The sequence below is a fragment of the Halorubrum sp. CGM4_25_10-8A genome (assembly GCF_005435025.1).
GTDB lineage: Archaea > Halobacteriota > Halobacteria > Halobacteriales > Haloferacaceae > Halorubrum > Halorubrum ezzemoulense.
Genome location: NZ_SGTX01000014.1, coordinates 1 through 57,671 on the forward strand (window position 1 = coordinate 1; position 57,671 = coordinate 57,671).

Below are 57,671 nucleotides of genomic sequence, written 5' to 3' on the forward strand. Positions count from 1 at the left end.
CAAGGCTTGGAACAGGCCGCTCATACATTCGGGATCATTAGATCGCTGAATCTCACAGGCGCATCCGTCGATATCACCATTGACTGCCTTGTTATGGGGGCTTTCCGTAGTTCTACATAAGAGCGAGCATTTTGTCTGTGTGTAGGATCAACCCTCCACCGTTTCCGAAGCTTTTGTTGAACAGAGATCTCGGGGGACCCTCACACCACCATTTCCGGAGCTATCCACGAAAGAGGAACTACCGTCTCGAAAGATCCAGCAAAAACAACTGGTAACTGTGCTCTACGAGTGGATGTTATTCTTGGCAGTAAATAATATAATTTATTTTAACTTTTGTCTTAACTCTACTACGGTTACTGTTTTAGTTTAATTGACTTAGTCTTTTGCTTGTTTATTTGACGCTTCTTGAGATAGGAATACATGTATCTCGATAGCTTCGGAAACAGTGGAGTGACTGTGTTATTTAAATAAACGTAGCTCCGGAAGCGGTGGTGTGTGGGTTGTTTATATAGCTAGTAGCTACGGACGCTTCGGAAGCTACGGAAGCGGTGGTTTTATCATTTTGCTCTCTGAGACTTTCTGACATGGGAATGTTCCAGCGGGATCGTCAGGTGTTCGCTGACGCCGAACCCCTTGACGATTCCTACGAGCCCGAAGACATCCGCAAACGGGACGAGGAACTCGAAAAATACCAGCGTGCTCTCCAGCCGATCATCGATAACCGGCCAACGTCGAATATCTTCCTGTACGGGAAGACGGGGACGGGAAAGACCGTCGCGACGAAGTTTATGTTATCGCATCTAGAGGCCGACACCGCCGAGTACGACGACGTTCAGCTCTCGACAGTCTGGGTCAGCTGTGAGAACCTTTCCTCGTCCTATCAAGTTGCTGTCGCGCTTGTCAACGAACTCCGTGATAGCCAGGATAAAGACCGCATTAGTGCTACTGGCTACTCTCAGCAACGAGTTTTCGACATTCTCTACGAGGAACTTGATGCGCTAGGTGGCACCGTCGTGATTGTTCTTGACGAGATCGACAATATCGGCCATTCCGACGATATCCTCTACGGACTCCCTCGCGCACGATCGAACGGCTACGTTGACGACGTCCGTCCAGTGATCGTCGGCATCAGTAACGACTTCCAGTTCCGGGACAGCCTTTCGCCGAAAGTCAAGGACACACTCGCCGAAAAAGAGATTCTTTTTCCTCCGTACGATGCGGATCAGCTCCGCTCGATTCTCAGTCCACGCGCCGAGAAAGCGTTCCACGACGATGTGTTATCAGATGATGTTGTCCCGCTCTGTGCGGCATTTGCTGCTCAGGATACTGGATCGGCTCGACAAGCAATTCGACTGCTTCGTGAGGCTGGTGAACTTGCGCAAGCCGCTGATTCCGACGCGGTAACTGAGGAGCACGTTCGGAATGCCCAAGACGAACTCGAAAAGAACCAACTCTACGAGGGGATGCAAGAACTCACGACCCAAGGACACGCTGTCCTCTGTGCGCTCGCATACCACCAGGCGCTTGATGATGTCCCTGTGCGATCTCGTGATCTCTACGAACGATACGTGAAAATCTGCGACCGTCTCGACACCGACAGTGTGAGCGAACGTCGTGTCCGGGATCACCTTTCAGATATGAATATGCTCGGGCTGATCAATCTCTATGAGCGGAACGAGGGTCTCTCGGCTGGTCGGTATCACGAATACGAGCTTGATGTCCCATTGAAAGCAGTGCTCGAGGTTCTTCTCGAAACAACTCGCTTCGAAGAGCTCGCGAACATCATCCAATCGACAGCCGATGATAACAATCTGCTCCAGTCGGATATCTCCGACTACTGAGCTCCTCTTCTGTGATCTTCAATACGAAATCGCTCCTATCTTGTTTCCAAAAGCTTCGGAAACGGTGGAGGGTCTGTAGTTTCTCAAGACTCCGAAAATAACGGAACCAGAGCGGAAACGACGACTCTGGTCCTACGCCACGATCGTTCTGAATTGTTAGTCAAGGGGATCAGACCCGTTACTGAAAGCTCCGGAAACGGTGGAGGGTTGATACCGTGAGAGCTCAGTTGCTCCAGCAAAATTCAGACGAATAGAACAACCTAAAATTCTGTATACTGAGCTCTGTATTAGTCTAAACTAACGCTCATACCCCAGTTTGGGTATCTGATAAGATAGCTAGTTCACTAGAAGAAATCATACGGAATAGCAGCCTGTCATGTAGATCCAACAATCAAATAAAAGGAGATATAAAACGAGAAAGTTACTGTGATGGACATGCGCGATATACCCCGTATTCGATCTGCTCTCCAACAAATAGACTCAGCGAAATTAGAGGAACTAGTTGCTGCTGTGTGGTCTCAGATGGGTTGGTCAACGCGGGTATCACAGCAAGGTCGAGACCAGGGAATCGATATTGTAGCAACTAAATCGGACCTGATTGAACAAAAAGCGATTATCCAAGCTAAACGGTATAGTGATTCAAACAAGGTTGGTAGACCAGACATTCAGCAATATTCTTCGCTGAAAACTGAATATCCCGATGTGGACTCCATTATTGTTGTCACATCTAGCTCATTTACAAGCGAGGCGAAACAACTAGCTGAACAGTTAGGTGTCAAAATTGTAAATGGTTCTGAGCTGGCTGAGGCTTGCGTTCAGAACATCTCAGAAGAAAATCTCTCAAAATATATTGAGTATACTGGGTCGGGGAAAGATATCGTGGAGAGTAGTGGTCAGGTGAACTCTGACCGGATTAAAATAAATCAACTAACTAGTTCTGAAGAAGACCTAGCAGACTTCTACTCTGGGTATCTACGACGACTCTCTGAAGCGGTTCAGCACGGCAATCATGAGCGAACATTTTTTATAAAGATTGATCGAGAGCACAACGAAACAAGTGAGTACACAGTACGGGGTACCACTCACCAAATCCAGTTTCCCGCAGAATCTCCAAAACTATTGGGACAATTACAGAAAACCGCAAAAAAGTATGGCTGGACAGTAGTCAATTCTGAAACCTATGGCTCCGGCGCTGGCGGTGTTGAGATGGTCGTACCTCCCGAAGAAGCAAATATGTTCTTTATATCTTTAGACACCACTTTACCAGAATCTCCTATCCCTAGGCGCCAAGCACGCATTATAAAATTGATGCTTGAACGAATTTACGACCAGGACCTATCTGGTTCCGAAATTACTGACTTGGTTCATCGCGCTCACAATGACCCCGCTATAGAGTCTCATACACGGGTTATTAGATGATCTATTTGATTCTGATTTAACACGTTCCTGGAATCAGATCTCCCACGGGAGATGGGGTCGGTGAAATTTTGTCTATTTAATAAAAGGTGGAATCGAAATATAAAATTTGAAGAATTAAGACAGGCGGGATGCCTCTGACCTACTCCTCCCTCCCCGGTGGTTGGACGACATCTCCGAGGGATTGGACCAATTGGATCCCATTATCGTAGTCAGTCGTCACCCGATATCCTTCTTCATCCTGCTCGACGGCCCCCACGCTGGGATGCGCGAGCAGTTGGAGGGCGGATCGAACCTCTTCGGTGGTTGGGATATCGTTCGAGCCCTCCATGCCCACGACGATCCACCGGACGTCCTCCGCTGTCTCTACGGCTCCATCGGCACGCTCGAGAGCTCGGATGACCGCAAGAAGGATCTCTCCAGCATCGATCCGGTCCTGGATGTACTCATCGAGGAGGTCGAGCCTGTCGTCTTGGAAGGCTCCTGAGCGTGTCAAGAGGGCCAATATCTCCTCGGGTGGGACGGCATACTCCTCCCGGCGATCGAGCAACTCGACGAGGTCGTCAACGGCGATGGTCGTTAGCTCGGTCGTTTCGGCGTTATCGATCACCTTCGGAGCAAAGCCTGGGGCGACCACGATGGCGTGATCAGCCCCACGCTGGCGCCGGTGTTTGTCCACGTTGGTGACCTCTAGAGAGTTGACTCGCCCGTTCCCTCGGGCCTTCACTTCGACAACGACGTGTTCGGGGGATCGGATCTCCACGTCGGTATCACCCCCTCCTTCGATCCAGTCGGCGGCACAGCCTAGCCGGGAGAAGGCCTTCGCAACGAGTTTCTCGAACTCCTCGTGGGCGTTCCCGTCCGTGCTGGCCGCCCGGAGTTGGTCAGCGAGGTCGGGAGTTGGTCCGTCGTCTTCGTCGTCGACGGGGTGAACACGTTCGCCGGCATCGGTCAGGTCGGCAATGGCGGTCTCGACTGATTCCTCGCCAGAGAGTTGGTTGAGGCGCTTGTCGGCGACTCGGGTAAATCCCTGCGGGCGGTAGGTCTCGTCGTAGCCAACGAGTTCGTTGAACTCCTCAATGTCGACGTCAACCTCCTCAATATCGGTGAGGAAGGTCATGTACTCCCAGGGGCTTTCCTCGTTCCAGCGACCGTGTTCAACGTTCTCTCTCCAGAGATACTCCGCAAGGTCGGGGTCGTGTCGGAGTTGGAGAACTTGCCCCCTCGCGACGAACGCCCCATCGTGGTAGACGAGCGCGATGTCGTTGCGTTCGACGTTCCGCCACGTCCCATCTACTGAGGTCCCCCAGACGTGGACGAGATCGTTGTCAGATGTCGTCCGAAACAGTTCGAGGTCGTCGTCATTGAGGTAGGACTCAATATCCTCAATTGGATGCCCATCTCGGATGAACTGCTTGTAGTCCTCAAACGCGTCGTCGCGACCAGCGGGGAGGATCACGATCCCGGTCATATCTCGTCGATAATTGCTCCCGACTCTCAAATAGTTGATCGCTACTGCCCTCAGAGCGACGCTATCCCGTCGCCTTCTGCGGATTCAACAGAGAAGTGGATATGAAGCCTCGAATTGTATTCTCCGTGGTGATCGCGCTGTCTCCCCACCGATTTATAATCTGAGAAGCAACATGTTTCTGTATGAGTCGGTCACGTGGGAGGCTTTTCTGTGATAAGCGGTTCAGCGAGTTTGGTAGAACCCGTTTGAAAGAGATGAAAGATGAGATCTCAGGCCTGTCTTCTGAAGAACTTCAAAGCAACAGTACGGATTCTCTCGCGTTGATCTTTGCGGCGAAACACACACCCTCACAGATTGAGTTACAGGACCCGGTCAAGGAAGACGGTGGTGAAGTTGAGAAGGATGTAAGCGACCGGCAAGATATCCCTTCTTTCGGAAGCGGCCCTACCTATGTAACGTATCACCGGCTCAAAGTCAAAATCCCGTTCAACGTCGACAAGGAAATATTCCGACATCGTCCCAGTAGCCACGATTTGAACCCGCCGCTGTATGATGAACTGAATCGCGGTGAGGTCGTCTACTACATCGATTATAGGACGGAGAATCGGGAGCCGGAGGAGATTAAAGAAGAGATCGAGGGCGACATACGGCAATGGACAGAGAAGGTGGAGAAGTACGTCGGAAACTTGAACAACGATATTGAATCGATGCAGGAGAAGTTCCGGAAAGATGCGCGGAAAGCTATCGAAAGACGTCGAGATAATATCGAAACGAAACAGCAAGTGATGGACGATCTCGGCGTTGAAACAGGCACCCCTGGAGACCAGGGATATGTGGTCCCTGAAAAGAAACGAGATATCCAGATAACGGCCTCTGAAAGCGATAGCACGTCTGAAATCCTGCCGGAACAAACCTTCGTAGAAATACTCGATATCATCGACGATCTCGGTCTCAACATTGAGCGATCTGTAGAGAGGGTCCGAGACCTAGACGAAGAATCCCTCCGTGACATCTTCCTAATCGGGATCAACTCACACTACGCTGGCCTGGCTACAGGGGAGACCTTCAACAGAACTGGAAAGACAGACATCTTACTCCGCTACGACAACAAGAACCTCTTCGTAGCCGAATGTAAGTTCTGGAAAGGCCAATCACAATACAAAGACGCCATCGACCAGCTCCTGGACAATCTTACCGTCCGTGATACCCAGGCCTCCCTCCTCATCTTCTCAAAGAATCATAGCTATTCACAGATGCAGGAACGCGTCAGGGAAGCCACTAAAGATCACAAAAAATACGAAGCCCAGCCCTCAGAATTCGCCGACCACGACGTCTACCGATTCCAAAACAATTCAGAAACTACGGTGAAAGTCGCGGTGAAGACTTTTGACCTACACAGCTAAACTCAGTACCTCACAAAGCATCCTCAGCTAGCTGTTTCTGAAGCCTGAGTTCTGTGGCGGAGCGGTTGTGCTGGGTGGTCTTGACGAGAAGATTGTCGACGAACCGACGGAGAGCTGTCGCTGTCGGCGGCGGCTGCCGCCGACGCGACAGCGTTGCCACTCCTGGCGGAGGCTAGCCCGGTCGGAGATTAGCGAGTAAACCGGTCGTCTGGTGGTCGGTTTGCGGGGACGGCCCGACGCGTCGCGAGGGCCGTCCACGCTGCCCGTTGAATCATGGTGATGAACTCCTTGAACGACCACTTCCAGAGGCGACGCCCCCCACGGCGGGGCGTCGCCACGTATTCCCAGTGTAAATACCGCCAGACGTTCTGTAACAACAAGCTCACCACGACGTACAGCAGCCGTACGACCGGATTTTGTGTCGAGGTCGTCGCAATACTTTGCTCGGAGAGTCGGTAGCTGGCCTCGATACCAAAGCGTTTCGCGTAGTGGTATCGAGCGTCTCGTGGTGAATCGATGAACGGCGCATCAGCGGCGTAGCCGTGACGCGCCACTCCATGTTCGTCGTACCGTCCGTTTTGATACGTACAGTCGATGTAGACGGGAAACTCGACGGTCCAGCTGTGACCGTCGAGTTTCGCCGTCATGTCGTGTTGAATCACGCGACTCCAGCCTTCCGAGAGTTCTTGCTTGATCGTCTGTCCCCAGCGGACGATCGGCATGACGTAGGCGTGGTTGTGTGCCTGAAGCAGCGTCAAACACTTGCTGTCGTAGAATTCGCGGTCAAGAAAGACGGCCTTGACCTCGAGGTCAAGGCTGTCGAGGATACCGAGAAACTCTGCGAGGACACTGCTGGCGGTGTCGCCGTCTTCGAGACGGCGCACCGCCAGCGTGTAGCGTTTGTTCTTCACACGCGCGTAGAGTGTGGCATAGGCGTGGAACGCAGTCGTTCCACGCTTCGCTTGTGAGTGGTACAGGCCGTCTGTCCCATCTTCGTCGCCGTAGTAGGGCCGCAGGTGGAGGTCTGAAACGACCTCCACCTGCTGGGGAAGGACGTCGAGAACGTCCTTCTGAAGGAGCGCGTTTCCGACTTGCTCAAGCGTCTCAAGGTCGAATTTGGTGCGGAGATGGTAGAGAACCGAATTTTCGTGGGGGGCGTCTTCACTTTTCTCACAGAGCGTTGAGACCGAGGTCCCGTCGGCGCACGCGCCGACGAGGACCTCGTAGATGTCTTCAGCATCGATCTCGGCGTTTTCAGCGAGTGTGAGAGCAACTTCCTCGTCAAGAGCGTTGACGAGGAAGTTAAGGAGTTGGTCTTCGTGGATTTCATCGTCTGCTTGCTGGGTTTTAGACACACCTTCTGCAAGCAGACGTCTCAACTAACCGGCTTTGTGATGTACTGAAACTTCTAAAAACGGAGGGACTGGAAGGCCTATATCTGTTTCCAGGGCTCAATTAAAACCCAAGTATCTGACCGAATTCATACTTACTGAACATAGAGGGTGTGTTGCTTGTTGGGGTGATCGTCCGATATATACTATCTCAGCTGGACCACTTGTCCTCGGTGTCCCAGAACCTTCCCGCTACCAGCTCTTCCAATATCCACTTGCCCAACCGATACCCACGATCGTCTATTCCCACAAAAATAGTTCCTAACGCAGTTAGAACTGCGCCTCGCCCGTTAATTGGACCTCGATTCCACCCCATACGTACTGCTACATCCTCGTGAGAGGATTCGAGATACAGTTCTGGATCATACGCGAGTATCTCAACAATTACAATTCTCAGTAAGGAAGCCAGAGAGATAATGACCGCAAATACCGTTAGCAGCACGCCTACATACTGAACCGTTGTAATGACAGATAGCCCAATAGACGCAACCCCAGCGGTGAACGCAATAACGAATTCACCGTTTCTGAGCTTTTTATCAACGCGATCGGTCGCATCTCCCATTTCTCGGAGCATCCAATATCGATCAACTTTTTTGTCGATCTGATTGTAACGGCGGAAGATCTGTAACATATCGTCACGGAATGCCTCCATTCGACGGGTGTCCAACCAACGATGGATACCGGTCCGCATCCAGTCATCCACTGGAAGCAACTTCCCCAGCCATGCAGGGATCGTGGTGAGTAGAACAACAACGATCGACAGTAGGATGAAAGAGAAGAGAATCAGAAGAGCGGGAACCGCGATTACTATCGCAAGGGCAGCAAAAATCGTATATCGACCCCATGTACGCAAATTATCGCGCATGGTGACACATTTCGTCCTGTTGGTATAGGTTCTGTGCGCGACAAAATGACGAACTTACGTTAGTAGTTCCCGTGCGTCCTGGAATAAAACACAAGCCCCGGAATACCGGTTTAAAGTGTGATTATTTAGGCCTTGGATGGGTGTCTCGCTCTATGGCGTGGTTTGGTGATTTTCGGAGCGAGGTAAGAGAGAAAACGCGGGCATCGGATCTGGCTTTGATTTTCTCGGTCCCGGTCCTCCTTTCGCTGATCTTCCTGCTTCCTCAATCGATTCAGGCTTCTTTGATCTTGGACTACGGTAATTACTCTATCTTCAATCTCTGGAGTTCGGCCTATGTACATCGAGGATTCGACCACTTCAGCAACAATTTGGGGGCTTACTGCGTGCTGATCGGCCCGATTTACCTGCTTTTCGTACTGGCTGATGAACCGAAGCTATTCCGATACACGCTCCTGACACTTCTCCTCATCCTACCATTCGTAATATCCCTGAGCAACATAGCCGCTCTTGGGTCTGGAACAGGAGCAGGCTTCTCCGGAATCGGTTCCGCACTCTTCGGACTCCTGCCCGTCTCGCTATTTCTATTCATCCACAACAAAGTCTCAGAGGACATAGAACCAGCACACGGAGTCGTACTGTTCCTCACAGCCGTCGCAATCATCACCTGGATCTACGCCGGCGTTACTGCGGCAGCTGGCATCTTGTTGTTTGCCGCTTTACTCACCATCTACGACATCTCCCAGGTAAGCCTTGAAGAAGTAAGAGAAGCTGCTGCCGAGCTATCCTCGATGGAGGGTTATTTTGAACTGGTGATGATCGCGGGCCTCCTATTCCTGCTCTCTCCCCTCATGCTCTTCCCCCAGAATATCGCCCAAGATGGCACCACGGTGAACATCCTGTCTCATTACCTAGGACTTCTCATCGGATTCTTCGGCCCCATCATTTACCTGGACTACCGAAGACGTCGCCAGTAGCTCTGGAACAGCAGGATAGAAGATTACTGAGATCGAATCAAAGATTTCACGATACTGTATCAACTTCTTTGCTTTCTCGTTTTGAAAGGCCCAGACCACGTCCTCATCGTTGTAGCTGTACTACTTGAGGAGCGCATTACAGCCGGCTAGTACAGCGTCGTTGCTGCTGCCGCGGGGGGTATCGCAGCGAGTGTAACAACCGACAAAGAACAGCAAGACACGCTCGTCGGCGTCGTCGCTGCCCTCGCACTCGTTCCGGCCGCTACTGCTGGGGGAATACATTGCTGTCACGAGTGCCGTGTTGAATAGCGATCTAATTGGCTTATATCACGGAGTAGAAGGACGATGCCGAGGGAATCGATTCTGTCCATGAAAGTCGATCTCCTCAACTTCGTTGAGCAGTGTCGGCACCTAGTCAAACAAGCGTTGGGGAAGCACGCGGGCGAGCCCGCCAGCGGGGGGTTCGCCCGCTGGAAGCACGTCGTTCTACACTGTTTTCGGCTCTAAGAAGACCACAGCTACCGCGAAACGCCGAATCGGCTGGAGTACATGGCCGAGATTCGTGACGTACTCGACTTAGATCGGGATGATCTGCCTGACTATCGCACGCTCTACAAGTCGTTTGATCGGCTGAAAATGTGGGCATGGCGGGCGCTGCTGCGCGTTTCCGCGCAGCAGCATCCGCAGTCTGGCCACGCCGCTCTCGACAGCACGTTCTTCGACCGCCGACGTGCGTCGGCGTACTTCCGCCAGCGGGCAGGACGGACGATACAGACGCTAAAAGTGACGACATTGACTGATGTGGAATCGCTTGCTGTTCGCCATCACTAACATAGAACACTGTGTGAGCCGCTGTAACCGTGGCTGAGCATCTATTCAACACAGCAGATTGAACGGAAGCGAAAAATGCCCGTTGCGGGTCTGTCGTGGGACTGTGTGGGAGGAATTAGCGCAATAATCACGACCACAGAAGCTGCTCATCCATCAAATGAATTACAGACATGATACTTGAGATTTCTCTTTCCAAAAGCAGGGACGAACTCTTCTGAGAGTGTTTTTCGATCAGCAGCTCTCCCCAGCTCAACATCTCCATCAATCGTTTCGGCTCTAATCGCTTCGCGTTCCACAATGCTAGAGAGATCCACTTTTGGGGTGGCTTCTTTGATTTCTCCAGTAGCAAGGTGTTTCATCCAAAGGGTCCATCGGAGTCCATCAGTGCCAATCCCTACGAGGTACTTTTGATCGATATCGCGGAGGTATTTACAGAATGTATCCTCTTCGAGGTATTGGCGAATGTCGGCTGTGGCGTCTTGTTTCGAACCTCGTACTAATTCACGGTTTGCTGCTTTCGCTTCCACGAGACATACCAACGAGTCGTCGACATTCTTGAGGAGATAATCCGGCTGTCGAGGTTCCACTTTACGATATGTTATTGGTCGGCGAATGAAGTGTGCGCCACCTGCGCTGTACTCTTCGGATGTTGGACTCCGGTATCCGAGCCCGTGAAGAACCGGCTCGATCAAGTACTGTTCGGTAAATACCTCGGGTTGCTGTTCAACCCGCGCTCCAGGAAGTGTCCCCGGATTACGAAGGATATCTGCTAATTGGCCTCCTTCGTTGAGCTCACGGAACTTTTGCGCAAACATCTCCATTTGAAGACGAACTCGTTCAGCAACCTGGTAATCTGGGCGGAGAGTAGGATGTAAGTCGGCGTCTTCAGCCATATGATTCGTGTCGGACGTATTGTTGATGTATCTGTTTGTTGGTTAAGATGAATCTCCAATCTCGGGCTGAGAAGGTGAACTGTATGTCTTTTCTACCTTCTGTAAGGACGAGGGGCTACGGCACGTACAGGCGGAAGCGATAATAGAGATTGGATCTGTTGAAACCCTTAAGATCTGATAGGATTGGCGTGCGAGATACAGAGAGTGTAGATAGCACGGAAACTCCGTTTTTTTCCATCTAAATCCGGAACTAACCATAGAAGATGTATGCTGACTCGCTAGTATTCCGTCCCGCTAACCAAGCAGATGGTCATCTTCTAGAGGGGTTCAGTCCCACTTCCGCGATTTTTAAGTTGTGAAATGGTCATAGAGGTATTGTGTACGAATTGGTCCACCGCTATGCCCCCCAGAGCCCCGCTGGTCGAACTGCGATTGCTATCATCGGCGGTTTGCTCGGTGTCCCCGCGTTTGTGCTCGGACTTATCGGACTGAGTGGAAACGTTGCGGCAGGCCTCTTGTTTCTCTTGGTCAGTACAGTAATACTCGGAATATCCGGACAATTAACACTAGGTGTCGTCCGTCAGGCGAATGCGTCTCCAGCATCCAGTCCACAGAACGACCAACAGATAGACGAGGCAAATGAGACACCGATTGAAACGCTTCGACGACGATACGCGGAGGGCGAAATTGACGACGAAGCATTTGAGCGACGTCTTGATCAACTCATCGAAACTGAAGAACCGGAACAGCGAAAGACCGAGAGTGAACGTGTATTAGAGTAGGTATTTACTCTGACCGTATCGATATATATCGATTTCGTCACTGCGACGTGCCACATTCGCGCGCTGTATTCAGCATAGCTTGAATAAACTATCAGCCTCTGTGGATTTCAACAGAGCCATTCGAGTCTACTAAACACTAAGTTGCCTCCCCCTGATCCTCTTTCCTAAATGATCTCTCTCCCTCCAATCGTCGACAATGCTGATAGGACGGTCGAAGATGTCTACAAAAAAATAATCCCACAGACCGAAGAAGCACGTATCGCTACTGGCTATTTCTATCTTTCTGGTTTCAATCTTTACCGCGAGGATCTCGAACAACTTGCTGACCCTGATGAACTCGGTCATGCTCCCATTCGCATCTTGATGGGCCGGCAGACGAATCGGAGTACAGCAGATGAAATCGGGGACGGACAAAATCTACGCAGTAATCTCAAAGATGAGGTTGAAGAGAGTATTGAGGAGTTGAATAACGCCCAATTGGGGCGGTTGGATCGGCTACGAGATTTCATAGCAGAAGATCAGGTTAGCGTCCGCGTGCGAAATCCAGAAAACGGATACTTCCACGCCAAAGGGGCCTCGTTCAGAGCCCCACGCGACGATGATGACTGGGCGACTGATGACGATACAGACACACGTCCATGTGCAACTGTCGTCGGGTCGTCGAACTTCACGGCTAGCGGACACCGGAACAACATTGAACTGAATCTCACGAGCCAGGATAGGCGCGAGGCGGAGGCGTTCGAAAGTTGGTACGACAACCAGTGGGCGAATGCCGAAGACTTCAGCGAGGAGATCATCCGAATCATCGAGAACAGCACGAAGTATCAGGACTGGCAGGAACAGCAAGAAGACGAGTCTGATGACGACGAGAAATCCGATGACCTAGGGACGTACATCGAACCGTTCGAACTGTACAAGCTCCTCGCGTACGACGAATTAAGCGGAAACGTCAACATCCGCGACAGTCCGTTGTACTACTTCCAGACGCTCGGGTACGAGAGCGCGAAGGAGAAGCTCTCCCAGTTCAACGGCTGTATCATCTCCGACTCAGTCGGTCTCGGGAAATCTTTCATCGGCGGCGAACTTCTCCACGACTACCGCCAACGTGGGGACCGCTGTTTACTGATCGTGCCTGCGAACCTCACCGAGCAGTGGGAAGATCTCCTCCAGGACGACACCGACGAAGACGGTAATCCGTACTTCGGTCTCGAAGTCGATGGAACGCACCTCGATGTAGTGAGCATCAGTAAATTCCAAAACCTCGCGTACGAGGAAGTTCAAGACCTCAAAGACGCGTTTGACGTTGTACTCGTCGACGAGGCCCACCGGTTCCGGAATCACGGGAAGTGGCGACCGACACCGGATCACGACGACGACTACAAGGGAACGCGTCGCCACGCCAACCTCCGTCAGCTTCGCGGAAAGACGATGATCATGCTGACGGCGACGCCGATCAACAACTCCGCGACCGACTTGGAGAATTTGATCAGCTTGTTCACTAGCCCGGAAGAACTGCGAAATAAGGCCTCGTTAGACTTCGGTGCCTTCGAAGAGTACATCGAACTCTCCGAGACGCGCAAGAAGATTGCTGCCGGGAAAGAGGAGGCGAGTGATGAAAAGCTTCAGAGTATCACCGAGCAGCTCCAGCGCCATTCGGAGGAGATCTCGAAGATTCTGAACGAGGTAATGGTACTGCGGACGCGGAAGCACGTCAAAGACCAGATCCAAGACGAGGAGGACTTCGAGATGAGCTTCAAGCCGCCGACGCTCAGCAAGGAGCAGTATTCGCTTCCTCCGGCGTACCAGCCGGTGTATCGGATGCTGCCGGACGTGATGGACGCACTCCATCTCCCGCACATTACGGTGAAGAACCCGAAGGCAGGCGGGACGCTGAAGGCGCTGTACAAGCTGAACCTGCTCAAGCGGCTGGAGTCGTCGACCTACGCGTTCGTTCAGTCGATCCAGACGCTACACCAGAGCGAGCGGCGGCTTCTCGGGCTTCTCGATGGACTCCCCGAAGAGAAAGAGATCGACCTGTTGCGGGCGGCCCAAGACGAGGAGCAGGCGGAGACGCTCGACGACTTCGTGGAAGGAGACGACGCCACCGAAGATCTCGAACAGACGCTCGAAGAGTTCGGGTTCGACACGACCGCGGTTCGTGCGGACGAAGACACGGAGACTGACGCGCCGGACGAATTGGCGGACGCGACAATCGGTGAGGTGAAGACGTACATCCGAGAGGACCTGACGCTGATCGCGTACTTCCTGTCGCAGTTCATCGGTGATATCGCACAGGACTCCGGCGACGTGAGCGATCAGGCCGTCTCGACGAGGCAGTGGCTTCACGAGCACAACGCCGGCGTCCTTCCGGACGTTCCGGAGGAGGAGCTGAACCCGATCCTCTACCCGCGGAGCGATCTGAGCGACGTCGACGGAGCGACCCGGGAGTTCTACGAGGCGGTGTTCTCGCTTCGGGAGTTCCGCGATCCGAAGGTCGAGCGGCTCACGAACGTTCTCAACGGCTACGACAACGAGAAGGTCCTCGTCTTCACGCAGTACCGCGCCACCGCGGACTACGTCCACCGCACGCTACTCGACGATCCCGACTCGCCGCTTACGGAGGCGAACAGCGCGGTCGTCAAGGGCGGCGACGACAACAAGCAGGATGTCATTCAGCGGTTTGCGCCGGAGGCATCGGGGTACCAGCAGACGCTAGCTGAATCCGGCGAGGACGAACTCCAGTACGTCATCGCGACCGACACGCTCTCGGAGGGGGTCAACCTTCAGGACGTGTCGGTCCAGATCTCTTTCGACCTGCCGTGGAACCCGATGCGGATCGTTCAGCGTGTGGGGCGTATCGACCGGATCGGGAGTACCGACGAGAAGTACGTCCACAACTTCTACCCCGACGGTGACATCGAGGCGGCGATTAAGCTGCTGAAACGGCTTCAGGCGAAGATCAACGACATCGCGCTCATCGTTGGCAAGGAGAACAACATCCTCGATCCGAACGAGGACCAGATCTTGGAACAGACCGGCGTGGAGACGGAGAAGACGATCGGCGAGCTCCAGGTGGACGAGATCGAGGACTCGCTACAGAAGTCGCGGGAGGTCGAGGACGTCAACGAGCTCGACGACACGAGCAAGAACCCACTTCTCCGTAACGCGGGGAGCGACGAACACGCCGCGTACGAGCGGTTCCTGCTCAAGAAGGAGCTGAACGAGGAGTTCGGTCTCTCCGAGGACGACTTCGAGTACGCCGCGGACTACTTCGAGGAGTCGCCGGAGGAGCGCGAGCGCCTGTACACGAACGTCACCGACCACGACTCCGGGCCGCGTCCGGGCGTGTTCGGACTCGCGCACCTCTGGTTCGACGACGAGGACCGCGACCCGCCCTTGGGTCGCGTTCGGCGGGCCTTCTACTACAAGCCGTTCGCAGACGAGGTGAAAGAGCGCCCCGTCGGCACGCTCAAAATCGATCCCGAGGTGAGGGGAGAACCGATCACGGGCGACGCCGACAACGTCCTGTCCAACCGAGAGGAAATTCAGGAGGTCCTCGACGAGCGGCTAGAGGCGATTCGGGAGGGGCAGGTGGAGGGCGCGTTCAAACAGGGGGACTCGTTCTCGAAGGAGCAGGAGACGATTCTGGACTTCATCGCACACTACCTGCGACCGAACCACGGGGGGGAGTCAGTTCCCACCGACGAGTACGAGACGCTCGACGAGTGGGCTGAGAATCTCAGCGAGCGGCTTCAAGACGTGAAGTTAGCTAATACTGACGAAGACCGGATTCTCCGAAATACATTCCGATACGAGGACCAGTACGACTCGTTCCCAGACTGGCCACCTGTCGAATTCCTACAAGTATTGGAGGATTTCTTAGAAGGGAACGTTGAGGTTTCGACTGAGTTTCAAGATACGCTTGTAGGTGAGAGTGAAGTTTGCGCCCGGTTGATCTGTTGGGGTGTAGTAGGGAGTTAGTCAGGCTTCATTTCGTTAGATTCGAGAGAGAGCGTCTTGCTCTTCCTCGTCCAACCCGAAGATTGCTGCTGCGAGCTGGTTGTTTAGGATCTCTAGTTGTCTAACATCATCATCTGAGAGTGAGTCATACTCTTCGATAATCTTCTTTGACACTACCCGTAGCATATTAGCTGCTACCGTGTTAGTCTCTTCTGAGAAACTCCCTAACCTTTCGATCCCCTGAGTCCTAATCGACTGGGCTAATTCCTCGTATTCACCTTCGTGTTCGTCCAGCACTCTCCTGAGATCGGCGCAGAGCGTCTCTTGAATTTCTGGAAGATAGACGGGAGCAGCCTTCAATTGTTCCACTTCCATTTTCATGTAACCGCTGTTTTTTGGAGGACAGATTGGCTTAAGATACGAGAAAATTGACTGGGTATTTAGTAGTCCAGTCAAGTAGTAAGGGTCTGTCTTCTGGGGTGTAATACCGTGAATGAATCCTGTAGAAAAGAGGTAACCATTCGTGTCGATACAAAAATGAGGCTTGTTCACCACAATATCCGTCACCACCTTTGTTTCCTCAAAGTAAGCGGGACTTCCAATTCGGGCTAATGAGTACCACGGTCTACCAAGTTGCTTCCAAGTCCGTCGAGAGTCCTTTCGCCCGAGGAGTTTCTCCTTATATTCTTTCAGCAATTCGTAGGACGTGGGGTATTCTGATTCAAAAGTATCCTCGTTAATTAATTCGTACTCTTCGTTCACCGAATTATAAGGGAAGAAGGTTACCTCCTTGGGGGTTGAAACGTTCCACCGATTCACATAATCTGGAGTGATTATCCGTTTCCAAATACCGGGGTTTACTGTGCCGCTGATTCTGCTGTTTTCAATTGTGTAGCCTTCTGGTTCCTCAGATATGATGTCCGCCTGTAGTGTGGTGTTTTGTCCAGATTTTAGTGGGCTACCGACTGTAAAGAGTTCCTCGTCGCCCAGCGTCGTGTCACTTCTATCTAAAATTTTCTCACGCGCGGCTCGCTCGTTTTCTGTCAGGATCAGCCAACGATCGCTTCCAAGCGTGTCCACGGGAAGGGTGAACTCCACGATGTCATCCCGTTCGTCCCAATTGAAGGATGTAGACACAACCTCTTCGACAGCCTCCTGGGACCGAACTGAGACACAGTTTATATCTGTGCCTACATGGCGGCTGCCGAACAGGATCGTGCTGTAGATTGTGACTTCATCGAATGGAGAATAACCGGTGAAGTCGTAGATTTGCTCAAGTCCATATTTCTGAGGAAGGGCCTCTCGGAGCGACTCTCCATATTCCGTATTCATGAACTGGTTTGAGGTGATGAAGCTGGAGTGCCCCTCCTGAGTCAGTAGTTCAAACGAGCGTTCGATGAAAGGAACGTAGAGATCACACCGACCAGTAGCGGTATCGTGTAGATCTTTGTAGATATCTCGCTGGAGTTCATCTACGCTTTCGATGCGGACATACGGCGGATTCTCAAGAACAACATCAAACCCGTCAGACGCGTCACCCCTTTCATTATCCCCAATTGCGTCATACGCATCCGGAAATTCCATTACCCAGTGGAACGGATCGATCTGGTCGATGTCTTCTTTAAGTAGACCCCGCTCCACGAAGGAGCGAGCCAGCTGATCCGCAGGTACAATCTCGAATATCTCTTCGGGTTTTCCGGCCATAGCATCGCGGTTGCCCACCTCCAGATTTGCCGCCTTTTTCCACGTGCGGAAGCCCAAATCGTTTAATTTCTGATCGAGATCGTCGTCGATTTGGTCGGAGAATTTGAGCTTGAGCTTGACGGATCTGTTTGAAGCTGAGATAATTTCCCGAAGCTCCTCTGGTTTGGAAATATCATCTTCTACCTTGGTATCCGGCAGGTCAGCGAACCATTCGTTCAACTGAGCCTGCATCTCATCATGGAGGTTTTCAAGCTCTCCCCTGAGGTGAGAAATATCCTTTTCAGCATTTCTGTAAGTCTCGATGCTCTCTCGGTACTCTTCGAGATCTTCCTTCAGTAGCTCGGTGATGAGAAGTTTTTGACCGTCAACAGCGACCTCTGTACTCTCAAAGCCGATAAGAGAGTCGCCCGATCGGATGTTGAAGTCGATATTTGGTAGCGGCTCGACCTCACTCGGCTCATCCTGAATGTTTGCGACCATCGATAGCCAAAGACGAAGTTTACAAATCTCGACTGCACCGTCATCGATATCCACTCCATAAAGATTATTCAGAATAGCCGTACGTTTCGCGTACAGCGGTGCCCCAGCTTGGCCGTTATTAATTTCTTCCAGTTCATCGCGAGTATCTGAGTCTAACTCCCAGCCTTTCCCCTCCGCTTCGAGCTGCTGGAAGTACTCGATACACTGGATGTAGATGTCCACGAGTACGTCCTGCGCGGCGAGCAGGAACGCCCCGCTCCCGACCGCGGGATCGAGGACGTGCGCCTCCTTCAGGATGTCGTGGTACAGCGTCTCCACGTGCTTCGTCTCCACGTTCTCGGTGGCCGCCTGCTGGGTCATCGTCCCGCCGTCAGCGACCGCCGCCTCGCCATCGGTGGCTTCGACCTCGGAGAACCCGAACACGTCGTCGATCTCGTCGTACTCGGCTTTGACGGCGTCGTTGAGCTGGTCGAGAAGGTACGGATGGATCGTCCGGCGAGACATGAAGCCGGTGATCTCCTCGGGCGTGTAGTACGCGCCCATCTCTTTCTGATTCACCGTCTGCTCGAAGATGTGGCCCAGTATCGCGGGCGAGAGGTTCTTCGGGTCGACGATGTCGAGCCGCTCGTCGACGTTCCAGTTCCACCCCGACAGGAAATCCAAGACGTCGTCGAAGAGCTCGTTCGTCTCCTCGGTGGACTCTCCAAGCTTCGCGTCCGGGAACTCCTCCTCGACGAGGTTCTTCGCGAACAGCCCGCCGTTCAGGTACGGCAGGCTCCCGAAGTCGGGGTTCTGCTTGTCCTCCGCGAGGTAATCGAAGAACAGCGGCCGGTAGAAGTTCTCGTACCGGTCCTCGCCGTCGTCGACGACATCGCCGGGCTGCTCGTGGAGGTAGTTCGGATTCCGGTCCAACAGGCGCTTCTCCTGAATGAAATACAGGAAGATCATCCGGTCGAGGATGACCTGGACGTAGCGCTGCTTCGCGTCGCCGCGATTGTCGGGGATCCCGGACACTTCCTGAACGAGGTTCGTCCGGAGTTCCTCGAACTCCTCGTAGAATTCCTTGACGACCTGTTGGGTGTCGTAGAGCGTATCGTAAATCGCAGCAGAAGAGCCGTACTCGATAGAGTTGAGCTTCTTCAGAACTGTGTTCTTCTCGCCGCTGTCACTCGTGAACTGCTCTTTGGTAAACGAGATCTTCTGGTGCTTGATCCGCCCGTGCTGCTGGCCTTCCCAGCTTCGCATCCGCGTGAGGAAGGTGAACTCCTCGAAGTCGTTGGTGGCGACGAGATTCGTGTGTCGAGATCGGTTGTCCGGCTTGAAATCCGTCGCCGTCTCACCGGGGCCCGCGTTGACGAGTACGACGAATTCGTCATCGGCGAGTTGAAGGACAAGTTCGTTGCTTTCCCCGAGGTTTGGACGCGGTTTCAGACCGCGTTTCGCGAAGGAATCGGCGATATCTTGGAGGGAATCCCAGCCTGCGATGTCCTTCGCAGTAATCTGCTGGACTGACATACATATTGGGACACCCGTTACTTGTATGAAAGTATGGGAATCCTCCGCTAATGTCCCAATCTTAATGATTTCAACGGAGCCAGATTTATCCTAATTGGACAACCTGAACTATCAATTAGCCCGCTATATACCACACAGAGACGATGGACGAAACGACCGCTCGCAAGCTCCTCTCGGAGATCGACGAGCCAACAGAGCCGACGCTCCGAGAGCTACAGCAGACGGCCATCGGTAGCGTTGAGACGGTTCTCTCAGATACAGGCTTTCCTACCCGAGAGGAGGTCAGCCGGCGGCTCTCATACACGTTCTACTACGACTGGGAGACTGACGATCCGGACATCGTCCTCCTCGTTCAGGATCCAGGGAACCTCCATGAACGTCACTTGTCGGAACTGCGTCCGCAGAACCCACTCGCCGGCGAATGTTCGGCTCGCGACCAGATCGGCGTCTACCGCGAGTTTGCCAAGAGCTGGCTGACCGGGCGAAACGCCGATTTCGCAGAGCGTTTTTTCGGGACGCTCGCCCGTCACGATCTCATTTCGCTCCCGAACGGCTGGCACCAGTACGTCGAATCCGGGCAGTTCTATCGAGACTTCTACCTCGGCGACGTCGTGAAGTACCGCGTCGACGGCTTCGGAGTTGCCGCCGAGCGCGCCTCGTATCAACACCTCCTCAAGCAAGAACTCCGGGCGTTGGATCCGGATCTTGTGATCACCTTCGGCGGAAATGCGTGGCCGGCACTCCGACGCTCGACCACGCCGGAGCCCGTCATGGAGACGGACGCCGACCCAGAGAGTATCATGGCCATCCACGGGATACTCCACCGTATCTCCGAACCGGTCAATACCCACGTACTCCCGCTGGCTCACATGAGTGGGCAGGTCTGGTGGCGGTTCCCACCTGAGGAGTACATCTCGCGACTCAGCAAGGCGCTTGAAGTGCTCGAACGCCAGTAGCGAAAACGACGGAGCGTGACACGCATCGTCTCGATATGAGATAGCGACTCTACAGATTGTGGGCAGTCACGAGTTTGGGCGGACTACATGTCGAGATAGGGGCCGCAACCCAAAAACGTGGTACTATAGCCTATCGCTCAACTGGAGTAGGTTCACTGGCCATCCGTGTTCGGTTAATACTCTCAGTAATAATATACACATTGTAAGATCACCTGAATCGGGCGTACGCGACGGAATCGAGCGGTGCTCAAATCCCACAGAACCCCCGTTCGCGCTTAACCGAAGATCAATGCTCCGTACATCGATGAACGTGAGTAATCATACGAACACAACAGTAACTGAGAGCAACAGAGTGATTACGATCGTATAACCAACGACCGGTAGCAGGTTCACTCTGATCACTATCCCCTCCTTGCCGACGAGACCGACCGTGGCTAGTGCAGCGATCACGTTATGGATGGATATCGCATTGCCCATCGCCCCCGCAGCGGCTTGTGCAGCGACAACGTGGACTTGGTTAAGACCCATTTCACCGGCCAACTCGTACTGCATGGGACTGAACGTGACGTTAGAAACCATAACGGATCCGGTCACGAACGTCCCTATCACGCCGATTGGTGCCACTACGGCAGCATACATCCCATCGAAGATACTTCCGATACCATCGGCGAGTGCTAGCATCATGCTCTGATCACCGGGAACACCTGTGTACTGACCCGAGTGTAGCAGGATGCCGACGGTGGCGATAATAAACACGAGTGCCACAGCGGGACCGACAGCTGTTTTTCCGGCTTTGTTCCATGCGCGCGTGATCTCGGTGTACGAAAGCCCATACAGTGGAATAGAAACGAGTGCGGTTACCACGAGCCACGTACCCGGGGCGTATGCCCACTCAACACCGTTCGTGATTGTCGTTCCGAATATATTCACCCACGTCGGAGCAAACACATTGATCTCAGTGAGCACTCTTCCAACCGGGGTGAAGTCACGCGTCCCCACGAGGAGCATGACGAGGAGTAAGTACGGTACCCACGCCCGAACGAGCGAGATGCTTGTACCGCCATCTGTCATGGTGCCTGACCCGGTTTCGGAGTCAGTCGCTTTCCCAGTGGCTGTTGGCCCCGTCCACGTCTCTGGCCACGCACCTTCCGCGGGGAGTCGCCATTCATTCTGTGGGAGGAGTAAGCCACGCTTGAGCACAGTAACTGTCAGCCCGCCGCCGACCATCGGCGCGATAATCGATGGAAACTCCGGACCAACGAACGTGGCAGTTAGTACGAACGGAGCGATGAACGCACCTCCAGCGAACAGCGCGAGCGGAATGACGGGCCGTACTGCTGTGAGCGACCGCTTGGTGGTGTCTCCGAAAAAATAAACGAGCATTGAGACAGTAACCAACGGCATGAACAGTCCGGGAAGAAGGTGGTAGATACCGACCAGCCCGCTTACATCAGCGGAGAACGCTGTGGCTTCGGCCACAGAAACGCCATTAATCGATCCTACTGCCTGTGTCACGCCGGGGTGAATCGGTACGCCGACCGCACCAAACGTGGTCGCGATCGCATGTCCAACGAGCGCGACAATAACTGCTGCGAGCGCTGGAAACCCGAGGCCGACCAACAGGGGTGCGACGATCGCTGCAGGAGTTCCAAACCCTGCGACTCCTGTCAGAAATGTCGTAAGAAAGAACCCAACGAGAATGGTTTGGACTCGGTGGTCGCTACTGATTGAGGCGAATCCGGAAGTGATCCGCGAGATCGCGCCTGCCTGCTGAAGAGTGTATAGCAGTACCAACGCACCGAACACGATCCACAGGATCTCGATGGCAAGGAGTACTCCCCACGCCGTTGCTGCTCCAATCCATCTGATCGGGAGCTGCCAGACGGTGGCGGCTACGATAACTGCTGTTAGCCAAGCGATCGGCATCGCTTTTGCTGCTGGCCAAAGTGCCCCTACGAGTAGCGTCGCGGCAACGGTGAGCGGAAGCGCCGCTGCGGCAGCTAATAATAAGTCACTCATCAGCATCAACCTCCACAAGAGTATAATGATCGAGTGATCTGATTAAACCGGGAAAAATTTGTCTCGCTAAGTAACCACAAAAGGTTTCTATAATATTTTTCTCTGGTTTTGCGAAACTACTCATGTTCACATAATGGGCTGAATACAAAAGTATATGTTTGCCATGTAAAAACACGAATTATACATAATACAAGATATTTGAATAATAAAAAATAAGGATAATGAAGACCGGTGCTCTATGGGAACGATCCGTTATTGATAGACTGCGGCGATGATTCCTCGGACATGATATCACTTTGCCCCCCCGGGTATCGATGTCAGCGGGCGCGGGATTTCGATCGGACCGCTACAAGTGTGGAGAGCGGACCTCTTAGGCGCATGCTAGTGAATAGTCCAATGGGAAACGCGAATGAACGGTCTATACTAGCGATATAGCAGACCACAACTGAAGCGTTACTACACCGAGATTGATCAACTAGAGGGATTGGTGGGTCCGTCCTCAATAGCCTGCCGAAAGGCAGTCAGAATCAACTCCGCACACTGGAGCCGAGGTGGTGTCAAGTCCATTCCAACATGCTCTTCAATATATTCGGAGTCCCACTCAACAATCTCCGAGACGGAGACACCAACCATCTGCTCAGACAATAGTGAGGCACCGGCCTGTGACAGTGTACACCCGTCACCGGTGAAGCGGACTGTTTCGACTGTGGTCCCATCATCACTGAGAACTACCTGAAGTCTAACTCGGTCTCCTTCAGGGTGCGTTGGGCCGACACACTGTGGGTTTGTCATTGCTGCCTCAACATCGGGAGAGGGAAGCTCACCGTAATTCCGGGGATTCTGCGAGTGATCTGCGAGTAACTCTTGGACAAACTTGTTGTTCATAAGAGCACTAAACAGCCTCATGAACAAGATTGTTCGGCTAGTCAGCCATCCTTGGTCCGTTGTATAACGAGGACGTCTGTGGATTGGATCGCTGATTTCAGAGAATTCGGACGTTGTTTGGCTGTATCGTGTGTCTCGCCATAATCTGGGTCGGTTCAAAAAATCACATAGCGAGTGTGTCATCGAACGGATATTATGAGTGACACGAGAAAGTATTTGTCTCGTTGAGTTCGAAGAATAGCGTTGGAAAATACAGCTACTCTTGACACAGATCGCTATACAGAGGGTATGTGAACTGATCTATGACACCCTCATATAGTGTCTAAAAAGCACCGAGAAGGAAGTGGTAATCGACAACCACGAAAAAGTATGTATTTTTATATACTCACCCGGCCGAAACAGAAAGTCTGACCAACGTCGCGTTGTATGCCCGCGTCTCGACCGACCGTCAAGACCACGAGCGACAAATCTGCGAGCTCGAAGAGTTTGTCGGCAAGGAATATCCTGACACAAGCGTCGAGCGGTTCACCGATATTATCCCGGGGACTAATGACGAGTGTGGTGTAGAGTATCACCGGCTTCGCGAAGCGATCGCTGATCGGGAAGTTGACGTTGGCGTCAAGCGGTTGTATGTATGCGGCGCCTACCGGTCGGGGACCGGACCGGTACACGGCTTCCACGGTCGGATCGGGCTGTTGTGGAGGCGGCGCAATCCGCTTCGAACCGGAGCGTCCGCGGTGGACTGTCCGCCGACCGTCTGATCGGGTCTCCCGATCGGTTTCAGTTCACGTTGCGGACAGATTTATAAAACTACCATGGTGGATAAGGCCACACATTCATGTTGGATATAGTAGTTATTAAAGACAGACACGTCCTCGCGGAGGAGGGTCCGGTCCCCGTTCAACACGAGTATGACACCACAAATCACCACCGAACAGGACCGGGAGACCGACCGAGACGGACCCTCGCGCGGCGAGATTTTCACCGCGTTGAGCAACGGACGGCGACGAAACGTGGTCACTTATCTGGAAGAACACGGGGATGACGCCCGCGTCCGCGACATTGCCGAGCAACTGGCGGCGTGGGAGAACGACCTCGAGATCAACGAGGTGACGTACAAACAGCGGAAGCGCGTCTACACCGCGCTCCACCAGTCGCACCTGCCGAAGCTGGCGGAGAGCGGGTTCATCGACTACGAGCCGAACAGAGGGATCGTCTCGCTGACCGAGGAGAGTCGAGAGCTTCAGGTGTACCTCGAAGTCGTCCCCGAGAACGAGATCTTGTGGAGCGAGTACTATATAGGGCTCGCCGTCGTCTGCGGACTGCTCTGCGGCGCGGCGTGGATCGGGACGGTCCCGTTCGCGGGCGTATCTGGCTACGTGTACGCGGTCCTCTTCGCGGTGCTGTTCGGCGTCTCCGGGGCGGTACACCGCACGGTGACGCGCCGGAACCGGGTGTAGGCGCTCGGGGCGGGACGCAACTTAGTGTTTAATAGACTCGGATGGTCTGTTGAAATCCTCAGCAGTCGATGTTTCCACACTCAATTGTTCAGTACGCAGGCGCGTTCTATCGGCTAATTCAGGATCGGTTTTCAGAAAATAACGCAGTCCTCGTGCTGACTACACCCTCTGTATCTTGTACGGCCGTCTTATGAGCTGGTGGATGGTTGGGGCGTGCCGTGTTTTATCGCTCACTTTCATATAATAACTCTATGAACACTCGTCTATCTATGGATGAAGATGCGGTTCGGACCTACTGTCGATCACGCGCAGGCCACCATTGAGGCGGCACCACAGATGGACGAGGCCAACACGAAAGCCGCTCTTCTGCGAGACTTTCTCGACCTACTCGATTGGACAATCCCCGACAACACGCAGTTAGAGTATTCTGTGAAAGCCTTCGGATTGGCACACCGAATACGAGATCGCAGCATTAGATGTGGACTACCTTATTCAGTACCGTGGATCGACCCCGAAAGCAGCAGCAAACAACGCGCTGATCCGGTCAAAAGGCTATACACAGCGGTGGATGTCGGAAACATCCTACTCGACGGTCAAGCGAACGCAGGACTCCGCCCTGCGTTCGCAGTTCTGATGCCGACAGTTCCGTGAGATTATCCTCTCATTCGCCCTCAACAACCTCAAGAAGCTCACCAAAACACTGTGATCCCGCTCCCGTACCGCATTTTCAATAGAGCAGAAGCAGCGAGAACTCGCCCGTCTCGTGGAGCGATGTGGCCTTCATGTGGAATTTGATGGCCCTTGGTGAATTGTCTTGGGTGTCGACATACTCATCGGTGAGCCAGACCCGAGCCTGGTCGTTTTGAGTTTCCGAATTCGTTGATTCTCTTATTCGTTTAGATGGCTCGGAGCCCTAATTGCCCCGCTTAGCGCTCCGAGCTTCCGACTCATTAACAAAATCGGAAACTCAAATCGGTACGAGCAGATCTATCCTATATGGGTGAAGAGGGATGATCCACAATGGATTTTATGTCAATCGAGGGTTGGCATAGAAAATCCGTCGGTAGCCTCTATTCCGTTTCCGCCGAGTCGCGGAGGCCGTGTTCGTTCCGCTGCGCACGCCGTATTCGTTCCGCGGCTCGTGCTGACGTCCGTCGGCTCCTCCGTTAGCCGAGAAAGTCGATGCCGGTGATCTCGAACCGCGCGCCGCCGCTCTCTGCCTCAGTCGCGACGACGTCCCAGCCGTGCGCGTTGACGATCGTCCGGACGACCGAGAGGCCGTAGCCGTGCCCGCCGTCGCGCGTGGTGAAACCGTGGTCGAAGACCTCCTCCTCGCAGCCGTCAGCGATCCCGGGGCCGTCGTCCTCAATGAAGAAACCTGTGTCGAGGGGGCCGACCCGGACCGCTGCGTCGTCGCCGCCGTGGTCCGTCGCGTTTTGGAAGAGGTTCTCGAACAGCTCGCGGAGCCGGTCGGAGTCGCTGCTTACCGACGGGACGGGGTCGTAGGTGAGCGTCGCTCCCGACTTCCCACCGAGGCTCCGCCAGGCGGCCTCGACGACCTCGCCGACGTCGGTCGGCTCCGGGTCGCTGACGACGTTTCCCTGTCGCGCGACGCGGAGCAAGTCGTCGACGAGCCGTGCCATCCGGTTGGTCGTCTCACCGATCCGTTCGAGGTGTTCCTCGTCACCGGCCTCCTCGTACAGCGTCAGGCTCCCCTCGATGACGTTCAGCGGGTTCCGGAGGTCGTGCGCGAGAATGTCGGTGAACTCCTTGAGGCGGTCGTTCTGCCGCTCTAACATTCGCTCGTACTCCTTCGCAGTCGTCGTGTCCCGGCTGATCGCCGCGTACCCGTGGAACTCGCCGTTCCGCAGCGGCGACAGCGTCAGGGTGCCCCAGAAGACGGAGCCGTCTGCGCGCCGGTGCCAGTGTTCGAACTCTACCGATTCCTCTCTCGGCTCCGCGAAGAAGTCCCCAAGAAGTGAGTTGGAGTCCGCCTCGCCCTCGTCGTCGGCGAACAGCATCCGGACATGTCGGTCAAGGACCGCCGTCGCGTCGTGTCCGTAAAGCGCCATCGCCGGCGCCGGCCACGCGATGATGTTCCCGTCGGCGTTCAACATGAAGATTGCGTGCGTGGAGACGCCTTCAAGGAGGCGACGGGCCACGTGGTCTCCTGACTCAGAGGCGTTCGTCGGAGGATCGAGGGCATTCGTCGCAGGGTCGGGATCGTCTGTCACACGAGGGAATTACGCTCCGGTTACCAGTCCCTTCGGACTGGCTTACCAAGGTACTTATACCAGAACCAAGCGGCGAGGCCGCGGGCGTCAGTCTGCCAGTTCGACCACCAGGACTTCCATGTCGGAATCCGTGCCCTCGGTCCGGTACTCCCACGTTCCGCGGGGGTCGACGCCGTTCTCGAGGGCGTCGCAGAGCACCCGACCGAGGGCGACCTCGAACTCTTCTGTACTCGATATGTCGTCTTCGGATGAGTCGTCAGTTGTCATGATGAAACGTACACTCGACTGCGATACGATGCTGTCGCGAAACTCACCGCCGCACAAACAGAGACCGCAGTCGTCTGTTTCTACGAGTATTGATAGGTCTCTTAAACGGATAATACTACCGAAACACATGGTACACCAAGGTGAATCGCGCTCCGGTAGAAGGTTTCTACCGAGTTTTTAACGCGTTTGCGACAGAACAGTGCTGTATCTGATGAGTGTTATCGTTGAGTTGACTATTCCATCTGTCGAATTCGAATTGGGGCGGATCCTCCGGATCGAAGAGCCGACGCAGCTCACGCTGGAAACGATGGTGCCGCTGGGCGGGAAACCTACTCCGTTCGTTCGGATCCGGAACGAAGTCCGCGAGACGTTCGAGCGCTCCGTCCGCGAACACCCCTCGGTCAACGACATCCAGCTCGTCGACACCCACGAGGACGAGACGCTGTACGCGCTGAACTGGGACCCCTCGGAAGCCTCGCTGCTCCGCCGGATCCTCGACTTGGACGCGGTCCTGCTGGGTGCGACCGGAACCGCCGACACGTGGGGGCTCGAACTCAGGTTCCCGAGCCACGAGGCGCTCTCGTCGTTTCAAGAGTTCTACCTCGACGAGGACATCGACGTCTCGATCGAGCGCATCTACAACCCCACGAAGCCGGACGCCGGTCCGTGGTACGGGATGACGCCTCCGCAGCGCGAGACCCTCGCGGCCGCCGTCGAGGCCGGCTACTACTCGCTCCCGCGGCAGATCTCCACCCAGGAGCTCGCGGACTCGTTCGGCATCTCCGATCAGGCCGTCACCGAACGCCTCCGGCGCGGTATCTCCACGCTGGTACTGAACACGCTGCTGGTCGACGAACCGGACGAGTAGCCGCGGTTCTGGCGGTGAGGCTCTGTTGAAACCCTATTCTTCAGACACATTTAGTAACAACTATCTATTGCTTGGTGTACAAGGGTGAATGGGGGAGAGCGCTGTAGTTGTCAGAGGCACAGGAATCTCTCCCCACCCCTCCGATAAGTGCGTATCATTACAAAATTTCTGCTTTTGATAATCATATAATGTTCTAACGGCTAATTCAAACGCTCTTGCGAAGTAGATTGTTGATATCGAGAGCTGTGACTGAAAGTCGAAGAGGGCAAGGGCACCGCGCCAGCGGTGCCCGATATGTTCCCAGTGAGCCGGTTTGTGTCGGAATCGGCTGCAGCGGACCTGCTCCAACAGGTTCGCTGGCGTGACGGCGTCGAGTGCCCCCGCTGCCGTTCTGACCTGACGGTCAGAAACGGCAGCTACCGGGTGTATCAACGGTATTTGTGTAAGAATTGTGGTCGAACATTCAACGACAAGACCGGCACGATCTTCGCTCACTCGAAGCTCTCGCTGAAAGAGTGGTAGTTCACGATCCACGTGTTCTTACGGTTCAACACGAGTATTCGGCAGATTGAGGCGGAACTCGATCTTTCCTACAGAACGGTGAGACGGCGCGTCGAGCGCTTCGCCAGAGCGCTCAACGCGCGTTCGATCACGCTGTCTGGACCGGTCGAAATCGACGAAGTGTACGTGTCTGCTGGTCTCAAGGGCCGCGAGCGCGACCGAGAGTCGTGCTCGCGTGGCCTGTCTACGCGTGGACGCGGAACATATGGTGGTGACAAGCCACCGGTGTTCACGCTGGTTGATCGTGGGTCGAACGAACAGTACGTTGTACCAGCGAAATCCGCGGACGAATCGGCCATTCGACTCCTGCTGGCCGACCGCCAGCAGGAGTCGTTAACCGTCTATACCGACGGATTTCGAGCGTACAATCCACTCGATGAGGACGACGCATTCACTCGGGAATACGTCGTCCACAGCGACGGCAAATACGCTGACGGCGACATCCACATCAACACCTGCGAGAGCCATGCGTCGCTGACGCGACGGTGGCTCTCGCCCCACCGAGGAGTGTCAAAAGACAAGCTAACGCCGTATATCAGAGCCTTTCAGCTACGGCGAGAACTCTACAGAAAATCAGGTGAGGAAGCACTCAAACTCGCTCTCAAAGCTGCGCTCTGAAAATCAACAACGTGCTTCACAAGAGCGAATTCAAAAATGATCGGTGGGAAAAATGTTCTCAAATTGACTACAACTTCTGTAATCTCGCACGGCGTTTCTGACATAGTGTAGGTAGATCCGTAATGTGTGTCGGTGTGTGGACCACCTGTACTGACCGATCCTGCCCCCCCAGTTTGGACAGTTCGTCAGTGTAACATACGCGCCTTCTATTCGGCACGGACTTTGTATCAGTTGTAAAGAATTTCAGCAGAGCCTTTTATTACATCTGAGTAGGCAGGCGTACAGGCATTCGTCTTTAGTTAAGCCCAGTAGTAATACTATATTGCCTAATTATGCGCCAAAGTGTTTGGAGAGGTGGATCTCACGAACCAACTGCTATTGCCGCCAAAATCAAGCAATAAGCATCTGCTTCAGACCTGAATTTCGAACCGTAGCTGGTGTGATTGTCCGGAATCCAGCCCAAAAACACCGCCATGAGATATTACCGGGAGTATTAACTAAAGACGAATGGGCGTACAGGAAACGGGGGTTTTCTGAACACCAGTATGAGGACTAAAAATAGGCCTACCTACAGGCCTATACAGAGATGGCGAAAACGAGAGTTAGTCAGGGGGCGAACGGGCAGTACAAGATCACCGTATCGAAGGGGTTCGCCGAGGCGATGCCTGTCCTCGTTGTTGCGTGGGGCGTCACGAACCGGGCGTGGGCGCTTGCTCAGATGCTTGATGTCCGGGTCCTCACGCTTGAGGATCTCTCTGTAGACTCACTGCCCCCGCTTACTGAACACCGGCCGCCGCGGGGAACGCTTCGTACGGGGCGAGAACCGCCCGTCAACGATACGTACGTCGCAGCGGCGGATGCCGAGTACGACTTCGGCGGCTCACGCTAGCAAGGTCGTACAGTGGTGTCACACAGTATTGACTGCGACACCACATCGAGTACTCTATCTGGGGCGTGAAACCCGCGGACAACGACAGTTCCCCGTTGGGTCTCACTCAGGGACAACGCCTCAAAGATTGCGCGGGTATTAGCAACGGTCATTGCGGCGACAGACTGTACCACCCAAATGACAACAGATCCCTACTCTAATCGCCCACCGCAGAGTTCGTTCTCATTCCACAAACGAGAAGTCAATCCACATAATACGTTCGCTGAGGCGGTCGAACTCTGGCATAGGCACTCAAAGTCGTCCGCCTCATCCTCTAATTTAACATCAGGTTGAGTGGTTCATGCGTCGCGTTGCCGGAAGACAAGAACGGCAAGCGCCACAACAAGTACAATCTGAACGATCTTATCGACATACCCAACGAGGGTGAAGTTCCCCGCCTTGGCAATATACCACAGTGGGATCTGGACAGCTGTATACGGAATCGCGGCGATAGCAAGACCATGGCGACGGACACCTCGTGCGTACAGGAGCATTCCCCCGATGAAGCCAACACCAGCAAGAAGTACTGGCGGCGCTCCCTCTACAACACCAGCATACAGATGTGTTGCGGCTGTGATGCCTAACAGAATAAGGACGACTTGCTCAAGTGTTGATAGCGAGTTCATCCCAGAAGTCCCTGTCGGCGCCTGTTGAGTCGGTGTAGACACAGTATATTCGTGTGACTCGACAAGTATTAATCTTGCTCTATTAATACAAGACCATTTGAAAAATAAGACTTCAGCGGATCTAATGGCTGTGAATGACTGCTATTGGTAGTCTCAGTACCTCACAAAGCATCCTCTGCTAGCTGTTTCTGAAGCCTAAGTTCCACGGCGGAGCGGTTGTGGTGGTGGCCCTGACGAGAGATTCGTACACGAACCGAGGGAGAACTGTCGCTGTCGGCGGCGACTGCCGCCGACGTGACAGCGTCGCCACTCCTGGCGAAGGCTAGCCCGGTCGGAGAGTAGCGAGTAAACCGATCGTCTGGTGGTCGATTTGCGGGGACGGTCCGACGCGTCGCGAGGGCCGTCCACGCTGCCCGTTGAATCATATTGATGAACTCCTTGAACGACCACTTCCAAAGGCGACGCCCCCACGGCGGGGCGTCGCTGGTATTAGACACACCTTCAGCAAGCAGACGTCTCAACTAGCCGGCTTTGTGATGTACTGATATTCACATCAATTGTATACACGCTACACACAAGATAGTATTGCCTTATATGGGAAATTGTGTACTTTTCTTTTTGCTCAAATACCCGAATTTGTATTTTAGATTCGTTTGTAGCATATAGTATAGTTCTTTTTCCACAATATTAAAACCCGTTCAGCGCGTCACACAAGTGTGGTTCATAGCGAAGAAACACAGCCGTTCGACATAGAGGTGGGGCCCCTACAAGCGGTGGTAGCCGCACTCTTTTCACAGGTGATCATTAATAGGATCAGTCCCACGGTGGATGCGTGACTCGCAACCCTCTATCGAGAGTGAACGCGGATTCACCACGGATTACAGCTTCCCTACTGGTCCTGTTGACGTTACTAGGCGCTGTAGGAGGGGTCACAGCAGTGCCAGATGCTCGGATTGGTATCGATGAGGTCGATGTCAGCTCAAGTGAGCCGGTAGTCGATGAGCGAACGTTATTGAATGTGACTGTCTCAAACTCTGGTGGAAGTCCAGCAGCCGCCAACATAACGAGCGTTCGGCTATATGATGCGGATGAGGACGGCAACCCACGTGACGAGGCTACCATGGTCGGAGGACTCTCTCCGGGTGACACAACTGATGTCGCTCTGTGGACAGAGTTCGACGAGCCGGGGGAATACCGACTCACTGTCGAGGTCGTTGCGGATCAAGAAGCGACAGGTGGCGAGGCTAACGGCGGGACCGTCACGGTGACACGCGACGTGATTGTTGATGTTCAGCCAGTAGAGGTTGCGCTTGACCTCCGAACCCGCGCGCTAGCACCGGAAGACCTCGAGAGCGACGATGATGATCAAAATGCTGGTGGAATAAATGTTGGTGGTGTCGGAGATCTTCTCGGTGGTGGTGGCGGCGGCCTCCAAGCCGGTGGGACCGACGAGTCTGACTCTGAGTCCGTCGAGTCGGTTGACTCTCCGGTAGCGGTGACGGTCGTTAACACCGGGACGACGACCGCAGACCGCGTGAGCCTGACTGCCGTTGGCACATCAGTCAGAGGGGATAGGGGAGAAAATGCCGCGAGTGACGATGCTGATCCAACAACTAAAGTCGGCCCCTTCGTTGTCGAGAACCTCGCACCCGGTGAGGAGCGGCAGGTAATTATCGACCTTGGCCCGATTGACGAGCGTTCGGATGTGACGGTTACCGCGGCGTTCCGTGCTGATACCGACGTGCGAAACGAACGCGGTGCTGACCGAACCGCGGAGTCGACAGTAACGTATCCAACGCGCGAAGGTAGTCCGAGCGTTACCGACGCGACCATCCGGACGACTGATGATGGTCAGGTAACTGTTGATGCCAACCTCGGTAATGCGGGTACTGGTGAATTGAACGGGGTTGTCGTTTCGGTTACTGGGACAGATGGGGTTGAACCGACCCCAGCCGGGCAAAAATACTTCATTGGAACCGTCAGCGCGGGCGATTTCGTCGCTTTTGACCTTCAAACTGTGGCGAATGCCTCTGTAGCGGATGAGGTTCCGATCCGGATCGAGTACACCGAGCGTGGTGTCCGCTACACCGAGACCACAATAGTGGCGCTTCCAGAGCCAGATGACGAGAGTGGGTCAGAATCTGGTACTGTTGGCACACTTGGAGTAATCAGTATTGTCGGAGTTGTTGGCGGCACTGGGGTCGCAATTGCCGGGAGTGTAATCCGTCGCCGCGATGTATAGCGTCGAACTCAGGGGTGCGACCAAGCGGTACCCAGGCGGGGGGACCGAACCGGTGGTCGCACTCGACGACGTGAACTTCGCGGTTGAGCCTGGAGAGTTCGTTGCTGTTGTCGGCCCCAGTGGTTCTGGGAAATCAACGCTGCTCAACGTACTCGGTCTCCTCGACGACCCGACTGAGGGGTGGCGTCTGCTGAACGGTACCGATGTGACTGAACTCTCGGTCGCCGAGCGCACCACAGCTCGCAAGGGATCGATCGGATTCGTCTTTCAGGACTTCCACCTCCTGCCAGCGCTGACCGCGGTCGAGAACGTTGCGCTACCAACCGCCTTCGATTCAGGCGACGCGAGCGACCGTGCTGTGGACCTGCTTAGACGGTTTGGGCTCGGTGACCGGCTTGACCACGAACCATCAGAACTGTCTGGTGGACAGAAACAACGGGTCGCTATCGCTAGGTCGCTGATAAATGACCCGGCAGTGTTACTCGCTGACGAGCCAACGGGGAACCTCGACACGGACACCGGCGAGTCAATCCTCGCTGAGTTCGGGCGGGTAAAAGAGGAGGGTGTTGCTGTCATCGCGGTCACACACGATCCGCTAGTTGAGGAGTACGCGGACCGAGTCGTTGAGCTCACCGACGGGGTGCTGGTAGGCGGAGATGTCGATGAGGCGACCTCAGTAGACGACACCCTAGGAGGCCGGGACAGCGAGTCGCCGCTCGCACCGGGAGAACAATGAGCAAGAGTACTTCCAGCGGAACCGACACTGAACCCGGAGCTACCAGTTGGCTCCGGGGCTGGCGACCCGCTGTTGGAATGGCCGGCCGGAATCTCCGCCGGAACCGCGTACGGACGGTACTAGCGGTGCTTGGCGTTTGTATCGGCGTGCTGGCAGTGGCCGCGCTAGGGATATTCGGAAATGTGCTCGCGCTCGGCGCCAACGACGCTATCGGTGATATTGGCACACAAGTAGTCGTGTCGCCAAACTCGGACACCGGAGTAGAGTCACTTTCGACGACTGATGTAGCGGAGATCCGACGTGCCGTTGACGACCCGGCGGTCGGCGATCCGGCTGTGGTTCCATTGTATTCGGACAACGGGATTGTTGCGGGCGCAAGCTCACAGACCTTTGCGACAATCTATGGCGTTGAGGAACCAGCCCTCGCGTTTGAAGCCGCTGAGGGGGAGCTCCCGGACCGTCACCGGCAGGGCGCAATCATCGGTGCGGGTGTTGCTACTGATCTCAATATTGGGACAGGCGATACTGTGGAGATCGTAGGGTCACAAGTGCGCGTCGTTGCCGTGCTCGCTGAGACACAGACATTCAGCCCGGTTGCACCCGATGACGCCGTCTTTCTCCCAGAGTCGGCGTTCGCCGCTGACGGCTACGCGCAAGCGCTTATTATTTCAGAATCCGGTGAGACGGCACAGGCCGCTGCGGACGCGATCCGCAGAGAGGTGAACGCTCGTGAAGATCGAGTCGACCTATTCGAATTAGCAGCAATCGTGGATGAGATTAATGGCTTCTTTGACCTATTGAGTACGTTCCTGCTCGGGCTCGGTGCTATCTCGCTCGTGGTCGCCGGCGTCTCGATCCTCAATGTAATGCTGATGAGTACGGTCGAGCGGAGACAAGAGATTGGCGTAATGCGTGCTGTGGGTGTGACCCGCCGAGACGTGTTGCGTGTGTTGTTAGCAGAGGCTGGCCTGATTGGTGCCGCGGGCGCCGCAGCAGGGACTGTGCTGACCGTGATACTCGTCGCCGCGCTCGTAGCCGCAACCCCAGCGGTTGACGCCAGCCTAGTTATCGACCCGACTAACGCTTACTATCTCCTGTTGGCGCTAGGATTTGGAGTTGGTGTGGGAATTATCAGTGGGGCGTACCCTGCTTGGAAGGCAGCAAACGAACGCCCGGTAGAGGCGTTGCGAAGCTAAACCAGTACACCCATAGAATATCAAATCGGAAATCAACCATTTTATATACACTCAGCCAGTTGACGGGTCTTTGCCACTAGTTCGTAAAATCACGATTCGTAAATAGTAGGGCAGAAGCAGCGGTCGCGTTAAGTTAAGCAGAAACGCAAGACGGCAAGAGTATCCCGTGAGCTTTGGAAAGCCGAGTTACATACTCAAGATAGGTAGTAACTCCGGGAGAAACTGGATCTGCCTTCTCAGTTCTCCTTCTCGTTGATCCTCAGAACACGATCCGCTACAACGTTCCAGAACACTACAGAAAATCGCATGACAGCAGCTAGGTGAGTACTAACTTAACGCGACCGTACATAGTAACGCCCGCTAAATATACATCGCACATCGGTGATTGCTCCGCCGACAGTCTTAATATATTGTGTGTTAATAACAATACTACATGGGGAAAAAGTGTCAACTACAAGTGCGCCGTCTCGCTGGTGGAATGGCATTGCTTGGACTCACGCTCGGGACATTCGTGTCACGATGGTTTTTGTTGCTCGTCGGGTTTGTCGGTCTTAATCTCATTCAAAGTAGCTTCACAGATGTCTGCCCGGCAGAGCAACTTCTCCCAGGGTGTGAAACGAACGGCGAGGCCAATACCTCATTTGTAAGGTCCTAACTCCGATCGGACGCGAGAATTATTTTTACTCTAGTTTTTATCCGCAACTCAGGAAATATAAAGAAGAGGGTTGGACTGCTAGATAAGTTAGAGGGCCTGACGGCAGTACATATTTAGTCGTGTGGAATATATACAATATTATGATGGGATACGGACGGACTGACCGGCGATACGGACAGTGTAGACAATCAGCCGACCGGAAGTGCCGCCCGTTCGAATTGCCACACACCCGTGGGGATGCCACACGATGACCGGCGGCGAGCAGGCTCGCGGTGGCCAGATGCAGCGATGGGTTGCAGAGGTGTTCAAGCCGGCCGGCGTTGGGGTTGGGGTAACAGTGCTCGCGAGCGTGGTACCATTCGTTGGGTTGCTCGCACCGGCGATGGGCGGTGGCGTGGCGAGCCAGGTGAAGAAGTCTGGCGACGGGAGCGGCCCACGAGTTGGGTTTGTCACGGGCGCATTAGTGGTGTTACTGTCGCTACCGATGACGTTTTTCGCGGTGGCAGTCGCTGCGACCGTATCTCCGATCGCGACGGTCGGTGTGTTGGGAATGACCCTCGTCGGTGCGGTATACGTCATCGGGAGCAGCGCGCTCGGAGGCTACCTTGCCGACGAGCTCGCGGAAGATCACCGGAGCCGTAAAGACGCTACGCGGCAACTAACGCCAGCTACGACGGGAGGGTCGGCGTCACCAATCGAGCGACTCAAGCGCCGGTACGTTGACGGCGAAATGGATGACGACGAGTTTGAACGGCGACTGGAACGGTTAGTAACTATCGAAGGGGCCGGGGAGCAGGCGGGCGACCGCGTCGTCGAAAATCGCGAACGACGACCGAACCGGCGGGAGACTACAGTACCTGCCCACGAGCGCTAACGGCGTCCCAGAAGACCGACGCGCCGAGCGTAGTACAATGGACATGGTCGCTAGATACGAAGCGATTTCGCGTCGTCGGCGTCCGCGACGAGGGCGCCGGCGACTACCACCTGTACATAACGAATTTAGCGGGGAAAGAGTTCTTTCCGACGGATTTAGCGGAGATCTACCGCTGTCGGTGGGAAGTTGAGTTGCTGTTCCGGGAGCTGAAGACACAGTACGAATTAGACGAGTTCGACACGAGTGACGAACACGTGGTGAGGATCTTATTATACGCAGCGCTGCTGTCGCTGCTTGTAAGCCGTGATCTGTTGGATCTAGTCACTGAGCAGGGGGTGATGAGCTTGTGTTTCCGACAGAGCGCTGGGCGGCGACCTTTCGGTCGCACGCCCATCTCATTCTCCACGAACTCGGTGAGTTCCTTGGCTACTCACCACCGCCGCTGCTCGACCGCCTGATCGAAGACGCTCAAAAGATCCACAGGCGACGACCAATCTTACAAGAGATGCTCGCTACCGCTACACAACCGAGGTGTGAGGCTTAACTAAAGACAGATGACGCCTGTGGTCTGGCCACAAGGAGACCATCTTGATACGCCTCTCGGAGATATATTAGCGAATTACGAAACCCCTGTTGAACGGGTCTACAGCAATACTCTTGGCAAGAAAGTCTGGGGAAACGTCTGTCAGAACTGTGACTCATACCAAGGAAATCATTTCATCCAGCAAGAGGCACTGGAGATTGACCCTCCACTGGTAGACTGTCCACATTGTGGGGATGAACACGAATGGAGCCCGGACAAAGGGATGGGTAGAGCATTCGGACAGGGATGGGTCTCATGTCCAGAATATGGTGAAATACCGGTTGGTGACCCACGAGGAGAGTGATGAATCACTTCACTCCATACAGGGCCAGATCAATAGTATTTCAAAACTCGAATGAGTAAATTGCGACATGTACGATCTCACTGGCTTTCAGCGCGATCTGCTGTACGTAGTTGCCGGACTTGATGACCCCCACGGACTCGCGATCAAAGACGAGCTCGAGGACTACTATGAAAAAGAAATCCATCATGGCCGACTCTATCCAAATCTCGATACGCTCGTTGAGAAGGGACTCATCGAGAAGAGCCAGCGCGACCGACGGACCAACGAGTACACCACTACCCGTCGGGGCACCAGAGAGATTGAAGCTCGGACTGAATGGGAAGCCAACTATATTGATCACGACAGCTGATCGAACCGCCGCGTTCGAGGACTGTTTAGCTCTAGTATTTCACGCCCTTCTCGTGTGAACTCCACGTAGCGTATCTAGACACCGTAGAAGAGACTATTTAGATTAATACTAATATTAAGATTAAGATTAACTCGATTTCTGCCTTCTCAAAATTCGAACTATATTTGGGACTCGACCAAACACCTGGTCGAGAAGAATCATCCACTGTTTTTCAATGGATTGTCCAAAGATAGAATCAAGAACCTGTTTGAGAAGGAAATCAGTCGGGCAGTAGCTCAGACAGGCAACAGACAGCTGTCCCAGGCCTCTGTCGATGACGACTCCGACAACGAGTAGTACCGCATCAACCACATCTGGGTAGCCCCACAGCTGACAGAGCGATCGCTCTGTTGTCTTCATGGGTGCTATCCGTTCCTTGGTACTGTTAGGATTTTTCCTAACACTTATCGGAGCAGGGTGCGTCGGCACATGTGTGGATGAGCGATGATGTCACCGTGCTCGAAGACGAGATTGAAGCCTACGCCGACGGCACCGTTGCGCGGGTGCGTGTTCTTTCGGTCCCGACCTCAGGCGTGTTCTTTCGGTCCCGACCTCAGACCGGTTCGAGGACGGGATCAAGTACGCGCACCACTACGGTGAAGCCGGCGCAGACGATCCAATCATCCGGTTCGACAACCACCACGGCGTCCACGAACTCCACCTCGGCGGTGAGACCTTCGAGATCGACTACCCCGGCCTTGCGGAGATCTTCCGCGCCTGGCGGGCGGCACTCCCAGAAGAGAAGCGCGACGACTGGTAGCCCGATCAACTACGGTGACCGACATACAGACCCGCGACTAATTCCGACCCACAACTCTACACCCCCCCATGACCCAGACACTCCATGTTCAGATCAAGTCTGCCGACCGTAGCGACCTCGAAGAGCGCCTCGAGGCGATAGACGCCGGCGAGGACGTCGACCCCAGCGAACCGACGCTCTCGATCGAGAATCTCGAAACGTTCGGTCGCGTCTTCCGCTCGACCAACCTTGAGCTCTTGGAGGCGATCGTCGAACACGAGCCGGAGAGCATCCGCGAGCTCGCTCGCCTCGTTGATCGGAACCCACCAGAGGTCCTCGAGAACGTGAACGAGCTGGCCGACTACGGCCTCGTCGAACTCGAGGAGAATGGCCGGGCAAAGCGGCCGGTCGTGTGGTACGACGAAATCGACGCCGACATCCCGCTCACGACTGGGTCGGGACAGGGCCGGAAGGCGAACGCCTGACTCAGCGAAGATACACGATGGGCGACGACGTCGATCCCGAGAATCCGCGCCCCGATGGCCACTACCACGTCGACCGCGACGCAGAGTGGTACTACGTCGACGACGACCTCGCGGGGACGATCGCCCTCGGGCCAGCGACCGACGGCGAGCCCGGTGACGGCTGGGTGCTTACGCTCTCGGCCGCGACGTCGGACGAGGATCCCGATCCGGCCGAGCGTGTCGCCGTTCGCCTCACGCCGTGGGCGCTCCACGCGCTCTACATCGAGGCGCGGAATCTCTCACCAGACGCTCGTCAGGCAGGTCACACCGCCGAGTGTGGGCTCTGCGGCGAGCAGGTTCCGCTCGACCGGGCATGGCCGGACAACCGCAAGCGACCGTGTCACCCAGACTGCTACGCTGATGCGTTCGGTGCGCCGCCCTGGTACGATGGACAGTAGCTTGGTGTCGCTAGAGCGTCACAGATGAGCGGGAATAAGCTTCTCATCGCTGCTAGTGCGACTGTGATCTGGGTCATCTCGGGGGTACTCTTGCTTGAGGTGGCGAGTTTGGCGTCGGCCTTCGAACTCGCAGTTTCTGGCCCGATCTTGGACCTCACATCGTTGCTTGATGCGTAGCTACTAGCTGGAGCTATCCTCGGTGTCGTTGACGTCGCCCTCCTCTGGGATATGGCCACTGGGTGGTGACCACGAAACACCGACACCGCCCTAGTACCCGGCTAGCAGCCGTTTGTCCGGAAGAAGCTGTCAGACTAATCTTAAGATTAAGATTAATTCGTATAAGTGAAATGCTCTCTTAAGACGTGAATACGAATGCCAGTATCCACAAATCAGTTATCTAAGAACAATTTCTGGGAGCCTCCATACAGTCCGACACAACTGCCACAAGATATTAGTTCTCGGTTCACGTATCATGAATTACGATGGTAGTAACAAACGCCCCGACTGCGGACGAGAACGGCTCGAAAGAGGGCACCGCACGCTCCTTTATCGCGGCCTCAGAGATACTGGTGAATCCCGACATCGCCAGAGTGTATACTGACATCCTGCTGAATCAGCCTACTACGAACAGCAGTATCGAGCGTAGACTCGATCTTGCCGGAAGTACAACCTCAATGCGGGTTGGAAAGCTCAAAAACTTAGATATTGTCGAGGATGTCAGTAGCGGGAAAGAGAGCCAGCTCCGGACTGATTCACTATTTCTCCCCGTTGGGGAGGGAGAGACGCGGATACTGTTAGACCCGCTTACGATCGCCGCTTACGGTGCAAGCGGCGAGGTTAGTGAGATCGAACTCTTCGTTGATCGGCACGGCAAGGCGAAGCTGCTGATGGCGGTTGAGCAGACACGGGCATATCTCAGTGGCGAGGTGACTCGTCGTGGAGCAGCAGACCGCCTCAATGTTGATGAGATCGAGGCTATCAGCATCACGCAGGCGCTGGAGCCGATCATTGCCCTATTCGTCAAAGCAGGGCTCATCGATGATTCCTTCGAACACGACGTACATGATCGGAAGATTCGAAACACTCCGTACGTGTTTGAGCAGGAATGAGCGATCGGCCGAAATTAGTTGACTCTTCACCCCTCTACCCGCTCCCGGATACGCTCCTCGTTGACTCGAGCGTCTTGGGTGGAATCGGGCGATCTACTCCAGAACGGCGACAGCTAATCAACTACATTCAGTCGAATGATAAGCAGTTGTACGTCTCCACTGGAGTAGTCGAGGAGTTGGACAAGGAATGGGCTGGTCCCTACGGTGTCAACGATTGGCTTGATCCAATACGTAACGAGGACTGGATTGTTGCCCTTCCAGAGCCGGATTACGGTGCGCGAATCCGTGACGGACCTACCGTGAGCGAGATGGTTGACGAAGCACACAGAGAGTTAGCCAAGCTCGAACAGGAGCGAGAAGATGAACTCCCGAAAACGGACGCCAAATTCGCCGGTAATCTTGTTCAAATTCGGGTGTCTGAGGGTCACAATTCTGTGGGGCTGATCATCGACGACAGGAACGCAGAGCGCGCACTATCTCAGGTAGTCAGTGAGACGGAGTACGAGCAATTCTTCCGGATACTGAGGGGGCCAGAGGTATTAGAAGAGATACAGTAACACCCTTGTTGATCTGCTGCCCTTCGGTTTCTGATAGTCCGTTGGATCTTCCACCGTGAGATCGTCCCGCGGTCGACCTTTCGGTACAGTTCGACAGAGAATCATAACGTATCCTTCCTCGTTGGGGCTACCCTCCTTGCGCGGCTTATGAGGTGAGATCCGGTAAGTTAACGACTTCACTATACCACCGCGCCGCACAATCTCGGAGGATGGTATTGATGCGCGCCTTCTATTCGATAGATTTCAACATGTTCAAAACCCGGTGTGAGAGTCATTACTGGTTCTCAACTCGTTTTTAACCATTTTAATAGATGTCTGTTCGTCATAATGGGTATGTAAATCTACTACCTGAGAAACCTACTCTTAGGCTGTAAAATCTAATTATGGGCCATTACGGCGATACTCTCAAATCGGTCCAGAATAGTGAATTATATAACAAGATGAGTCCGGAACCCATGTCTCCCGACCACGGAGCCGACGCGTTCCTCGCGCGGCTGGCGATAGAAGGTCCAGCACCGATCCTCACCGCAGAGGGTGCCACTGGAACCGTCGTGGCGGTAAACGAGGCGGCGACCGAACTGTTCGGCCGCAACCGCTCTTCGCTTATCGGGATGCACCAGACCGAACTTCACCCGCCAGAGACCGAGACGCGTCACCGTGAAGGGTTTCAGGCGGTCCAGAACGGGCGGAAAGAACACGTCCGTGCCGACGCAGAGGAGCCGGTGACGATTCTGCGTGCAGATGGGTCGACGGTGCCGGTCGACGTGAGGTCAACGACGTTCACACACGCGGGCACCGAGTATGTCCTCGGAATCTTCCAAGACGTTAGCGAGCGTATGGCGAACTTGGCTCGACTTGAACAGCAAGCGGCCGCGATGGACCTGACGACCTCTGGTATCGCGTTATTAAACGGTGATGGTGAGTACACGTACCTCAACGATGCTCACATCACGATGTTCGGGTACGACGACGCCGAGGAGCTACTCGGTGAGACTTGGCGGCAAATATACGCGGACGACGTCATCGAGCGGATCGAAACCGAGGTTCTCCCAGTTGTCGAGGAGACGGGGTCGTGGGACGGCGAGTTGGTCGGGGTCAGACGAGACGGTACGCCGATTACACAGCGCGTGTCGCTCGCACAGCTACCCGAGGGGGGAATAACTTGCGTTAATCTCGATCTCACCGAACAAGAACGCCGACTCCGTCGCCTTGAGAAGACACGTTCGCTCGCCGAAGAGCTGATGACTACAGACGATTACGAGGGCGTGATCGATACTGCGATCAAAGGAGTGACGGAGATTATTGATCGGCCGTTCTCTGGGTATTGGGCACACGAACCGGCTGGGACGGATACGGTGGCTCCGGCTGGAACTGCGGAGACTACCACCGACGTGCTCGTCCCGGTGTCTGTCTCCAGTAGCGCAGCGTCGATTGTCGAGGAGGCACCCCGATTCCGCCCTGGTGAATCGCTCGCGTGGGAGGTGTTCGATGCTGGGACGCCGGCATACTATCCGAATGTCGCCGCCGAGGTGGGCGTTCACAACCGGGAGACGCCGATCGGTACCGAATTTATTGTCCCTATTGACGACGATGGCGTGTTTCTCGTCGGGTCGCCGGAAACGGACAGTCTCGCCGAGGACGAACGCGAGCTCATTTTGATCGTCACACAGTACCTCCAGACGGCAATCGAGCTCGTCGCGCAGCGACGTCAACTACGTACTGCGCGCGACCGCATAGAGTCCGAACGCAATCAGCTCGAACGTGTCATGAACACAGTCCCCCAGCTGATATTCGCGAAGAACACAGACGGCGAATTCTTGCTCGCGAACGAAGCGGTCGCTGACGCGTACGGCACTACCGTCTCGGACATGATCGGTTCGACTGATGCTGACTACACGGCCGAGTCCGACGAGGTGGACGCATTCACCGACGACGATAGACGGGTGATTGAGACCGGCAAGCCGCTCCATCGCACCGAGGAGACACTGACCGACGCCGCAGGCAACGAACGAGTCTTAGAAACGTGGAAAATACCATTCACCCCGGTCGACAGCGATGAGGACGCAGTACTCGGCGTCGCCAACGATATTACCGATCTCACCGATGCGCGTGACGCGCTTGACCGGCAGCGGCGGCTGACGAACCTCTACGCCGTGAGCAGCCGTGTATTCAAATCAACGGATCCGGAAGACGCGTTCGACGCGTGTGTCAAGGCGGTCGCCGATGTGGTAACAGCTGACGAGCTCGCGATATACGACCGCAATACGTCAGAAGGGGAGTTGGTGCGGCTTGCGACTGCGGGAGACAACTCTGAATCACGTAGCCGACAGCGAATTCACCCGGGCGAGACGGATCTCTGGCGAGCGTTCACCGAGTCCGACACGTGCTGGCTCCCGGCCGACGCCGTTATCGACGCCGGCGGCGCGGCCGAGAAGCAGGCACTCGTCACACAGCTTGGTGATACGAGTCTGTTGAGCGTAGTCGTTGACGAACGGGATGAGACGTTGGAATCGTTCATTCGGGCGGTGAGCCAGCAGGTCTCGGCAGCACTCACACAACTCCGCCAGGAGACATCGATAGCGGGGCTCTCAAATGATGTCGCCATGACCCAGCGGCAAGCGGACCGCTACCAGAACCTGTGGGAGGGGATGGTTGACACCGTTGAAGCGATCGTGACTGCGGAGACATCGGCGGCAGTACGTGAGGCGGTTGTCGGCTTCGGCGATCGTGTGGCGGAGTACGCGTTCGTTGGCACGTATGATCCGGTCACAGAGCGAATTGACCCGGTCGAAGTGTCCGAGGCGGGTGGACCGGCGAAGCTGTACGAAAGCGCCAGGCAGGCGTTCCCCGCGATCACCGCTGCCTCACAAAACGAACCACAGCGTATCGTCGACGGACAAGCGACCGGAGGAGCTCACGGCGAGTGGCTCAACCGACTGCTCCATTTCGGCTACCGGGAATCGCTCGCGGTTCCGGTGAGCCATTATGCGACCGTCCACGCGGTCGCGGAGTTCATCAGTACAGATGCCGAGCGCTTCGCCGAACCAGAACGACAAGCAGTTGGTGCGGTTGCGGACGCCGCCGGAATGCGGCTGTCAACGCTTGAGTCCGCGAGCGCGTCGAACGCACCGATCGCCTTCGACTTCGAATGTCAGGATCCGTCGCCGCTCTTCCCGGGCCTCTCGACGTCCGGTACAATCGTCGTCGAACACGTCGCGCTAACAGGTAGGGAAAACTTTCACCTAACCGGTCGCGTCGACGGCTACACCGAGACCGCATTTCGTGACTACGTCGCGGCGACGCCGGGCATCGAACTCGACAGTATTGCCCCGACCGATAGCAGCGTCCACGAAATTACCGTGCGGATGAGAGATACACCAGACCGGTCGCTAGCCTCGGTTCGCGACGTACTCATGCGGACAGACACACAACTGAGCAGTGTCCGTTCCCGCCCGAACGCTGACGTGTTGGAGTTCTGGACCACGGACCCGAAAGTGATCGGTCGGGTCCGCGAGGAGCTGTCTACCGTCTCCGGTTCGTGTCAGCTCGTCTCGAAGCGCCATGTGTCCGGGTCATCCGGTAGACGCGACGAGTCCGCCGGGAATACAGACTTGACGAGCCGACAGCGGGAGATCGCCGAGACAGCGCTCCAAGAAGGATACTATGATGATCCGCGGGGTATCAACGGTGCCGATCTCGCCGACCGGTTCGACGTGTCCTCGTCAACGCTCCACCAGCATCTGCGCGCCGCGGAGTCGAAGATCATCCGCGGCTTCTTCGAGTGACGTATGTCTGTAGGCTACTACTAAGACACGGACATATTCGGTATCTGTTCTGCCTGCCACATATCTTCGGGCGTAGAAATAGTATGGATACTGAAAGAATAGAATGTATGAGTTCAGGATGGAATGACGCGCCGCGAATCTCGTCAAAGTGCCCTCAATACCGACCAGAACAGGTGAGATAGAATGAGTACTCAGCCGTCTGAGTTGACTATGATGGTGTACGAGTATCTGAACCGGTCCACTGACCCCGCCGCGACTACGACGAGTGAAAATCGTTCGTCATGGGTCGACTCTTCCGTCTACGTCGACGACTACGGGAACAAGCTAGTCGACCGGCTTCTCGCAGCGGAAAGGCACCCCGGTGAGACCTTCGAAACCGTTTTACACCCGTCTCCAGAGACGATCATACCGGCTTTCATCGCCGATGTCGCGGTCCGCTACGACGACATCGTTGGATTTGCTGCGCCAAGCTCCCAATTATATGATGACCTGTTTTACGCCATGTACGCAGCAATGACCGAGATAGGCGCGGTGTTGACGACGAAGTACCCACGCCATAAGGTTCGCTCGCGGCTCTCAACGATGGGCCCACTCGTCATTGATTCCACCCCTGGTGCCGAGACCGACGGCGTTGTTGACGTCGCGACTACCGACGCCGGACCGGTTCGGTGCGGTGACCTCACTTCACTTGGGGTCGCCGCCGAACGTGCGACGACGCAGCTCGCGACGGGTGATCGAACGGGAACGTTCGCGATCGCGACGTTGACGCAACTGCTAGCGCATCACGACCCGACTGCGCTTGACAGGTTCCTCCACGAACTGGTTGGCCAGTGGCGAAATCAGGACGTCGGCGGGCTCATCCACCTGCCACCAGCGAGCGACATCGACGGTTCCAGCTGGTTTGGGTCGGCACACTTCGATTACGTTGTTGAGATGCGAACCGGCGACGGCCAGATCGAGGCGCGAGTGTGTGGGAAGCGAGATGTTGCCCCCACATGGCAGGTGGTTGGCTCCGCGCCGTGCTCGGATAGTGAAGCATCGGCCCAAGCAGTGGAGCGACAGCCTTCCGGGATAGTCGATGAAGACGGCGGCGAGTCTACCCCGGAGTGAATACGGTGATATTACCCGACGAAGCCGCGCCACACTCCCGCCTCGATTGGTGGGTTTCGGATCGTTGACCCTCGTTGTGAGATTGCGCTTTGTTTATCGGCCTTTCTACACTTCTCGCGGTTTGTACACTACACCTACTAGGATATCTGCTCGGGTGCGACTAAACCCAGATTGCGGTTTGCTGACGACGTCGGAACGCGAAGCACGACTTCGGTACCTGTGTCGGTCACGTCGACGTCGATCTCTCCGCCGAGTACGGAGACTAACATCCGAATTAGCCAGATCCCGAGCCCAGAGCCGTGCTGTAACGGCGTCTCTTCGCCGGTGACGAGTACTTCCCGCTCGATATCTGGCATGCCAGGCCCGTCGTCGGTCACGACGATCTGGAGCCAGCCGTTGTCGACCTGTCTCACCGATACGTTGACGTACGGGTCTTCTCGGTCTCCTGCGGCCACCGCGTTCTTTATCACCTCGGTAAGTGGGTGTGTAAGCCATCGTGAGACAGTCTCGTCGGTCGCGTCGACAGAGACAGCGATCGTTGCGTCCGAGTAGTCATCCCGTACCGCCGTTGCGGCCGTTTCAGTGACCTCAGCGATGTTAACGGTCGACTCGTCGTGTGGTATCTCCCGTATCGCGCGATCAATCACCTGCATTTTGTTCGTAAGTCGTTCCCACCCGTCGAATATACGCGTCAGTCGGCGGAGATGATCCTGACGACAGTCAGCGTCCGGTTCCTCGGCGAGTATCGTCGTCCATCCCACGAGCTTGTTTAAATCGTTGCGGACGTTGTGTCGGACGACCCGCTGGAACACCTGTAAATGCTGTCGCTGTCGCGTCTTCACGGTGATATCTTTCCCCTCAACGGCGATCAGCGTGATTTCACCAGCGGCGTTACGAATCGGCTTGAACCACACCTCGATGCGTGCGAGACCATCTGGACCCTGTAGTTCTCCTTCGGTCTGGACGAGTTCACCGCCACCCGCGCGGTTGACCGCCTCACAAACCGTGAGTCCGTGGTTCGGGTCAAGGTCCAGCCACGGGAATTTGTCGATTGGTTCACCAACTATTGTCGACCGATCAACACCGATGCGTGCCACCAGCGTGTCGTTCACGTCAGTCACGATTTTGTTGGGGCGGACTAACGCGGTAAACTGGTGCGGGCTGTTAAACACTGCCTCCAGTCGCCGAGTGTACTTCTCGCGTTCAGAGATATCGATGAACAGCACATCGGTACCTACAACCTCGTCGTCGATGGTGCGCGGGATCGCCCGTAACAGACATGGGACCGTATCACCGTCCGTCGTCACGAGCATGCGTTCTGCGACGGTGAGATCGCCGCTAAGCGCGCGTTCGTAGCCGTCTGACTGGAGCGAATCAGTCGAGCTATCGTCATAAAACTCACTGAGCGGCTGTCCAACCACCGCCTCGCGCTCGTACCCCAGCGCGTCGGAAAACGACTGGTCACAGGCCTCAATGACTGCTTCGCCGCCAACGGCCCGAGTTTGAACGAACAGCAGCGGGCCCTGATCAAACAGTTTCGACGCCCATTTCACACGCTCGGAGCGCTTCGTCGCGTCTCGCCCCATCGCCAGCACACTGGCAGAGCTATTACCCGCATCACTCGCAACGGTGTGTAGATCTATCCACGTGACTTCGCTGTCATCCGCCCCGATTCGTATCGTCTCAGTAGCCGGGTCGCCGGTCTCGATCGGGCGCCGCAGGGCGTCAGCGGCACGCTCGCGATCCTCCGGGTAAACTATTGCTTGCCACTCGTCTATCGTTGTCGGGCTCGCTCCGACCGCCTCTCGTAAAGTGGCGTCCAACGTGACTGTGTTGGTACTGAAGTCCCACTCACCGATGCCCGTCTCCGTCCCGCTGAGAACGAGTTCTAGCCGCTCAGTCTGGTTTCTGAGCTCTCTGATCCGCCGTCGTTGCTCGGTAATATCGTGTTGAACCCCGATGTAGTTTGTCACGATTCCGTTTTCGTCTCGAACCGGCGTCACGGAGAGCTTCGCCCAGTACGGTTCACCCTCCGCGGTGTAGTTTCTCAGCTTAGTTGTTATCGGTCGCTCGGTTTCGATCGCCGTACGGATTCGCTTTGTCGTCTCCGAATCTGATCCGGGGCCCTGGAGGAATCTCGGGTTTCGGCCGAGAGCCTCTGACCGCTCGTACCCGGTTAGCTGTACAAACTCCTCGTTGACGTACACCAACGGGTTTCCCGGTTGGGTCGGATCCGTAATCTGGATGCTGATCCCTGCTTCGTCCAGCGCCCGCTCTTTTAATGAGAGCTCGCGTTCCCGCGCTTCACGGTCGGTCACGTCACGTACCGTACAGACCATTCGGGACGGGGCGACCATCGTCAGGGACAGCTCCGCCGGGAACGTCGTTCCATCGGGCCGACTTCCCGTTACTCGCCCCTGCCAGTGACCATCACGTTCGAGCGCGTCGAAAGCTTCCCTCTCGATCCGTGCCGCTTCATCCGCAGCGTATAGCTCTCGCCAACTTCGACCGAGCAACTCCTGTTTGCTGTCGAATCCGTACATATCGACGTGCGTCTGATCGATATAGACGTACGCCTCGTCATCGAGGATGGCGACGCCATCGGCGGCGTCCTCAATCGCTTGTTGAAACGCACCGATGCGAATCTCCGAGTCGATCTCGCTTGTCGGGTCACGGGTCTGGGAGCTAATACGATCGAGTGCCGCGGCGAGTAACCCTGCTGCTCGCTCGAGAACATCACGGACAGCGGCCTCGTCCAACGCGGTCGCGAGATCGTGGTGATCCCAGCCAACCGATAGCACACGCTCGGAATCGATCAGAACGAAAAGTTCCTGACGCGGAAGCCAGCGGTTATCATCCGGTGCGATTGGTCCGGCCACCCCGTCAGTTCGAACCGGCGCATCAGCCGTGAAACATCGCTTGATTAGAGCTGCGTCTGGTGAAGGGATTCGATCCGACCGACCCGTATGGCGTTCGGAACCGAACAACGGTGGGGACGGCTGTTCCGGCGAGTAAGCATTCTCAAGGTTGCTAGCATGCTCGTTGCGGTTCCGCCACACGGTAATCGCTGTGTCCCCCAGTGTGGTACGGATCGCATTCAGTGTCCGATCAATAGCGCCGCCTACTGTCTCTTCCCGGTTGAGATCGATGCCGAGGTTGAACAGCGCGTCATCGGTCATCTCGTCACAGCTGGTCATCTGTCCGTGTTACCAGCGGTTCAGTCGAAGACGGCTGAGCGGTCAGGTCGTCAATCGATGTCTGAATGGCCCAGAGCTGCTCTACCACTGCCCAGAACGGGTCGCCAAGTTTATTATCCGAAGTGTTGCTAGCGGCGGTCCAGACGTATTCTTCAGCCTCGGCGAGTGCCGCTGCCGCCACTTTGAGAGCCGCTTCGGTTGACTGTTGTGCGCGTGCGTCTGCTGACAGTCCATGGTGCGCTGGTCGTGAGCGGAACGTGTCTGCGTCGACGATCTTGATCCATCCGTCATGTGTAACAGTCACGAATACATCGCCGTATCGAAACGAAAGGGTCCCCTCTTCAATACGCGTTGTCGAACTATCTGGACCGCCAAACAGCAGGTTGATCGTGTCGGCGTTAATATATCTGTCGAGACGTCGAAGCTCTTTCGCATTTGTATTTTTAAACTCGGAGACAGCAGTGAATACTGCGTCGAGTGCTGACCGAGTAGTCGTCGGATCAAACCGGGTAACTAACGAGTTCGATTTCATAGGTCTGTAAACATACATAAATAGTGGATCAATATGTTTCGTTTCGCGGAACACTCCGGGTCTCATGGCCTATACCGGATATATACGTGTGCACAACTCTCGACAGACATCCGCTCGTACACTTCACGAGACAACCGCGATTATCGAACTAGTGACAGACTAACGGGCCTAGAGCGGAAACCCGCGTGACTCGATGGTCCCTTCGAGCCACGCGTTTTGCCTCTGACAGATACCTCACTTCGTCGATAGTGTCAACCTGGTCTAAGGGTCGACAGTGATCAATCAGTCGAAGAAAATTTATTTTCTTTGGCGGAACAGTCCGGTATCGAACAAAAGAATCGAATATTTGGGGGTGAGAATACCAGTAGACTGCTCTGTTGAATCCGCAGAAGGAATCGGGATCGAGTCGCTCTGTACCCGGTTCGGGAGCGCTGCCGAGAGAATTCAGAGATGGAATCTTAGCAGAGGGAGTGAGGATCGAGATCACTGGGTGGATCGATCCAACTCCTCGACGATGTAGAGCGAGATAATCGCCTCTTCAGCGATCGCGATCCCGGTGCCGTCACCGGATTCAACAGAGCAGATAAATCCAAATAATTTGCTAATAATCAAGTCGGATCGACTATCGGGTCCAAGAGTAGCGATCGACCACTCGTCGATAAAATCCAAATGACAGAGATAGAGTAAGTAGACCACTTTACTGTTAACCGCCTCAGAAATCACATGTACTGTTCTGACGACTCAACTCGCGACGAGCGTCTGTGAATGCGCTCTCTGTGTGAAGCGTACCAACTGGGGATTACTATTCGGAACAAGCTCAAAGAAACCGATCTCGTCACCGCGTTCGAGAAGCTCGATCATTCGATAGATGCTATCGAAGACGGGTATCCAGCGTGGCATCCTGCGCCGCTCTCCTTTCGCGCAATGGTTCTCTCGTTCGTGTTCATGGAGATAACGGGTGACTCATACGCCAACTTCACTCGACGACTCATCCGACAACCGGAAGTAGCGACTATTCTCGGCTTCAGTCGAGTGCCCGACGAATCAGCATTCTCTCGTGTGTGGCGAAATCGATTCGACGACGCGACCCACGAATACATCCACGCTGCCGCCCACTTCGTTGTCAAAGAATTCCATGATCGCAGCATCTCAGCGCCGGAGGTGCGGCCAAAGGCAGAGATCGTCGACGATACGCAAGAAGACGCAGACCCAGTCGAAGACAAATCCTTCTCACAGGACGAGATTGTCCAGACAACGCGCCTCGCGCGTGATCACGCCTATGGACACTTCGACTCTGGTCGGGCGTCGAACCTCTCGTACGAGGACACGCAATTTTTCGAGTTACAGACGTTCATGGGGATGGTCCGCTGTGGCACCTCGCAGGGAGCGACTCGCTTCCAATATCGGCGCGGGAAAGAGTACGGACCGCATGGTGATACCCACCTCCGCGCTGTCAAACAATTTGGCCCCGAAGAACTCGTGAGGGGATTCAACAAAACGACGGATCGCTTACTCTCGGTGATCGCCTCTGAAGCATCGTTCCGGCGTCCAGTCACAGCCGCGATCGACATCACGACTATTCCCTACTACGGAGAGGTCGAAGGAATGCCGATGGTCAGCGGGACCAAGGACAGAGACGGTCGAGCATTTAAATTCGCAACCCTCTCGATCATCGGGCAGAACATCCCGCTCGTTCTGGCGGTTGAGCCGGTTCGAGAGAGCTCTGAGTGGGATGAGAACCCGTCGAATCAGATCCATCGTACTGTGCGACGGCTCGTTCGACGAGCAAAAGAGCACGTTCCAATTGAGACAGTGCTGTGTGATCGAGAGTTTGACTCGATACAAGTGTTCCAGACGCTCTCAAACCTCGATGTGAACTACCTCATTCCGAAGCGGGTCTCCAGCTCCGAACGGGATGTACTCGAACAAATGGAGGAAGACGACCAAGAGGTGGCCGTTGAGTCAGCTTCTGTCCATGTGGAATCTGGATCGCATCCAATGCGGCTCCTGTACGTGCCGTCGACGAGTGGGGAGGGGACAGCCGTCTTCGCGACGAATCTCCGAGTGGGACCCGATGAGGCCGAGGCGTTCTGTAAACGGTATAGTCGCCGGTGGCAGATCGAGAGCGAGTACAAATCGATTAAAGGTGACTTTCTCGCCAAGACCTCCTCGAAAGACTACCGCGTTCGCTTGTTCTATTTCGTGTTTGCCGTACTCTTGTACAATATCTGGCGGCTCACCGACTTCCTGCTGAAGGCGGACGTTGACGGCGAGATGGACTACGCACCTGTGATTACTGCGGGTGAGTGTGTTGAGCTCGTTGCCTCAGCATTGATTCCACACGACTAACCCGCTAAGATCTCGCTGAGTCTGCCGTTCGGGAGTGGCAACTCTATTCAGGAGCGCTAAAATCCATACAATTTCGTACGCTTGTCCGGTAGTTCAAACTCAGAGATTTAAAAACGGTCCTTGAGTGGTGAGAATAACCATGAATAGATGGCGATTCAACCCAAAACTAGCTCATCCTCCGAGACTGTGAACTTCCCTCCGCGGGAGAAATTGATATAGCGATATACAATACAAAATGTGTCCGTACCGCTTAGATAGGCTCTCGAAGCCGATATCACTCGATAAGCACTCACAGACTCACATGTTCGCAAGATCTGCTTACTTTGTCTTATCTCAGTAAGACAGAGTAAACTCTTAGTGACCCCCACCCGTGGCCCCAAACGAGCCAGATCCAAAACTATGCCCGACGCTTCCCCACACAGTCGCTCCGTCCGGATCGTCGCGTCCGCAGCGGTGGTCCGACGACACAACCCCCACACTCCGGAGGCCCAATGAGGGGCCGTCGCTCTGTCGAGACGCCGATCGAGGACACGTTCACGAAGTATCTCACGGACAAGGGGAAGGGTGACGCCGGCGAGGAGGGTGCGTATCGAACGGACGCCGAGCGCGAACTGAATCGATTCCGACGCTGGTGTCTCGGCAAGACGGCTGACTCAGCAAATGCGTCACCGCCAGAATCGTGGGCCGGCGTCGTCGACAACGACACAATCCGGTTCGCGGACCTCGACACCACGGTCTTCTCGGACTACGCACGGTACCTCTCGACCGCCGGATACGCCGCCGGGACCGTCCTCACCTACTACGCACACGTCGCGTCGTGGTGCGGATGGGCGCACGCGCAGGGGTACATTCCCCGACACTACGCCCGGGAGTCGGACGCCGAGGACCCTCTTCCCGAGAACGACGGTCGCCGACCGGGCGACCAGCAGGCGTGGGAGCCGATCCACCGCGACCTGATCACGCAGTTCGTCGATCGACGAGTCTCTGAAGCATTTGACGAGCTCGGCGCTATCGAAGTCTCTCACGCCGACCGGGGCGACCCGGAGAGCGATACGTGGCAGGCCAAACAGCGAGCCCGATTCAAAGCGTACCAGCGGTGTCGCGAACAGGCGCTCGTGTACGTCGTCGCCTACACGGGCCTGCGCGGCTCGGAGTTCCTCTCGGCACCGAAAGAGGACCGCGAGGGCCGCAACGGGATCCGTTGGTGTGACGTATCGTTCGCGGACAGCAGTGTGACGGTATTTCGGAAGAGTCGCGAGTGGAAGGAGGCCTCGCTCCCTGAGCCCGTCATCAAACCGCTAAAACGGTACGCCGAGGTGCTAGACGTCCCGGAATCGTGGCCGGTATTCACGACGCTACACCGGCCGTCGCTCGCGAATCACGTCACCAGGGGGCTAGGTGGCGTCGGCCTCAACGACGACGCGATTGAGCGCGTCCGAACAGGCGCCCCCGACCTGATCGTCGCTGCCGAGCACGACCTCGACGCGCCGAAGCCGCTTACTACGGACGGCGCACGCTCGATCATGGAACGACTCTGGACACACGACGCGCTTGCCGAGCGTCGCGACGAGCTAGACCTTTCACTCGACGGCGACTATCTCGAACTTCACGGTGGACGCCGCGGCGTCGGAGAAGTGCTTGTTCGACAGTTCGGCTACGCCGCTGCAGCCCGGTATCTCGACAATAGCGAGGAGCAGGTCCGCGAGGCCTACCAGCACATCGAGGCGGCTGAGCGCGCCGACATGGCGACAGAGGCATTCTCACAGACAGACCAGCGGGTGAATGAAAAATAACCTTCTCGAAAGTCGAGTTGTGGATTGCCCGGCAGCCGAAGTGACACAAAATACGAGATATGCAGTTCTCGTCGGTCGACTATTTCAGGCAGTCATATGTACAAAGAATAGGAGCTCAATAGAGCCGGCTCAATCAAATTCAGGGACAAAATCCTGGTCGCGTTAAGTTAGAGGATGAGGCGGACAATTTCTGAGTGTCTATGCCAGAATTCGGCCGCCTCAGCGAACGTATCACGTGGATCGACTTGCCGTTTGTGGAGCGAGGTCGAACGCCTCGCTAGGCGATTGAACTAGGGCTCCGCTGTCATTTGGTCGGTATGTCACTTCGTGAGGCAAGTAAACATCTTGAACTGTTTGGGATCGATCGGAGCTACGTTGCGGTTCATAACTGGGTTCATAAAGCCAATCTACAGCCGATCTCAACCGTCTCCGAGAATCAACTCGCGGCTGACGAGAAGATGATCCGCCTCCACGGCCAGCAGTTCTGGCTGTACGGCGCGGTTGATCCACAGACGAACGGGATCCTCCCCGTGAGCCTCTTTCCAACCACAAATAAACAGACGACGCGATAGTTTCTCACCGAGCTACACCGGCGCTATCAGCTCGATAACGTGGAATTTCTCGTCGATGACGCAGACTATCTTGGCTCAATCCTCGCTGAAGACGGCTATCGATTTTAAGTCATTCGGCATGGAAGTTAGAATGCCATCGAACGTGTCTTTTGAGAAATAAAACGACGAACATCTTCGTTTGCGAACAGTTTTAGCAATGTCGCGTGAGAGACAGCTCAAAACTGGCTCGAAGCCTTCGCCGTCTACCACAATTCACGTCAAAATTAACACGACCAAAATCCTCACCGAGTTCATCAGCGAGATCGCCACCACGAAGCCAACTGATTTGCTCAGTGTCGAATCCATATTGAGGGAGCAACGATTCAGCTGCTTCACCAAGTGGAATGTCGTTCGTTACGAGAACAACCCGATCTGCAGTATCAGTCAGAAGCAGTTCAAGCGCCAATCCGACCATTTCTGTGTCCGCTTTTTCGATGATATCTTCTGATCGGTTGCTGGAACTCGCAATGAAACTCCGTGCTTGATCCATCACTGTTGAGATATCCGAGTTCGAATAAGATGGACTTTCGGTGACTTTCATCCACCCCTCTTCAAGTGCTTCGTCAACGGCGTAATCACCAGTTGTGTACTCATTTAGAGATCGATCTCCAGTTACTTCTGCATACACTTGCGGCGAAATACGGAAGACGGTTTGACGCTGGCGGGCTTCTCGGGCAAGCGCCTGAAAGCGTGTACTTTGACGCCGGCCGCAACTGATGAGGACAGAAGAATCGATGAACACGACAGTGTCGTCATATTCCATTCTGAGTCAGTCCTCAAAGACAGGTCGGAGTGCGTCCAGAATAACGCCTGCTTCAAGCGGTGAGAGTTCTTGCTCTCGAGCCATAATCTGATGTGTAACCGAGCCATCGGCGTATTCGCGAGCGTATTCCAGCGCGACTGCCAGCCCGTCCAACCCGTGACGGTCAATGAACGTATCAATATCTTCGTCTCGGGTTCGCCGAGCAATCGCCTCAACTAACTCAGGCGTGATCTGCCGTTTGGTCTCACCATCTACCAATTGGAGTTCAATGTCATGAGCCCTGTATTCTGCTGGACGGCCATCGTTTGACTGGTGAACGAAGCCTGCACCCTCGAGATCCTCGACATACTCGTAGACCGTTCGCTGCGGAAGGTCGAGAGTCTCGACAATATCTTGTATCGTTGTAGATGGATGATGCTGAATATACGTATAGATCCATGCTTTGCGGGCATTACCGAGGAGTTCGAATGCTTCACCACCCGTATTGAGGGGGGTATCCCAGTTTGCTTCTCTAGTTGCCATTATTAGTAGCGAATTGTACGCAATCCGCAATAAGGGTTATTGAACTAGTACTGTCACATTCTCATTGGCCTCCTCCGTCCTAAAGGGTCATTCGGAGAACCAGTACCGGTTTTCGACGGACGTGACGAAGTCGAAGGCTTTGATGAGCTGAACTGCGCCCTCGTAGCCATGTATGAGAGTGCGCGCTCAATCCCGCTGAACGCCGGTAAGTCGTTCGTGTAGATGCCGATCGGTTCTGTCCGTCCCTGTTCGAGGAATGTTGCTGCTGCCCCACCCACTTCCGCATCTGCTTGCTCTATCGTGTGCTCGGGTCGATCGGTGGCAGCAGAAATATACTGACGAATTCGATCCATCGTCGCAGAAACGACCGGATTAGAATAGTCGACCTCTTCGAGAAGTTGAAGAACGCACAGAAGCCGCTGTACCAGTTAGCCGAGTCAGATACCGGTGATGTGTGAGTAGGTGGTGACGATGTGGACTCGATCTGCGCTGACGACACTCGTCAGAGCGGTCCAGTACACATCAGTCGACCGTACTATCCAACACACCCACCCCACCATTTCCAGTATTACTGGCCGAAACAGCCCACTCTCGATGTACTGAAACACGTGAGAAAACTGGAAACGGTGGAGTGTGGCCGCGCGCGAAGATCGCCCTAGCACCCCCATATTACTAATAGAACAAACTGGAAACAGTGGGGTGGGTGAGGGTATTACTAGAAACACTGGAAACACTGGCAAGGCAGGTTTTATATCAGTTGCCTACACGTACAATACTATGCGCCGGTTTCAGCGGAATGCGTCCATCTTCGCCGACAAGGACGCACTCCGTGAATCCTACACTCCTCCCGAGATAGAGGAGCGCGATGAGGAGATCGCGGACTATATGGACGCTCTCCAGCCGGTTATCGATGGCTGGGAGCCGGACAATATCTTCCTGTACGGCAACACTGGCGTGGGAAAGACAGCCGTGACCGATCGGCTGATGGAGCAGTTGGAGGAAGACGCCGAAGAGTACGACGACATTGACGTCACGGTGTTCTCAGTGAACTGCAAGACGCTCTCGTCGTCGTATCAGGTCGCCGTACAACTCGTGAACGCGATGCGACCCGATGGTGGCGAGATTGCCGCAACGGGTCATCCGAAACAGACGGTCTTTCGGATGCTCTACGACGAGCTCGAAGACATCGGCGGCACCGTGTTATTGATCCTCGACGAGATCGACTCGATCGGCTCCAACGACGAACTCCTCTATGAACTCCCCCGTGCCCGTGCGAACGGCAACCTTGAGCACACAAAAGTCGGTATCATCGGCATCTCGAACGACTTCAAATTCTCCGACCAACTGGATCCACGTGTTCAGGATACGCTGTGTGAACGCGAACTCCATTTCCCAGCCTACGAGGCCGACGAACTCGTATCGATCGTTGAATCGCGAGCGGAAATCGCGTTGAAAGAGGATGCCGTCGATGAGGGAGCGATTCGACTGTGTGCAGCGCTCGCGGCGAAAGACCGCGGGTCTGCCCGACAAGCACTCGATCTCCTCCGCCTCTCGGGCGAGCAAGCCGAACGAGCGGATGAGGATGTCATCACCGAGGACCACGTGGAGGCGGCTCGCCAAGAGTTAGAGCGCGAACGCGTTGAGGAGGGGATCCGGCAACTCACCCATCACGGCCATCTCTCGTTGCTGTCAATCGTGTCGCTCGCTGCGGCCGATGACACGCCGGCCCGAACGCGGACTGTGTTCGAACGGTATC

43 protein-coding genes and 8 pseudogenes (1 of these 51 running past the window's edge) are annotated in these 57,671 nt (G+C 55.1%); 34 read left to right on the forward strand and 17 right to left on the reverse strand.

Features of this window, described 5'->3' with window-relative positions:
* The 3 genes and pseudogenes from EXE52_RS13625 to EXE52_RS13635 all read left to right on the forward strand — a co-directional run.
* Positions 1 to 120, forward strand: a pseudogene (locus tag EXE52_RS13625) (IS1595 family transposase); the annotation flags it as partial.
* 464 nt (positions 121 to 584) lie between these two features.
* Positions 585 to 1,841, forward strand: a complete 1,257-nt coding sequence (locus EXE52_RS13630) for a Cdc6/Cdc18 family protein (protein WP_137703731.1) — start codon at positions 585 to 587, stop codon at positions 1,839 to 1,841.
* A 435-nt stretch (positions 1,842 to 2,276) separates the two neighbouring features.
* Complete coding sequence (locus tag EXE52_RS13635) at positions 2,277 to 3,260, forward strand: restriction endonuclease (RefSeq protein ID WP_158413996.1); 984 nt, start codon at positions 2,277 to 2,279, stop codon at positions 3,258 to 3,260.
* A 139-nt stretch (positions 3,261 to 3,399) separates the two neighbouring features.
* On the opposite strand, the gene EXE52_RS13640 is transcribed toward EXE52_RS13635, so the two are convergent.
* A complete protein-coding gene (locus EXE52_RS13640) occupies positions 3,400 to 4,728 on the reverse strand; it encodes a restriction endonuclease (protein WP_137703733.1) in 1,329 nt (442 codons plus the stop codon).
* Between the two features lie 182 nt (positions 4,729 to 4,910).
* Here EXE52_RS13640 and EXE52_RS13645 point away from each other — a divergent pair, with 182 nt between their 5' ends.
* A complete protein-coding gene (locus EXE52_RS13645) occupies positions 4,911 to 6,131 on the forward strand; it encodes a hypothetical protein (protein WP_137703734.1) in 1,221 nt (406 codons plus the stop codon).
* Positions 6,132 to 6,319: 188 nt separating this feature from the next.
* Here the strand turns inward: EXE52_RS13645 and EXE52_RS13650 are convergent, their stop codons facing one another.
* Both EXE52_RS13650 and EXE52_RS13655 read right to left on the reverse strand, forming a co-directional pair.
* A complete protein-coding gene (locus EXE52_RS13650) occupies positions 6,320 to 7,486 on the reverse strand; it encodes an ISH3 family transposase (protein WP_137703735.1) in 1,167 nt (388 codons plus the stop codon).
* Between the two features lie 187 nt (positions 7,487 to 7,673).
* Positions 7,674 to 8,387: a hypothetical protein gene (locus EXE52_RS13655; RefSeq protein ID WP_137703736.1), complete on the reverse strand. Its 714-nt coding sequence runs from the start codon at positions 8,385 to 8,387 to the stop codon at positions 7,674 to 7,676.
* A gap of 152 nt (positions 8,388 to 8,539) precedes the next feature.
* Here EXE52_RS13655 and EXE52_RS13660 point away from each other — a divergent pair, with 152 nt between their 5' ends.
* The 3 genes and pseudogenes from EXE52_RS13660 to EXE52_RS13670 form a co-directional block, all read left to right on the forward strand.
* On the forward strand, positions 8,540 to 9,361 hold the full coding sequence (locus EXE52_RS13660) for a hypothetical protein (RefSeq protein ID WP_137703737.1): 822 nt from the start codon (positions 8,540 to 8,542) through the stop codon (positions 9,359 to 9,361).
* A 165-nt stretch (positions 9,362 to 9,526) separates the two neighbouring features.
* Positions 9,527 to 9,670 (forward strand): annotated as a pseudogene (locus tag EXE52_RS19165) (DUF389 domain-containing protein); the annotation flags it as partial.
* 60 nt (positions 9,671 to 9,730) lie between these two features.
* Positions 9,731 to 10,180: pseudogene (locus EXE52_RS13670) on the forward strand (IS5/IS1182 family transposase); the annotation flags it as partial.
* A gap of 158 nt (positions 10,181 to 10,338) precedes the next feature.
* Here EXE52_RS13670 and EXE52_RS18555 read toward each other — a convergent pair.
* Complete coding sequence (locus EXE52_RS18555; protein ID WP_199239154.1) at positions 10,339 to 11,085, reverse strand: hypothetical protein; 747 nt, start codon at positions 11,083 to 11,085, stop codon at positions 10,339 to 10,341.
* Between the two features lie 377 nt (positions 11,086 to 11,462).
* Here EXE52_RS18555 and EXE52_RS13680 point away from each other — a divergent pair, with 377 nt between their 5' ends.
* Both EXE52_RS13680 and EXE52_RS13685 read left to right on the forward strand, forming a co-directional pair.
* Positions 11,463 to 11,867 carry an SHOCT domain-containing protein gene (locus EXE52_RS13680; RefSeq protein ID WP_137703738.1) on the forward strand — a complete coding sequence of 135 codons (405 nt, stop codon included), beginning with the start codon at positions 11,463 to 11,465 and terminating at the stop codon, positions 11,865 to 11,867.
* A 168-nt stretch (positions 11,868 to 12,035) separates the two neighbouring features.
* The gene (locus tag EXE52_RS13685; RefSeq protein ID WP_137703739.1) at positions 12,036 to 15,848 is read left to right on the forward strand and encodes a helicase-related protein; all 3,813 of its coding nucleotides are present in this window, start codon (positions 12,036 to 12,038) and stop codon (positions 15,846 to 15,848) included.
* Positions 15,849 to 15,863: 15 nt separating this feature from the next.
* Here the strand turns inward: EXE52_RS13685 and EXE52_RS13690 are convergent, their stop codons facing one another.
* Positions 15,864 to 19,526: an Eco57I restriction-modification methylase domain-containing protein gene (locus EXE52_RS13690; RefSeq protein ID WP_137703740.1), complete on the reverse strand. Its 3,663-nt coding sequence runs from the start codon at positions 19,524 to 19,526 to the stop codon at positions 15,864 to 15,866.
* A gap of 143 nt (positions 19,527 to 19,669) precedes the next feature.
* Here EXE52_RS13690 and EXE52_RS18795 point away from each other — a divergent pair, with 143 nt between their 5' ends.
* Entirely contained in the window at positions 19,670 to 20,482 is an 813-nt protein-coding gene (locus EXE52_RS18795; RefSeq protein ID WP_241988254.1) for a uracil-DNA glycosylase family protein, read from the forward strand.
* Between the two features lie 318 nt (positions 20,483 to 20,800).
* On the opposite strand, the gene EXE52_RS13700 is transcribed toward EXE52_RS18795, so the two are convergent.
* The 3 genes from EXE52_RS13700 to EXE52_RS13705 all read right to left on the reverse strand — a co-directional run bounded on the left by EXE52_RS13700 (position 20,801) and on the right by EXE52_RS13705 (position 23,386).
* Positions 20,801 to 22,501, reverse strand: a complete 1,701-nt coding sequence (locus tag EXE52_RS13700; RefSeq protein WP_094583013.1) for an L-lactate permease — start codon at positions 22,499 to 22,501, stop codon at positions 20,801 to 20,803.
* Positions 22,494 to 22,625 (reverse strand): hypothetical protein, encoded by a 132-nt coding sequence (locus EXE52_RS19040; RefSeq protein WP_255510320.1) that lies wholly within the window; start codon positions 22,623 to 22,625, stop codon positions 22,494 to 22,496. The genes EXE52_RS13700 and EXE52_RS19040 overlap by 8 nt, the downstream gene beginning before the upstream one ends.
* Before the next feature lie 347 nt (positions 22,626 to 22,972).
* Positions 22,973 to 23,386 (reverse strand): iron-sulfur cluster assembly scaffold protein, encoded by a 414-nt coding sequence (locus EXE52_RS13705; protein WP_157964880.1) that lies wholly within the window; start codon positions 23,384 to 23,386, stop codon positions 22,973 to 22,975.
* Positions 23,387 to 23,808: 422 nt separating this feature from the next.
* Here EXE52_RS13705 and EXE52_RS19170 point away from each other — a divergent pair, with 422 nt between their 5' ends.
* The 3 genes and pseudogenes from EXE52_RS19170 to EXE52_RS18800 form a co-directional block, all read left to right on the forward strand.
* A complete protein-coding gene (locus tag EXE52_RS19170) occupies positions 23,809 to 24,147 on the forward strand; it encodes a recombinase family protein (protein WP_158413997.1) in 339 nt (112 codons plus the stop codon).
* A 150-nt stretch (positions 24,148 to 24,297) separates the two neighbouring features.
* Positions 24,298 to 24,846 carry a rhomboid family intramembrane serine protease gene (locus EXE52_RS13715; protein WP_137703741.1) on the forward strand — a complete coding sequence of 183 codons (549 nt, stop codon included), beginning with the start codon at positions 24,298 to 24,300 and terminating at the stop codon, positions 24,844 to 24,846.
* 442 nt (positions 24,847 to 25,288) lie between these two features.
* A pseudogene (locus EXE52_RS18800) lies at positions 25,289 to 25,552 on the forward strand (IS5/IS1182 family transposase); the annotation flags it as partial.
* Between the two features lie 460 nt (positions 25,553 to 26,012).
* Here the strand turns inward: EXE52_RS18800 and EXE52_RS13730 are convergent.
* The gene (locus tag EXE52_RS13730) at positions 26,013 to 27,080 is read right to left on the reverse strand and encodes an ATP-binding protein (RefSeq protein ID WP_137703742.1); all 1,068 of its coding nucleotides are present in this window, start codon (positions 27,078 to 27,080) and stop codon (positions 26,013 to 26,015) included.
* Between the two features lie 87 nt (positions 27,081 to 27,167).
* Positions 27,168 to 27,347, reverse strand: coding sequence for a hypothetical protein (locus EXE52_RS13735; RefSeq protein WP_137703743.1), 180 nt, complete (start codon positions 27,345 to 27,347; stop codon positions 27,168 to 27,170).
* Between the two features lie 211 nt (positions 27,348 to 27,558).
* Between EXE52_RS13735 and EXE52_RS13740 the strand changes: the two genes are divergently transcribed.
* The 3 genes and pseudogenes from EXE52_RS13740 to EXE52_RS13750 all read left to right on the forward strand — a co-directional run bounded on the left by EXE52_RS13740 (position 27,559) and on the right by EXE52_RS13750 (position 30,283).
* Entirely contained in the window at positions 27,559 to 28,215 is a 657-nt protein-coding gene (locus EXE52_RS13740; protein WP_137703744.1) for a helix-turn-helix domain-containing protein, read from the forward strand.
* A gap of 294 nt (positions 28,216 to 28,509) precedes the next feature.
* A pseudogene (locus EXE52_RS13745) lies at positions 28,510 to 29,394 on the forward strand (IS1595 family transposase).
* 586 nt (positions 29,395 to 29,980) lie between these two features.
* Positions 29,981 to 30,283 carry a hypothetical protein gene (locus EXE52_RS13750; RefSeq protein WP_137703745.1) on the forward strand — a complete coding sequence of 101 codons (303 nt, stop codon included), beginning with the start codon at positions 29,981 to 29,983 and terminating at the stop codon, positions 30,281 to 30,283.
* A gap of 338 nt (positions 30,284 to 30,621) precedes the next feature.
* On the opposite strand, the gene EXE52_RS18805 is transcribed toward EXE52_RS13750, so the two are convergent.
* A complete protein-coding gene (locus tag EXE52_RS18805; protein ID WP_241988255.1) occupies positions 30,622 to 30,990 on the reverse strand; it encodes a hypothetical protein in 369 nt (122 codons plus the stop codon).
* Positions 30,991 to 31,289: 299 nt separating this feature from the next.
* Positions 31,290 to 31,432: pseudogene (locus EXE52_RS13760) on the reverse strand (ISH3 family transposase); the annotation flags it as partial.
* A gap of 417 nt (positions 31,433 to 31,849) precedes the next feature.
* Between EXE52_RS13760 and EXE52_RS13765 the strand changes: the two are divergent.
* The 7 genes and pseudogenes from EXE52_RS13765 to EXE52_RS13800 all read left to right on the forward strand — a co-directional run bounded on the left by EXE52_RS13765 (position 31,850) and on the right by EXE52_RS13800 (position 37,887).
* Positions 31,850 to 33,190, forward strand: coding sequence for a CARDB domain-containing protein (locus EXE52_RS13765; protein WP_137703769.1), 1,341 nt, complete (start codon positions 31,850 to 31,852; stop codon positions 33,188 to 33,190).
* Positions 33,183 to 33,926, forward strand: coding sequence for an ABC transporter ATP-binding protein (locus tag EXE52_RS13770; RefSeq protein WP_089308965.1), 744 nt, complete (start codon positions 33,183 to 33,185; stop codon positions 33,924 to 33,926). Before EXE52_RS13765 ends, EXE52_RS13770 begins: the two co-directional genes overlap by 8 nt.
* The gene (locus tag EXE52_RS13775; protein ID WP_089308966.1) at positions 33,923 to 35,122 is read left to right on the forward strand and encodes an ABC transporter permease; all 1,200 of its coding nucleotides are present in this window, start codon (positions 33,923 to 33,925) and stop codon (positions 35,120 to 35,122) included. Before EXE52_RS13770 ends, EXE52_RS13775 begins: the two co-directional genes overlap by 4 nt.
* 433 nt (positions 35,123 to 35,555) lie before the next feature.
* Positions 35,556 to 35,777 (forward strand): DUF2892 domain-containing protein, encoded by a 222-nt coding sequence (locus EXE52_RS13780; protein ID WP_137703746.1) that lies wholly within the window; start codon positions 35,556 to 35,558, stop codon positions 35,775 to 35,777.
* Between the two features lie 247 nt (positions 35,778 to 36,024).
* The gene (locus EXE52_RS13785; RefSeq protein WP_176450679.1) at positions 36,025 to 36,651 is read left to right on the forward strand and encodes an SHOCT domain-containing protein; all 627 of its coding nucleotides are present in this window, start codon (positions 36,025 to 36,027) and stop codon (positions 36,649 to 36,651) included.
* 20 nt (positions 36,652 to 36,671) lie between these two features.
* Positions 36,672 to 37,195: pseudogene (locus tag EXE52_RS13790) on the forward strand (transposase); the annotation flags it as partial.
* A gap of 410 nt (positions 37,196 to 37,605) precedes the next feature.
* The gene (locus tag EXE52_RS13800) at positions 37,606 to 37,887 is read left to right on the forward strand and encodes a helix-turn-helix transcriptional regulator (RefSeq protein WP_094580463.1); all 282 of its coding nucleotides are present in this window, start codon (positions 37,606 to 37,608) and stop codon (positions 37,885 to 37,887) included.
* Positions 37,888 to 38,013: 126 nt separating this feature from the next.
* Here the strand turns inward: EXE52_RS13800 and EXE52_RS13805 are convergent, their stop codons facing one another.
* A complete protein-coding gene (locus EXE52_RS13805) occupies positions 38,014 to 38,286 on the reverse strand; it encodes a hypothetical protein (protein ID WP_129452622.1) in 273 nt (90 codons plus the stop codon).
* A 259-nt stretch (positions 38,287 to 38,545) separates the two neighbouring features.
* Here EXE52_RS13805 and EXE52_RS18810 point away from each other — a divergent pair, with 259 nt between their 5' ends.
* From EXE52_RS18810 to EXE52_RS13845, 7 genes are all read left to right on the forward strand, one after another.
* Entirely contained in the window at positions 38,546 to 38,686 is a 141-nt protein-coding gene (locus EXE52_RS18810) for a hypothetical protein (RefSeq protein WP_321162982.1), read from the forward strand.
* Between the two features lie 68 nt (positions 38,687 to 38,754).
* On the forward strand, positions 38,755 to 39,150 hold the full coding sequence (locus tag EXE52_RS13815) for a transcriptional regulator (RefSeq protein WP_006630784.1): 396 nt from the start codon (positions 38,755 to 38,757) through the stop codon (positions 39,148 to 39,150).
* 17 nt (positions 39,151 to 39,167) lie between these two features.
* Positions 39,168 to 39,587: a hypothetical protein gene (locus EXE52_RS13820; RefSeq protein WP_094521031.1), complete on the forward strand. Its 420-nt coding sequence runs from the start codon at positions 39,168 to 39,170 to the stop codon at positions 39,585 to 39,587.
* Positions 39,588 to 40,069: 482 nt separating this feature from the next.
* Complete coding sequence (locus EXE52_RS13830; protein WP_137703747.1) at positions 40,070 to 40,696, forward strand: hypothetical protein; 627 nt, start codon at positions 40,070 to 40,072, stop codon at positions 40,694 to 40,696.
* A complete protein-coding gene (locus EXE52_RS18815; RefSeq protein WP_241988257.1) occupies positions 40,693 to 41,253 on the forward strand; it encodes a hypothetical protein in 561 nt (186 codons plus the stop codon). The genes EXE52_RS13830 and EXE52_RS18815 overlap by 4 nt, the downstream gene beginning before the upstream one ends.
* Positions 41,254 to 41,708: 455 nt before the next feature.
* A complete protein-coding gene (locus EXE52_RS13840; RefSeq protein WP_158413998.1) occupies positions 41,709 to 45,038 on the forward strand; it encodes a PAS domain-containing protein in 3,330 nt (1,109 codons plus the stop codon).
* 210 nt (positions 45,039 to 45,248) lie between these two features.
* Entirely contained in the window at positions 45,249 to 46,148 is a 900-nt protein-coding gene (locus EXE52_RS13845) for a hypothetical protein (RefSeq protein WP_137703749.1), read from the forward strand.
* Positions 46,149 to 46,285: 137 nt separating this feature from the next.
* On the opposite strand, the gene EXE52_RS13850 is transcribed toward EXE52_RS13845, so the two are convergent.
* Together EXE52_RS13850 and EXE52_RS13855 are read right to left on the reverse strand one after the other, a co-directional pair.
* Positions 46,286 to 49,345, reverse strand: a complete 3,060-nt coding sequence (locus EXE52_RS13850) for a PAS domain-containing protein (RefSeq protein WP_137703750.1) — start codon at positions 49,343 to 49,345, stop codon at positions 46,286 to 46,288.
* Positions 49,332 to 49,931 carry a HalOD1 output domain-containing protein gene (locus EXE52_RS13855; RefSeq protein WP_137703751.1) on the reverse strand — a complete coding sequence of 200 codons (600 nt, stop codon included), beginning with the start codon at positions 49,929 to 49,931 and terminating at the stop codon, positions 49,332 to 49,334. Before EXE52_RS13855 ends, EXE52_RS13850 begins: the two co-directional genes overlap by 14 nt.
* A gap of 711 nt (positions 49,932 to 50,642) precedes the next feature.
* Between EXE52_RS13855 and EXE52_RS13860 the strand changes: the two genes are divergently transcribed.
* The 3 genes and pseudogenes from EXE52_RS13860 to EXE52_RS13870 all read left to right on the forward strand — a co-directional run bounded on the left by EXE52_RS13860 (position 50,643) and on the right by EXE52_RS13870 (position 54,798).
* Complete coding sequence (locus tag EXE52_RS13860; protein WP_137703752.1) at positions 50,643 to 52,226, forward strand: transposase; 1,584 nt, start codon at positions 50,643 to 50,645, stop codon at positions 52,224 to 52,226.
* 491 nt (positions 52,227 to 52,717) lie between these two features.
* The gene (locus EXE52_RS13865) at positions 52,718 to 54,019 is read left to right on the forward strand and encodes a site-specific recombinase (protein ID WP_137703753.1); all 1,302 of its coding nucleotides are present in this window, start codon (positions 52,718 to 52,720) and stop codon (positions 54,017 to 54,019) included.
* Between the two features lie 284 nt (positions 54,020 to 54,303).
* A pseudogene (locus EXE52_RS13870) lies at positions 54,304 to 54,798 on the forward strand (IS6 family transposase).
* Here the strand turns inward: EXE52_RS13870 and EXE52_RS13875 are convergent.
* Positions 54,782 to 55,393, reverse strand: coding sequence for a hypothetical protein (locus tag EXE52_RS13875; RefSeq protein ID WP_199239155.1), 612 nt, complete (start codon positions 55,391 to 55,393; stop codon positions 54,782 to 54,784). The pseudogene EXE52_RS13870 and the gene EXE52_RS13875 sit on opposite strands and share 17 nt — an antisense overlap.
* Before the next feature lie 6 nt (positions 55,394 to 55,399).
* The gene (locus tag EXE52_RS13880; protein ID WP_089309383.1) at positions 55,400 to 55,915 is read right to left on the reverse strand and encodes a helix-turn-helix domain-containing protein; all 516 of its coding nucleotides are present in this window, start codon (positions 55,913 to 55,915) and stop codon (positions 55,400 to 55,402) included.
* Positions 55,916 to 56,692: 777 nt separating this feature from the next.
* On the opposite strand from EXE52_RS13880, the gene EXE52_RS13885 reads away from it, so the two are divergent.
* On the forward strand, positions 56,693 to 57,671 hold the 5' portion of the coding sequence (locus EXE52_RS13885) for an orc1/cdc6 family replication initiation protein (RefSeq protein WP_089309384.1). The gene runs 254 nt beyond the window's last position; only the first 979 of its 1,233 coding nucleotides appear in the window; the start codon lies at positions 56,693 to 56,695; the stop codon falls past the right edge of the window.

Bases quoted from the DNA above. Each gene is read 5' to 3' on its own strand.
- EXE52_RS13700 (WP_094583013.1), bottom strand. From the start codon at position 22,501: ATGAGTGACTTATTATTAGCTGCCGCAGCGGCGCTTCCGCTCACCGTT.
- EXE52_RS13840 (WP_158413998.1), top strand. From the start codon at position 41,709: ATGTCTCCCGACCACGGAGCCGACGCGTTCCTCGCGCGGCTGGCGATA.
- EXE52_RS13775 (WP_089308966.1), top strand. From the start codon at position 33,923: ATGAGCAAGAGTACTTCCAGCGGAACCGACACTGAACCCGGAGCTACC.
- EXE52_RS13715 (WP_137703741.1), top strand. From the start codon at position 24,298: ATGACACCACAAATCACCACCGAACAGGACCGGGAGACCGACCGAGAC.
- EXE52_RS13780 (WP_137703746.1), top strand. From the start codon at position 35,556: ATGGGGAAAAAGTGTCAACTACAAGTGCGCCGTCTCGCTGGTGGAATG.
- EXE52_RS13880 (WP_089309383.1), bottom strand. From the start codon at position 55,915: ATGGCAACTAGAGAAGCAAACTGGGATACCCCCCTCAATACGGGTGGT.
- EXE52_RS13740 (WP_137703744.1), top strand. From the start codon at position 27,559: ATGAGTGTTATCGTTGAGTTGACTATTCCATCTGTCGAATTCGAATTG.
- EXE52_RS13820 (WP_094521031.1), top strand. From the start codon at position 39,168: ATGGGCGACGACGTCGATCCCGAGAATCCGCGCCCCGATGGCCACTAC.
- EXE52_RS13815 (WP_006630784.1), top strand. From the start codon at position 38,755: ATGACCCAGACACTCCATGTTCAGATCAAGTCTGCCGACCGTAGCGAC.
- EXE52_RS13685 (WP_137703739.1), top strand. From the start codon at position 12,036: ATGATCTCTCTCCCTCCAATCGTCGACAATGCTGATAGGACGGTCGAA.
- EXE52_RS13860 (WP_137703752.1), top strand. From the start codon at position 50,643: ATGCGCTCTCTGTGTGAAGCGTACCAACTGGGGATTACTATTCGGAAC.
- EXE52_RS13850 (WP_137703750.1), bottom strand. From the start codon at position 49,345: ATGACCAGCTGTGACGAGATGACCGATGACGCGCTGTTCAACCTCGGC.
- EXE52_RS13735 (WP_137703743.1), bottom strand. From the start codon at position 27,347: ATGACAACTGACGACTCATCCGAAGACGACATATCGAGTACAGAAGAG.
- EXE52_RS13770 (WP_089308965.1), top strand. From the start codon at position 33,183: ATGTATAGCGTCGAACTCAGGGGTGCGACCAAGCGGTACCCAGGCGGG.
- EXE52_RS13800 (WP_094580463.1), top strand. From the start codon at position 37,606: ATGTACGATCTCACTGGCTTTCAGCGCGATCTGCTGTACGTAGTTGCC.
- EXE52_RS13640 (WP_137703733.1), bottom strand. From the start codon at position 4,728: ATGACCGGGATCGTGATCCTCCCCGCTGGTCGCGACGACGCGTTTGAG.
- EXE52_RS13865 (WP_137703753.1), top strand. From the start codon at position 52,718: ATGAGGGGCCGTCGCTCTGTCGAGACGCCGATCGAGGACACGTTCACG.
- EXE52_RS13845 (WP_137703749.1), top strand. From the start codon at position 45,249: ATGATGGTGTACGAGTATCTGAACCGGTCCACTGACCCCGCCGCGACT.
- EXE52_RS13655 (WP_137703736.1), bottom strand. From the start codon at position 8,387: ATGCGCGATAATTTGCGTACATGGGGTCGATATACGATTTTTGCTGCC.
- EXE52_RS18815 (WP_241988257.1), top strand. From the start codon at position 40,693: ATGAGCGATCGGCCGAAATTAGTTGACTCTTCACCCCTCTACCCGCTC.
- EXE52_RS13750 (WP_137703745.1), top strand. From the start codon at position 29,981: ATGGCGAAAACGAGAGTTAGTCAGGGGGCGAACGGGCAGTACAAGATC.
- EXE52_RS13805 (WP_129452622.1), bottom strand. From the start codon at position 38,286: ATGAAGACAACAGAGCGATCGCTCTGTCAGCTGTGGGGCTACCCAGAT.
- EXE52_RS18555 (WP_199239154.1), bottom strand. From the start codon at position 11,085: ATGGCTGAAGACGCCGACTTACATCCTACTCTCCGCCCAGATTACCAG.
- EXE52_RS13705 (WP_157964880.1), bottom strand. From the start codon at position 23,386: ATGAACAACAAGTTTGTCCAAGAGTTACTCGCAGATCACTCGCAGAAT.
- EXE52_RS13635 (WP_158413996.1), top strand. From the start codon at position 2,277: ATGCGCGATATACCCCGTATTCGATCTGCTCTCCAACAAATAGACTCA.
- EXE52_RS13660 (WP_137703737.1), top strand. From the start codon at position 8,540: ATGGCGTGGTTTGGTGATTTTCGGAGCGAGGTAAGAGAGAAAACGCGG.
- EXE52_RS13630 (WP_137703731.1), top strand. From the start codon at position 585: ATGGGAATGTTCCAGCGGGATCGTCAGGTGTTCGCTGACGCCGAACCC.
- EXE52_RS13785 (WP_176450679.1), top strand. From the start codon at position 36,025: ATGACCGGCGGCGAGCAGGCTCGCGGTGGCCAGATGCAGCGATGGGTT.
- EXE52_RS19040 (WP_255510320.1), bottom strand. From the start codon at position 22,625: ATGAGTAGTTTCGCAAAACCAGAGAAAAATATTATAGAAACCTTTTGT.
- EXE52_RS18795 (WP_241988254.1), top strand. From the start codon at position 19,670: ATGGACGAAACGACCGCTCGCAAGCTCCTCTCGGAGATCGACGAGCCA.
- EXE52_RS13875 (WP_199239155.1), bottom strand. From the start codon at position 55,393: ATGGAATATGACGACACTGTCGTGTTCATCGATTCTTCTGTCCTCATC.
- EXE52_RS13830 (WP_137703747.1), top strand. From the start codon at position 40,070: ATGGTAGTAACAAACGCCCCGACTGCGGACGAGAACGGCTCGAAAGAG.
- EXE52_RS13645 (WP_137703734.1), top strand. From the start codon at position 4,911: ATGAGTCGGTCACGTGGGAGGCTTTTCTGTGATAAGCGGTTCAGCGAG.
- EXE52_RS13690 (WP_137703740.1), bottom strand. From the start codon at position 19,526: ATGTCAGTCCAGCAGATTACTGCGAAGGACATCGCAGGCTGGGATTCC.